This window comes from Enterobacter sp. SLBN-59, from assembly GCF_024807915.1.
GTDB classification, from domain to species: Bacteria; Pseudomonadota; Gammaproteobacteria; order Enterobacterales; family Enterobacteriaceae; genus Enterobacter; species Enterobacter asburiae_B.
The window spans coordinates 1,150,388-1,205,820 of record NZ_JANUFI010000001.1 but is presented as its reverse complement, the minus strand read 5'-3'; the positions used below and the strand labels follow the sequence as shown (position 1 = coordinate 1,205,820).

At 57.0% G+C, this 55,433-nt stretch carries 59 protein-coding genes and 1 other annotated feature (2 of these 60 running past the window's edge); of the genes, 37 read left to right on the top strand and 22 right to left on the bottom strand.

All coding sequences use genetic code 11. The annotated features are described in order from the left end of the window. Positions 1-1,479 carry the 5' portion of a signal peptide peptidase SppA gene (gene sppA, locus M2422_RS05675; RefSeq protein WP_064672306.1) on the bottom strand. It extends 378 nt beyond the left edge of the window, so 1,479 of the gene's 1,857 nt are visible here — the first part of the coding sequence; it begins with the start codon at positions 1,477-1,479; its stop codon lies off the left edge, out of view. A 167-nt stretch (positions 1,480-1,646) separates the two neighbouring features. On the opposite strand from sppA, the gene M2422_RS05670 reads away from it, so the two are divergent. From M2422_RS05670 to M2422_RS05660, 3 genes are all read left to right on the top strand, one after another. Further along, positions 1,647-2,198 (top strand): NAD(P)H nitroreductase, encoded by a 552-nt coding sequence (locus M2422_RS05670; protein WP_064672307.1) that lies wholly within the window; start codon positions 1,647-1,649, stop codon positions 2,196-2,198. Positions 2,199-2,313: 115 nt separating this feature from the next. Next, positions 2,314-3,357, top strand: coding sequence for a selenide, water dikinase SelD (selD, locus tag M2422_RS05665; RefSeq protein WP_008500702.1), 1,044 nt, complete (start codon positions 2,314-2,316; stop codon positions 3,355-3,357). 4 nt (positions 3,358-3,361) lie between these two features. Next, positions 3,362-5,269, top strand: a complete 1,908-nt coding sequence (locus M2422_RS05660) for a DNA topoisomerase III (RefSeq protein WP_248202435.1) — start codon at positions 3,362-3,364, stop codon at positions 5,267-5,269. Between the two features lie 71 nt (positions 5,270-5,340). Here M2422_RS05660 and gdhA read toward each other — a convergent pair whose 3' ends face one another. Further along, positions 5,341-6,684 carry an NADP-specific glutamate dehydrogenase gene (gdhA, locus tag M2422_RS05655; protein ID WP_039262035.1) on the bottom strand — a complete coding sequence of 448 codons (1,344 nt, stop codon included), beginning with the start codon at positions 6,682-6,684 and terminating at the stop codon, positions 5,341-5,343. Positions 6,685-6,912: 228 nt separating this feature from the next. Here gdhA and M2422_RS05650 point away from each other — a divergent pair, with 228 nt between their 5' ends. Then, complete coding sequence (locus M2422_RS05650) at positions 6,913-7,191, top strand: DUF1496 domain-containing protein (protein ID WP_029742006.1); 279 nt, start codon at positions 6,913-6,915, stop codon at positions 7,189-7,191. Here M2422_RS05650 and M2422_RS05645 read toward each other — a convergent pair. Next, positions 7,151-7,567 (bottom strand): pyrimidine (deoxy)nucleoside triphosphate diphosphatase, encoded by a 417-nt coding sequence (locus M2422_RS05645; RefSeq protein WP_032657918.1) that lies wholly within the window; start codon positions 7,565-7,567, stop codon positions 7,151-7,153. The two genes, M2422_RS05650 and M2422_RS05645, sit on opposite strands and share 41 nt — an antisense overlap. 75 nt (positions 7,568-7,642) lie before the next feature. On the opposite strand from M2422_RS05645, the gene M2422_RS05640 reads away from it, so the two are divergent. Beyond that, positions 7,643-8,212, top strand: a complete 570-nt coding sequence (locus M2422_RS05640; protein WP_033145252.1) for a carboxymuconolactone decarboxylase family protein — start codon at positions 7,643-7,645, stop codon at positions 8,210-8,212. After that, on the top strand, positions 8,205-8,822 hold the full coding sequence (locus M2422_RS05635) for a CDP-alcohol phosphatidyltransferase family protein (protein WP_064672309.1): 618 nt from the start codon (positions 8,205-8,207) through the stop codon (positions 8,820-8,822). Before M2422_RS05640 ends, M2422_RS05635 begins: the two co-directional genes overlap by 8 nt. Here the strand turns inward: M2422_RS05635 and M2422_RS05630 are convergent. From M2422_RS05630 to xthA, 6 genes are all read right to left on the bottom strand, one after another. Continuing rightward, positions 8,819-10,126 carry a sulfurtransferase gene (locus M2422_RS05630; RefSeq protein ID WP_064672310.1) on the bottom strand — a complete coding sequence of 436 codons (1,308 nt, stop codon included), beginning with the start codon at positions 10,124-10,126 and terminating at the stop codon, positions 8,819-8,821. The two genes, M2422_RS05635 and M2422_RS05630, sit on opposite strands and share 4 nt — an antisense overlap. 73 nt (positions 10,127-10,199) lie before the next feature. Further along, positions 10,200-10,820: an ATP-binding cassette domain-containing protein gene (locus M2422_RS05625; protein WP_064672311.1), complete on the bottom strand. Its 621-nt coding sequence runs from the start codon at positions 10,818-10,820 to the stop codon at positions 10,200-10,202. Further along, on the bottom strand, positions 10,820-12,349 hold the full coding sequence (locus M2422_RS05620; protein ID WP_064672312.1) for a hypothetical protein: 1,530 nt from the start codon (positions 12,347-12,349) through the stop codon (positions 10,820-10,822). Before M2422_RS05620 ends, M2422_RS05625 begins: the two co-directional genes overlap by 1 nt. Then, a complete protein-coding gene (locus M2422_RS05615) occupies positions 12,322-13,482 on the bottom strand; it encodes an ABC transporter substrate-binding protein (RefSeq protein ID WP_064672934.1) in 1,161 nt (386 codons plus the stop codon). Before M2422_RS05615 ends, M2422_RS05620 begins: the two co-directional genes overlap by 28 nt. A 15-nt stretch (positions 13,483-13,497) precedes the next feature. Continuing rightward, complete coding sequence (locus M2422_RS05610; RefSeq protein ID WP_064672313.1) at positions 13,498-14,181, bottom strand: TVP38/TMEM64 family protein; 684 nt, start codon at positions 14,179-14,181, stop codon at positions 13,498-13,500. Positions 14,182-14,187: 6 nt separating this feature from the next. Further along, positions 14,188-14,994: an exodeoxyribonuclease III gene (gene xthA / locus M2422_RS05605; protein WP_023311273.1), complete on the bottom strand. Its 807-nt coding sequence runs from the start codon at positions 14,992-14,994 to the stop codon at positions 14,188-14,190. Between the two features lie 433 nt (positions 14,995-15,427). Here xthA and M2422_RS05600 point away from each other — a divergent pair, with 433 nt between their 5' ends. The 7 genes from M2422_RS05600 to ves all read left to right on the top strand — a co-directional run bounded on the left by M2422_RS05600 (position 15,428) and on the right by ves (position 23,139). Continuing rightward, a complete protein-coding gene (locus tag M2422_RS05600; protein WP_029742016.1) occupies positions 15,428-16,648 on the top strand; it encodes an aspartate aminotransferase family protein in 1,221 nt (406 codons plus the stop codon). Beyond that, on the top strand, positions 16,645-17,679 hold the full coding sequence (gene astA, locus M2422_RS05595) for an arginine N-succinyltransferase (protein ID WP_023311275.1): 1,035 nt from the start codon (positions 16,645-16,647) through the stop codon (positions 17,677-17,679). Before M2422_RS05600 ends, astA begins: the two co-directional genes overlap by 4 nt. After that, positions 17,676-19,163, top strand: a complete 1,488-nt coding sequence (gene astD, locus M2422_RS05590; RefSeq protein WP_064672314.1) for a succinylglutamate-semialdehyde dehydrogenase — start codon at positions 17,676-17,678, stop codon at positions 19,161-19,163. Before astA ends, astD begins: the two co-directional genes overlap by 4 nt. Beyond that, the gene (astB, locus tag M2422_RS05585) at positions 19,150-20,475 is read left to right on the top strand and encodes an N-succinylarginine dihydrolase (protein ID WP_064672315.1); all 1,326 of its coding nucleotides are present in this window, start codon (positions 19,150-19,152) and stop codon (positions 20,473-20,475) included. The genes astD and astB overlap by 14 nt, the downstream gene beginning before the upstream one ends. Positions 20,476-20,485: 10 nt before the next feature. Then, positions 20,486-21,451 (top strand): succinylglutamate desuccinylase, encoded by a 966-nt coding sequence (gene astE, locus M2422_RS05580; RefSeq protein ID WP_064672316.1) that lies wholly within the window; start codon positions 20,486-20,488, stop codon positions 21,449-21,451. Between the two features lie 338 nt (positions 21,452-21,789). After that, positions 21,790-22,284, top strand: a complete 495-nt coding sequence (gene spy, locus M2422_RS05575) for an ATP-independent periplasmic protein-refolding chaperone Spy (RefSeq protein WP_033145263.1) — start codon at positions 21,790-21,792, stop codon at positions 22,282-22,284. A gap of 297 nt (positions 22,285-22,581) precedes the next feature. Next, positions 22,582-23,139 (top strand): environmental stress-induced protein Ves, encoded by a 558-nt coding sequence (ves, locus tag M2422_RS05570; RefSeq protein ID WP_023311280.1) that lies wholly within the window; start codon positions 22,582-22,584, stop codon positions 23,137-23,139. On the opposite strand, the gene cho is transcribed toward ves, so the two are convergent. Both cho and nadE read right to left on the bottom strand, forming a co-directional pair. Further along, positions 23,117-24,007 carry an excinuclease Cho gene (cho, locus tag M2422_RS05565; RefSeq protein WP_249425338.1) on the bottom strand — a complete coding sequence of 297 codons (891 nt, stop codon included), beginning with the start codon at positions 24,005-24,007 and terminating at the stop codon, positions 23,117-23,119. The two genes, ves and cho, sit on opposite strands and share 23 nt — an antisense overlap. Positions 24,008-24,173: 166 nt before the next feature. Continuing rightward, positions 24,174-25,001 (bottom strand): ammonia-dependent NAD(+) synthetase, encoded by an 828-nt coding sequence (gene nadE, locus M2422_RS05560; RefSeq protein ID WP_064672318.1) that lies wholly within the window; start codon positions 24,999-25,001, stop codon positions 24,174-24,176. Positions 25,002-25,233: 232 nt separating this feature from the next. On the opposite strand from nadE, the gene osmE reads away from it, so the two are divergent. The 7 genes from osmE to chbG all read left to right on the top strand — a co-directional run bounded on the left by osmE (position 25,234) and on the right by chbG (position 31,084). Then, the gene (gene osmE / locus M2422_RS05555) at positions 25,234-25,578 is read left to right on the top strand and encodes an osmotically-inducible lipoprotein OsmE (protein WP_010430142.1); all 345 of its coding nucleotides are present in this window, start codon (positions 25,234-25,236) and stop codon (positions 25,576-25,578) included. A 281-nt stretch (positions 25,579-25,859) separates the two neighbouring features. After that, on the top strand, positions 25,860-26,177 hold the full coding sequence (chbB, locus tag M2422_RS05550) for a PTS N,N'-diacetylchitobiose transporter subunit IIB (RefSeq protein ID WP_008500676.1): 318 nt from the start codon (positions 25,860-25,862) through the stop codon (positions 26,175-26,177). A 79-nt stretch (positions 26,178-26,256) separates the two neighbouring features. Further along, complete coding sequence (gene chbC / locus M2422_RS05545) at positions 26,257-27,615, top strand: PTS N,N'-diacetylchitobiose transporter subunit IIC (protein WP_023311283.1); 1,359 nt, start codon at positions 26,257-26,259, stop codon at positions 27,613-27,615. Between the two features lie 47 nt (positions 27,616-27,662). After that, positions 27,663-28,010 (top strand): PTS N,N'-diacetylchitobiose transporter subunit IIA, encoded by a 348-nt coding sequence (gene chbA, locus M2422_RS05540; RefSeq protein ID WP_023311284.1) that lies wholly within the window; start codon positions 27,663-27,665, stop codon positions 28,008-28,010. A 5-nt stretch (positions 28,011-28,015) separates the two neighbouring features. After that, positions 28,016-28,858, top strand: a complete 843-nt coding sequence (gene chbR, locus M2422_RS05535; protein ID WP_071884835.1) for a transcriptional regulator ChbR — start codon at positions 28,016-28,018, stop codon at positions 28,856-28,858. A 109-nt stretch (positions 28,859-28,967) separates the two neighbouring features. After that, positions 28,968-30,323 (top strand): 6-phospho-beta-glucosidase, encoded by a 1,356-nt coding sequence (locus M2422_RS05530; protein WP_064672319.1) that lies wholly within the window; start codon positions 28,968-28,970, stop codon positions 30,321-30,323. An 11-nt stretch (positions 30,324-30,334) separates the two neighbouring features. After that, positions 30,335-31,084: a chitin disaccharide deacetylase gene (gene chbG, locus M2422_RS05525; protein WP_064672320.1), complete on the top strand. Its 750-nt coding sequence runs from the start codon at positions 30,335-30,337 to the stop codon at positions 31,082-31,084. A 129-nt stretch (positions 31,085-31,213) separates the two neighbouring features. Here the strand turns inward: chbG and katE are convergent, their stop codons facing one another. Beyond that, entirely contained in the window at positions 31,214-33,463 is a 2,250-nt protein-coding gene (gene katE, locus M2422_RS05520) for a catalase HPII (protein ID WP_213788006.1), read from the bottom strand. 50 nt (positions 33,464-33,513) lie between these two features. On the opposite strand from katE, the gene cedA reads away from it, so the two are divergent. Further along, complete coding sequence (cedA, locus tag M2422_RS05515) at positions 33,514-33,906, top strand: cell division activator CedA (protein WP_310590835.1); 393 nt, start codon at positions 33,514-33,516, stop codon at positions 33,904-33,906. Between the two features lie 48 nt (positions 33,907-33,954). Here the strand turns inward: cedA and M2422_RS05510 are convergent, their stop codons facing one another. From M2422_RS05510 to hxpB, 3 genes are all read right to left on the bottom strand, one after another. Then, on the bottom strand, positions 33,955-35,346 hold the full coding sequence (locus M2422_RS05510; RefSeq protein WP_029740442.1) for an L-cystine transporter: 1,392 nt from the start codon (positions 35,344-35,346) through the stop codon (positions 33,955-33,957). Between the two features lie 127 nt (positions 35,347-35,473). Then, on the bottom strand, positions 35,474-36,064 hold the full coding sequence (locus M2422_RS05505) for a metal-dependent hydrolase (RefSeq protein WP_014883483.1): 591 nt from the start codon (positions 36,062-36,064) through the stop codon (positions 35,474-35,476). Between the two features lie 101 nt (positions 36,065-36,165). Beyond that, positions 36,166-36,837 carry a hexitol phosphatase HxpB gene (gene hxpB, locus M2422_RS05500; protein ID WP_064672322.1) on the bottom strand — a complete coding sequence of 224 codons (672 nt, stop codon included), beginning with the start codon at positions 36,835-36,837 and terminating at the stop codon, positions 36,166-36,168. A gap of 148 nt (positions 36,838-36,985) precedes the next feature. Here hxpB and M2422_RS05495 point away from each other — a divergent pair, with 148 nt between their 5' ends. Then, a complete protein-coding gene (locus M2422_RS05495) occupies positions 36,986-37,522 on the top strand; it encodes a YniB family protein (RefSeq protein ID WP_023311291.1) in 537 nt (178 codons plus the stop codon). 36 nt (positions 37,523-37,558) lie between these two features. Here M2422_RS05495 and M2422_RS05490 read toward each other — a convergent pair whose 3' ends face one another. The 3 genes from M2422_RS05490 to pfkB form a co-directional block, all read right to left on the bottom strand. Beyond that, positions 37,559-38,419 carry a fructosamine kinase family protein gene (locus M2422_RS05490; protein WP_029740438.1) on the bottom strand — a complete coding sequence of 287 codons (861 nt, stop codon included), beginning with the start codon at positions 38,417-38,419 and terminating at the stop codon, positions 37,559-37,561. A 105-nt stretch (positions 38,420-38,524) separates the two neighbouring features. Further along, a complete protein-coding gene (gene ghoS / locus M2422_RS05485) occupies positions 38,525-38,815 on the bottom strand; it encodes a type V toxin-antitoxin system endoribonuclease antitoxin GhoS (protein ID WP_033145271.1) in 291 nt (96 codons plus the stop codon). A 106-nt stretch (positions 38,816-38,921) separates the two neighbouring features. Then, complete coding sequence (gene pfkB, locus M2422_RS05480) at positions 38,922-39,854, bottom strand: 6-phosphofructokinase II (RefSeq protein ID WP_064672323.1); 933 nt, start codon at positions 39,852-39,854, stop codon at positions 38,922-38,924. A gap of 295 nt (positions 39,855-40,149) precedes the next feature. Here pfkB and M2422_RS05475 point away from each other — a divergent pair, with 295 nt between their 5' ends. Beyond that, the gene (locus M2422_RS05475; RefSeq protein WP_033145273.1) at positions 40,150-40,908 is read left to right on the top strand and encodes a YdiY family protein; all 759 of its coding nucleotides are present in this window, start codon (positions 40,150-40,152) and stop codon (positions 40,906-40,908) included. Positions 40,909-40,988: 80 nt separating this feature from the next. Here M2422_RS05475 and yniD read toward each other — a convergent pair whose 3' ends face one another. Next, the gene (yniD, locus tag M2422_RS05470) at positions 40,989-41,096 is read right to left on the bottom strand and encodes a small membrane protein YniD (RefSeq protein WP_008500658.1); all 108 of its coding nucleotides are present in this window, start codon (positions 41,094-41,096) and stop codon (positions 40,989-40,991) included. Between the two features lie 98 nt (positions 41,097-41,194). Further along, the gene (yncL, locus tag M2422_RS05465; RefSeq protein WP_021241082.1) at positions 41,195-41,287 is read right to left on the bottom strand and encodes a stress response membrane protein YncL; all 93 of its coding nucleotides are present in this window, start codon (positions 41,285-41,287) and stop codon (positions 41,195-41,197) included. A gap of 322 nt (positions 41,288-41,609) precedes the next feature. On the opposite strand from yncL, the gene thrS reads away from it, so the two are divergent. The 14 genes from thrS (at position 41,610) to selO (ending at position 54,260) form a co-directional block, all read left to right on the top strand. Beyond that, positions 41,610-43,538 carry a threonine--tRNA ligase gene (gene thrS, locus M2422_RS05460; RefSeq protein WP_008500657.1) on the top strand — a complete coding sequence of 643 codons (1,929 nt, stop codon included), beginning with the start codon at positions 41,610-41,612 and terminating at the stop codon, positions 43,536-43,538. A gap of 3 nt (positions 43,539-43,541) precedes the next feature. Next, positions 43,542-44,084 (top strand): translation initiation factor IF-3, encoded by a 543-nt coding sequence (gene infC, locus M2422_RS05455; protein WP_014069901.1) that lies wholly within the window; start codon positions 43,542-43,544, stop codon positions 44,082-44,084. 97 nt (positions 44,085-44,181) lie between these two features. After that, a complete protein-coding gene (gene rpmI / locus M2422_RS05450; RefSeq protein ID WP_003030583.1) occupies positions 44,182-44,379 on the top strand; it encodes a 50S ribosomal protein L35 in 198 nt (65 codons plus the stop codon). A gap of 50 nt (positions 44,380-44,429) precedes the next feature. After that, positions 44,430-44,786, top strand: a complete 357-nt coding sequence (gene rplT / locus M2422_RS05445; RefSeq protein WP_000124850.1) for a 50S ribosomal protein L20 — start codon at positions 44,430-44,432, stop codon at positions 44,784-44,786. Positions 44,787-44,903: 117 nt separating this feature from the next. Then, positions 44,904-45,028: a sequence feature (Phe leader region), on the top strand. After that, positions 44,909-44,953, top strand: a complete 45-nt coding sequence (pheM, locus tag M2422_RS05440) for a pheST operon leader peptide PheM (protein ID WP_001386830.1) — start codon at positions 44,909-44,911, stop codon at positions 44,951-44,953. (Overlaps the previous feature by 45 nt.) A gap of 62 nt (positions 45,029-45,090) precedes the next feature. Next, positions 45,091-46,074, top strand: coding sequence for a phenylalanine--tRNA ligase subunit alpha (gene pheS / locus M2422_RS05435; RefSeq protein WP_010426091.1), 984 nt, complete (start codon positions 45,091-45,093; stop codon positions 46,072-46,074). Positions 46,075-46,089: 15 nt separating this feature from the next. Further along, positions 46,090-48,477: a phenylalanine--tRNA ligase subunit beta gene (gene pheT / locus M2422_RS05430; protein WP_045353729.1), complete on the top strand. Its 2,388-nt coding sequence runs from the start codon at positions 46,090-46,092 to the stop codon at positions 48,475-48,477. A 4-nt stretch (positions 48,478-48,481) separates the two neighbouring features. Then, a complete protein-coding gene (gene ihfA / locus M2422_RS05425) occupies positions 48,482-48,781 on the top strand; it encodes an integration host factor subunit alpha (protein WP_003857805.1) in 300 nt (99 codons plus the stop codon). Between the two features lie 103 nt (positions 48,782-48,884). Continuing rightward, the gene (btuC, locus tag M2422_RS05420; RefSeq protein WP_064672324.1) at positions 48,885-49,865 is read left to right on the top strand and encodes a vitamin B12 ABC transporter permease BtuC; all 981 of its coding nucleotides are present in this window, start codon (positions 48,885-48,887) and stop codon (positions 49,863-49,865) included. 34 nt (positions 49,866-49,899) lie between these two features. Beyond that, positions 49,900-50,451 carry a glutathione peroxidase gene (locus tag M2422_RS05415; RefSeq protein WP_023311298.1) on the top strand — a complete coding sequence of 184 codons (552 nt, stop codon included), beginning with the start codon at positions 49,900-49,902 and terminating at the stop codon, positions 50,449-50,451. After that, positions 50,451-51,206, top strand: coding sequence for a vitamin B12 ABC transporter ATP-binding protein BtuD (btuD, locus tag M2422_RS05410; protein WP_064672325.1), 756 nt, complete (start codon positions 50,451-50,453; stop codon positions 51,204-51,206). The genes M2422_RS05415 and btuD overlap by 1 nt, the downstream gene beginning before the upstream one ends. Positions 51,207-51,280: 74 nt before the next feature. After that, positions 51,281-51,745 (top strand): NlpC/P60 family protein, encoded by a 465-nt coding sequence (locus M2422_RS05405; RefSeq protein ID WP_008500650.1) that lies wholly within the window; start codon positions 51,281-51,283, stop codon positions 51,743-51,745. A 294-nt stretch (positions 51,746-52,039) separates the two neighbouring features. Beyond that, the gene (locus M2422_RS05400) at positions 52,040-52,756 is read left to right on the top strand and encodes an EAL domain-containing protein (protein WP_033145280.1); all 717 of its coding nucleotides are present in this window, start codon (positions 52,040-52,042) and stop codon (positions 52,754-52,756) included. Between the two features lie 61 nt (positions 52,757-52,817). Next, positions 52,818-54,260, top strand: coding sequence for a protein adenylyltransferase SelO (gene selO, locus M2422_RS05395; protein WP_064672326.1), 1,443 nt, complete (start codon positions 52,818-52,820; stop codon positions 54,258-54,260). 40 nt (positions 54,261-54,300) lie between these two features. On the opposite strand, the gene M2422_RS05390 is transcribed toward selO, so the two are convergent. Both M2422_RS05390 and M2422_RS05385 read right to left on the bottom strand, forming a co-directional pair. Then, positions 54,301-55,071, bottom strand: coding sequence for a 3-hydroxybutyrate dehydrogenase (locus tag M2422_RS05390; RefSeq protein ID WP_064672327.1), 771 nt, complete (start codon positions 55,069-55,071; stop codon positions 54,301-54,303). Positions 55,072-55,081: 10 nt separating this feature from the next. Then, positions 55,082-55,433 carry the final stretch of a GntP family permease gene (locus M2422_RS05385; RefSeq protein WP_023311304.1) on the bottom strand. Its footprint extends 1,040 nt past the window's final position, so only the last 352 of its 1,392 coding nucleotides appear in the window; its start codon lies beyond the right edge, outside the window; the stop codon is at positions 55,082-55,084.

Sequence of the window (55,433 nt, the reverse complement as noted above, 5' to 3'; positions counted from 1 at the left end):
CGCCACCAGGGTGATAAAGCGCTTATAGCCGTTCTCAATGCTGAGCTGCATCATCTCAGAGACTTCCGGCGGCAGGGATTTGGTCACCGACACATCCGCCAGCGGAGAGGTGGCCACGCCATCGGTATGCACGCCCAGAGAATCCAGGCTATTCTCCACGGTGTTGATCACCCCGAAGATGCCAATCGAACCGGTCAGCGTGCTTGGGTTGGCCACGATGTAGTTGGCTGGGGTTGAGATCCAGTAACCCCCGGAGGCGGCCATTCCGCCCATGGATACGACGACCGGCTTGCCGGCGGCACGCGCCGCGGCCAGTTCAGCGCGGATCACCTCGGAGGCGCTGACGCTGCCGCCAGGGCTGTTCACCCGCAGGACGATCGCTTTCACTTTTGGATCCAGGCGAGCATCGCGGATTTGTGACGCGGTAGTATCGCCGCCCACGTTCCCCGGCGTCTCCTGGCCGTCCATGATGGCGCCGTTGGCAAACACCACCGCGACGCTGTCACCGCTGTCATCCGGCTTTTTCGCCGAGTAATCATACATGCTGATGGCGCTGTAATTTTTGTCCTCTTTGCTCCAGCCAAACTGCTTGCTCAGGGATTTTTCAATCTCGGCGCTGGTGCCCAGGGCATCTACCAGTTTGTTATCCAGCGCATATTTCGCGGTATCACCGTCAACCTTACGCAGGCCATCCAGCACGCCCTGCGCGCCGGGGAACGCCTGCTCAGGCGTAATCTGGCGGTTGGCGGCAACGGTGCCGAGATAGTTCTGCCACAGCTCGCCAATCCAGCGGCTGTCCGCTTCACGGGCGGCAGGAGACATGTCGTCGCGGATAAACGGCTCGACGGCTGATTTATACGTGCCGACGCGGAAGACGTGGGTGGTAACCTTCAGCTTGTCGAGCAGGGATTTGTAGTACAGGCCGTTGGTGGCAAAACCGTGCAGATCCACCGTCCCCTGCGGGGAGAGCCAGATTTTATTGGCGAAGCTCGCCAGATAATATTGCCCCTGGCTGTAGCTGTCGCCCACGGCAATCACCGGCTTGCCGCTGTCGCGGAATTCACGCAGCGCTTTACCGATGTACTGCATTGAAGGCTGATCGCCTCCGGCGAAATCTTTCAGATCCAGCACGATCCCGGTGATGTTACGGTCGTCTTTGGCCTGACGGATGGTATCGACGATATCGAACAGGGAGTTTTCCTGCAGACGGTCTGATGTCGCGCCAAACAGCTGGCGGCTGATTGCCCCCAGACGGTTGCTGGCGGACGGTTTATCAACGATAACGCCGGTGATATCGAGTAACAGGGCCCCGCGAGTCGAATGCTGCGCCTGATTCGCGTTGCTGATATGCATCCAGATGCCCGCGCAAACCAGAACCAGCAGGATGAAGAAGATGTTCATCACCAGGTTGCGGACGAAGTTGAGCAGTCGCCACGTCCATTTAAAGAAACCGGCAATGATTCGCCAAAGGGTTCGCATGTATTCTCCCTAACCAGAAAATGACTGTTTCCGTCGCCACTGGACGGTAATGTGGGGTTATCGTAATGACCCAACCGCCACTTGTCAGCAGGAATCGCCTGCCAGGCTGTAACAAAATCTGCCGTCGTGTTAATTTTGTGAGTAAATTTCAAGAAAGGAGTTAACCAATGGACGCACTCGAACTGCTTGTTAACCGCCGTAGCGCTTCCCGTCTGGCCGAACCTGCCCCGGCAGGCGAGCAGCTGGAGAACATTCTGCGTGCCGGCATGCGTGCCCCCGATCACGGCACGCTGCAGCCGTGGCACTTCTTTGTGATTGAAGGTGAAGGCCGCGATCGTTTCAGTCAGCTGCTGGAGCAGGGCGCGGTTGCCGCCGGTCAGGATGAGAAAGGTATCGACAAGGCGCGCAATGCCCCGTTCCGCGCCCCGATGATTATCGCCGTCGTGGCGAAATGCCAGGCTAACCATAAGGTGCCGGTCTGGGAGCAGGAAATGTCCGCAGGCTGCGCGGTGATGGCGATGCAAATGGCCGCCGTCGCGCAGGGCTTTAACGGTATCTGGCGTACCGGTGCGCTGACCGAAAGCCCGGCGGTCCGTGACGGTTTTGGCTGCGGTGAGCATGACAAAATTGTCGGCTTCCTCTATCTCGGCACCCCGCAGCTTAAAGCCTCCAGCACCATCAGCATTCCGGACACCACGCCTTTCGTCAGCCATTTCTGATAACGCACCTAAACTGTCTGGATTCTGAGCATCTGCCGCAGAATTCAGACAGTCATACTTACCTCTTTATGGAATGAGCGCTACCATAGCGCGATTGAGATGACAGGAGACGTCCATGAGCGAGCAAACCATTCGTTTAACGCAGTACAGCCACGGAGCCGGTTGCGGTTGTAAAATTTCCCCGAAAGTGCTGGAGACCATCCTGCACAGTGAACAGGCGAAGTTTGTCGACCCGAACCTGCTTGTCGGCAATGAAACGCGTGACGATGCTGCAGTTTATGACTTAGGTAACGGCACCAGCATTATCAGTACTACCGACTTCTTTATGCCGATTGTCGACAACCCATTCGACTTCGGGCGCATTGCGGCCACCAACGCCATCAGCGATATCTTCGCGATGGGCGGTAAGCCGATCATGGCGATTGCCATTCTGGGCTGGCCGATCAACACCATCCCGCCGGAAGTGGCCCGTGAGGTGATTGATGGCGGACGTTTTGCCTGCCAGCAGGCGGGGATTGCCCTGGCCGGTGGTCACTCTATTGATGCGCCGGAGCCTATCTTTGGCCTGGCCGTTACCGGCGTAGTGCCGACCGAACGCGTGAAGCGCAACAGCACCGCGCAGGCGGGCTGCAAACTGTTCCTCACCAAGCCGCTGGGTATTGGCGTGCTGACCACCGCCGAGAAAAAATCCCTGCTGAAACCGGAGCACAAAGGCCTGGCAACCGAAGTCATGTGCCAGATGAACCTCGCCGGCGCGGCGTTTGCCAATATCGACGGCGTGAAGGCGATGACCGACGTCACCGGTTTTGGCCTGCTGGGGCACCTCTCTGAAGTGTGTCAGGGCGCGGGCGTGCAGGCGCAGGTCTGGTATCAGGACGTGCCGAAGCTGCCGGGCGTGGAGGAGTATATTGCTCAGGGCGCGGTCCCGGGCGGTACCCAGCGCAACTTCGCCAGCTATGGTCACCTGATGGGCGAAATGCCTGAGGAGTGGCGCAACCTGCTGTGCGATCCGCAAACCTCCGGCGGCCTGCTGCTGGCGGTCACGCCGGAATCCGAAGCCGAGGTTCAGGCCACTGCCGCCGAGTTCGGCATCACCCTGACGGCGATCGGCGAGCTGGTGACCGCGCGCGGCGGTCGTCCGATGATTGAGATCCGTTAATTCGATGCGGTTGTTTATTGCCGAAAAGCCGAGCCTGGCCCGTGCCATCGCCGACGTGCTGCCTAAGCCGCATCGCAAGGGCGACGGCTTTATCGAATGCGGTAACGGGCAGGTGGTCACCTGGTGTATTGGTCACCTGCTTGAGCAGGCGCAGCCGGACGTCTACGACAGCCGCTACGCCCGCTGGAACCTGAATGATTTGCCCATTGTGCCGGAAAAATGGCGCCTGCAGCCCCGTCCTTCGGTCACCAAACAGCTCAACGTCATCAAGCGCTTCCTGCATGACGCCGCTGAAATCGTGCACGCGGGTGACCCGGACAGGGAAGGACAGCTGCTGGTGGATGAGGTTCTGGACTATCTTGAGCTGGCGCCGGAAAAGCGCCAGCAGGTGCAGCGCTGCCTGATTAACGACCTCAACCCGCAGGCCGTCGAGCGGGCGATTTCGCGCCTGCGTGCCAACAGCGAGTTTATTCCGCTGTGCGTCTCGGCATTAGCCCGCGCCCGCGCCGACTGGCTGTACGGCATCAATATGACCCGCGCCTACACCATTCTTGGGCGCAACGCGGGCTATCAGGGCGTGCTTTCCGTGGGGCGCGTGCAGACGCCGGTGCTGGGGCTGGTGGTGCGTCGTGACGAAGAGATTGAGAACTTCGTCGCCAAAGATTTCTTTGAGGTGAAAGCGCATATCGTCACGCCTAAAGACGAACGCTTTACCGCCGTCTGGCAGCCGAGCGATGCCTGTGAATCGTATCAGGATGAAGAGGGGCGACTGCTCCATCGTCCGCTGGCGGATCACGTGGTTAACCGCATTACCGGCCAGCCGGCTATCGTCACCAGCTATAACGATAAACGGGAATCAGAACCCGCGCCGCTGCCGTTCTCGCTTTCCGCACTTCAGATTGAGGCGGCCAAAAAGTTTGGCTTAAGCGCGCAGAACGTGCTGGACATCTGCCAGAAGCTCTATGAAACCCACAAGCTCATCACCTATCCGCGTTCGGATAGTCGCTATCTGCCGGAAGAGCACTTTGCCGGTCGCCACTCGGTGATGAACGCCATCAGCGTCCACGCGCCGGATCTGCTCCCGCAGCCGGCGGTAAACCCTGACACCCATAACCGCTGCTGGGACGACAAAAAAGTCGATGCCCACCACGCGATTATCCCGACGGCCCGCGCCAGCAGCGTCAACCTGACCGAGAACGAAGCGAAGGTCTATAACCTGATCGCCCGTCAGTACCTGATGCAGTTCTGCCCGGACGCGGTATTCCGTAAGTGCGTGATTGAGCTTGAGATTGCCAAAGGCAAGTTTATCGCCAAAGCGCGTTTCCTCGCAGAAGCAGGCTGGCGCACGCTGCTGGGGAATAAAGAGCGCGACGAAGAGAACGACGGCACGCCGCTGCCGGTGGTCGCCAAAGATGACGAACTGCTGTGCGAGCAGGGCGAAGTGGTTGAACGTCAGACCCAGCCGCCGCGCCATTTCACCGATGCGACGCTGCTGTCGGCGATGACCGGGATCGCCCGGTTTGTGCAAGATAAAGATCTGAAGAAGATCCTGCGCGCCACCGACGGTCTGGGGACGGAAGCGACGCGAGCGGGGATCATCGAGCTGCTCTTTAAGCGCGGCTTCCTGGAGAAAAAGGGACGCTACATCCACTCAACGGAACCGGGCCGGGCGCTGATTCATTCTCTGCCGGAGCTGGCTGCGAGGCCGGACATGACCGCGCACTGGGAATCGGTGCTGACGCAGATCAGCGAGAAGCAGTGCCGCTATCAGGACTTTATGCAGCCGCTGGTCGGGACGCTTTACCAGCTGATCGATCAGGCGCGCAGCACGCCGGTGAAAACGTTCAGAGGGATGGTTGCGCCCGGTGGCGGCGCGAAGAAACCGTTCAAAAAGAAAAAGAGCGCGGCCTGATACGCCCGGTTTTCTCCCTCTCCCTCTGGGAGAGGGCCGGGATGAGGGCTCCCGGCCGCACGCGATAAACCTTAAATCACGCCCTGACCAATCATCGCATCCGCCACCTTCACGAATCCGGCGATATTCGCCCCGCGCACGTAGTTGGTTTGCGACGCCTCGCCGCCGTACTCCACGCAGGCATGGTGAATATCCAGCATGATGTGGTGCAGGCGCGCATCCACTTTCTCCGCCTTCCAGCCGAGACGCGCGGCGTTTTGCGCCATCTCGAGGCCGGAGGTCGCCACGCCGCCCGCGTTAGCGGCCTTGCCCGGCGCAAACAGCACGCCCGCTTCCAGGAACAGGTCCGTCGCGTCGATGGTGGTCGGCATATTCGCCCCTTCGGCCACCGCTTTTACGCCGTTGCTAATCAGGGTACGCGCGGCGTCCGCATCCAGCTCGTTCTGCGTTGCGCACGGCAGGGCGATATCCACCGGCACGCCCCACGGCTGTTTCCCTTCCAGGTAGGTCAGGCCAAGCTCCCGGGCATAATCCGCCACGCGACCGTCGCGGCTGGCTTTGATTTCACACAGGCGCGCCAGCTTCTCTGCCGTGAAGCCCGCTTCATCCACCACCGTGCCGCTGGAGTCAGAGGCGGTCACCACGCGAGCGCCAAGCTGCATCGCTTTCTCAATCGCATACTGCGCCACGTTACCGGAGCCGGACACCGCGACGCGCATGCCTTCAAAGCCTAAACCGTGACGCTTGAGCATCGCCTCGGTGAAGTAAACCAGGCCGTACCCGGTCGCTTCCGGGCGGATCAGGCTGCCGCCAAACGACAGACCCTTGCCGGTAAAGACGCAGGCGCTGTTGTTGGAGAGCTTTTTCATCATCCCGGCCATAAAGCCCACTTCACGTCCGCCCACGCCGATATCACCGGCAGGAACGTCGGTATCCGGGCCGAGGTGACGGTAGAGTTCGGTCATCAGCGCCTGGCAGAAGCGCATGACTTCGCCTTCGCTTTTGCCTTTCGGGTCGAAATCGCTGCCGCCTTTCCCGCCGCCCATCGGTAGCGTGGTGAGGGCGTTTTTAAAGGTCTGCTCGAAGCCGAGGAATTTCAGAATCGACAGGTTCACGGACGGATGAAAACGCATGCCGCCCTTAAACGGGCCAATCGCCGAGTTAAACTGAACGCGCCACGCCCGGTTAACCTGTACCTGGTTGCGATCGTCAACCCACGTCACGCGGAACTGGATCACGCGCTCTGGCTCGACAAGGCGTTCAAGCAGAGACATCTGGCGATAACGCGGGTTTTGTTCAAGGAAGGGCCACAGGGTGGTCATAACTTCACGCACGGCCTGCGCGAACTCGCTTTGGTGCGGGTCGCGCTGCTGAACATGGGCAAGGAAACTTTCCAGAGAGCGTGTCTGATCCATAGATATAAGAACCTCTTATCGTATTTTATGTTTATTACTTATGCGATTTGTGTTGTTTTTTTGACTATACCACCCGTACCGCTTTGTGAGGCAAGCAGAAATTTATGACGAAAGGGAAATTAATGAGAGGGCGGGCTTCATAACGAAAAGCGATGAAGAGATAAATTAAAGGTTCCGCTCTGGTTTACCGTTATAGTCATTATCAAGGAACTACTGGAAGATGTGTCTATGAAACGTTATCTACTCACCGCGTTATGTCTGATCTTTACCGCAGGCGTGCAGGCCAACCCCATTCTCCCGGACGTGGAAGTGAATGTGCCGCCGGAAGTGTTTAGCTCCAGCGGCCAGAATCAAACGGTGCAGCCCTGTAATCAGTGCTGTATCTATCAGAATCAGAACTACTCGGAAGGGGCCGTTGTGAAAGCGGACGGCATTCTGCTGCAGTGCCAGCGCGACGAGCGCGCCATCAGCACGAACCCGCTGGTCTGGCGTCGCGTAAAACAATAAAGGCTTCCAGCAGCGGAATATCCGCGGGGGCTAAGGCGTAGCCAAACGCCTCTTCCGGCGTACACCACGCGAGCGCGCTGTGGTAGTGCGCCGTGAGCTCGCCGCGAAAAGCAGGAACGTGCCAGGCATGCAGGTTAATCAACCGCTGGGAGACTTCCCGCTGGTGGCTTGCCACGTATTGCCCCGGCAGGGCGTCAATGCCCAACTCTTCACGCAGCTCGCGGATAAGCGCTTCTGGCTGGGTTTCTCCGGCCTCGACTTTACCGCCTGCAAATTCCCACATTCCCGGCTGGTCGGCGTGGGCAGGGCGCTGCGCCAGTAAAATGTTGCCGTCTTTTTCGATGATGGCGGCAACGACATCGAGTGTTTTCAGCATGGTCGTCAATAATTGATAGCGAAAAAAGACATATTATCGTGCCCTTTCTCAGAGTCCAGTAAACAGGAGAATCAGGTGAAAGAGTCCACCGCCTGGGTTGCCCCCCTCGAATCCCTTCCCGCCAGCCTAAAACCGATTGCCGCCATGCAGAAAAAGCACTTTGGCGCGGTGCTGAATCCCACCCGCTGGTGGGGGCGCATGCCGCGTCTGTTCTGGCTGGTGGCGCTGTTTGTCGGCTTTCTGGAGCGTCGTCACGCGCGCCTGACGCCCGCGCTGCGTTCGCTGCTCATGACGCGGGTATCCCAGCTCTGTCACTGCGCTTTCTGTATTGATGCCAACAGCCTGCGGCTGGCCGAGCGCTGCGGCGCGCTGGATAAGGTTCAGGCCGTGAGCGACTGGCAGGATTCCGCCTTGTTTACCGAGCAAGAGCGCGTGGCGCTGGCCTACGCCGAGGCGATGACCGCCACGCCGCCCCGGGCGGATGAGGCAGTCAGAACGGCGCTGAAATGCCACTTCACGGATGATGCCATCACCGAGATGACGGCGCTGATTGCGTTTCAGAATCTCTCCGCGCGCTTTAATGCCGCGCTGGATATTCCGGCGCAGGGGCTGTGCGCCACGTTTAACGAGACTCCTCATGCTTGACCGCCATCTTCATCCGCGGGTAAAGCCCGTTCTGAATCGTCTGGTTTCCGTGCTGGATAGGCCGGGCATCACGCCCGACGGATTGACCCTGACCGGGTTTGTCTTCGGCGTGCTGGCGCTGCCGTTTCTGGCCCTCGGCTGGTATCCGGCGGCGCTGGCCGCCATCGTGCTTAACCGCCTGCTGGATGGTCTGGACGGCGCGCTGGCGCGCCGGAGAGGCCTGACCGACGCGGGCGGATTTCTCGACATCGCGCTCGATTTTCTGTTCTACGCCCTGGTGCCGTTTGGCTTTGCGCTCGCGGCTCCCGCAGAGAATGCGCTCGCGGCCGCCTGGCTGCTGTTTGCGTTTATCGGTACCGGCAGCAGCTTTCTGGCGTTTGCGGCGCTGGCCGCAAAGCACGACATCGACAACCCCGGCTATGCGCACAAGTCGTTTTATTACATCGGTGGGTTAACGGAAGGGACGGAGACCATCGCGCTGTTCGTGCTGTGCTGCCTGTTCCCGGCGCACTTTGCGCTGTTCGCGTGGGTATTCGGCGCGCTGTGCTGGCTGACCACCACAACGCGCGTCTGGAGCGGCTATGTGACGCTGAAGTCACTCAGCCCTTAGAGAGCGCTCTCTGGCCCGCGCGCTCCGGTGGTGACCGGGTTCTGCGGGTGACTGCTCCATTCGTACCAGCCGCCGTCATAGACGGCGACATTCTTCCAGCCCATCGCCCGGGCGTACATAAAGGTTTCTGACGCCCGCCACCCGGTGCCGCAGTAAAACGCGACGTGCTGCTCCGGCAGAATATTCCAGCGCTTCCACTGGGCGGCGATATCGTCCGCGCTGCGCATGGTGCCATCCGGGTTATGGAAATCTTCCATATGGGTCGCGTCGCTGCCCGCATGACCCCAGCGGGCACCGGCTATTTCACCTTTTGGCTTGATGTAGCTGTAGCCGCTGGTTTCGCCGATGAACTCCGGCCACGAACGAATGCTGACCAGGGAGGCATCCTGACGGTGCAGCATCCCCCGCGCCTGTTCCATATCAACCATCAGCTGCGGCTGGCCGGGGATCGGCGCGCCAAAATCGGGGGCTGGCGTCACTTTGCCGGGCGTGCCGCGTTCAACCGGCAGGCCTGCATCCGACCACGCCTTCCAGCCGCCGTCGAGAATACGCACATCCTTCACGCCCGCATACAGCATGATCTGCGCCACGCGCGCGGCGGCGTAAACGTCACGGCCATACAAAATGACGGTGGTGTCGTGACGGATCCCGTGCTTCGCCAGCATCGCTTTCAGCGTGTCGTCGGAGACTTTATTCCACAGCGGCTCGCTTTCCACCTCGTTGGTGTCGATGTAGCCCGCGCCGGGAATGTGGTTCAGCAGGTAAAACTTCGGTGCGCCCCAGGCGGCTTCAATCACTTTCCAGTCACCCGCCGGCGCGGCGGTTACGGGGTTACCCTGCTGGAGGCGGTGGATCCACTGCGGGTAAACCAGCTGTTCAAAGTGGGGCAGGCGCTGAAGGCGGTCGGGCGTCTGCAGCGCGTCGCTGAGCAGCGAGACATGGCGGTATCCGGCTTTCTCCAGGCGGGACTTCACCGCCAGGTTATCGTTCTCGTCGCCGTAGAGGGCGATGGCCGTCGCGGGCGTAAGCTGATGCTGCTTTGCCCAAAGCGCAATCTGCTCGTCGCTCATTGCGCCCAGCCAGGCGGCAGCCAGGTTGAGTGCGGCGGGTTCGTGCCCGGAAGGGCCGCTGAGGGTCTGCGGCCAGCCGTTATAGAACGCGCTGGGACGGGTGTCGACAGGCGTGCCGTGCTGCGCCTGAAGCTGGGAGAGCGTCATCGCGTTGGGCATATCAGCCGCCAGAGAGGAAAAGGACGCGAGGCCGCAGAGCAGGGCCAGCGCGGTCAGTTGAGAAACACGTTTCATCGAATAACCTGACGTCAGTAAAAGAGGGGGGCATTGTCGTCTCTCCCGAAACGGAAAACATTGCGTTAGCACATTATTGCCAGCGAGAAATCTCAATCAGCTTGCCGCCGGGCGGAATATCGTCCTCATCGTGCGTGACCAGCACCACCGGGATATTGCGCGCGCGGACGGCGTCAAAAACCCATGTCCGAAACGTTGTGCGCAGCGTTTTATCGAGGCGGCTGAACGGTTCGTCCAGCAGCAGCGCCTGCGGCTCTGCGAGCAGGGCCCGCAGCAGGCTGACCCGGGCACGCTCCCCGCCGGAAAGGGTGGCCGGATCGCTGGCGTAATGACCGCTCAGCCCGGCGGAATCCAGCGCCTGCTCGACCGCTTCCCGACGCGCGCGTCCGACGATGCGCTCAGGCAAGGCCAGCAGCAAATTTTGCCCGACGCTGAACGGTTCAAACAGCAGCGCGTCCTGAAAGAGAATGCCCAGCCCGCGGGATTCGACGGGAAGGCTATCGCAGCGACGCGCGTCGAGCCACAGTTCGCCCCGCGCCTGGAAATCGTCTGACAGCGCGCCGACCATCCACGCAAAAAGGGTCGATTTACCGCTGCCGGACGGCCCCATCAGGGTAACGATCTCCCCGCGAGGAACGCAAAAATTGACCTCGCGGAAAAGCGGTTCGATGGTGAGATGGTTTACCTTCAGCATTAACGTAATCCTTGACGGTAGCGGCCCGCGAGTCGGGATAACAGGGCGGCAAGACCGAACACCGTGCCCGTGACCAGCAGTAATCCCAGCGCCCTGCTGGCGAGAACGGGGATGCTGCCCCCGCTGCTGAGCGCGACGGTTTCGGTAGTCAGCGTGGCGAAACGCCCCGCGCCAAGCCAGAGCGTCGGCATGTATTGCGCCATGCTGACGGAAAAACCAATGGCAAAGGCCAGCAGCGCCGGGCGCACCAGAAGGGGGCATTTCAGCAGTAAGAATATTTTCGCCCGTCGCCAGCCGAGCGTTCTGGCGGTAAGGATAAGCCGGGGATCGATCCGCCGCCAGGCGGGCTGTAGAACCAGCAGCATCCAGGGTAATACCCACAGCAGATGGCTCCAGAGCACGGCGGCATAGTTCCCGTCGAGTCCCAGACGCAATGCAATAAAGTATTGCCCGGTGACGAGCGGCAGCGCAGGAAGGGCGAGCGGTGACCACACCCACGCTGCGCCGCGCTGCGGTCCCCATTCCAGCCAGAGAAAAATGACGATGAGGGCGATCAGGCTCGACAGCAGGCCGAAGGAAAGGCTGGTCCCCACGGGGCCCGCGTCTCCCCCTTCCGCCAGCATCAGCAGTACCGCAGCGCACAGGACGCCGCACGCGGGCAGTAACCCGCTGAATGCCCGCTCAGGCAGGGCGCGCTGAGACCTTCGGCGCGTTCCCGCGAGTTCCGGAATTGTGCGACGCCATGCCTTCCAGAGGCCGTACCCGAGGGCGGCCAGCGCGGCCAGCAGTACAAGGAGAAGCAGGCACAGCAGCATTCCTTTTGCCTGCTGCTGCGCGTCGCCCTGGCTTAGCCACTGAAAGGCCAGCACGGCCAGGGTGGGCGGGTTGCCGGGCCCGAGAACGATCGCCACGTCCACGACCGAGAGCGACCATGCCAGCACCGCCAGCATCACCGCGCCGAGGACAGGCGCGATCGCCGGGAGGATCAGCCAGCTGAGCGTCTGATAACGCCCGTAGCCAAAGGTTTGCAGGACGATCTTCTGCTGCGCGAGCCGTTTTTCCGGCAGCACGGCGTAAATGGCCCACAGTACGAACGCGCTCTCTTTGACCGCGAGCGTCAGGCCCAGCCCGACGCCGTAGCGGTCAAACGGAGCCGTACAGACGGTACAGAGCTGATAAAACAGACCGCCCTCGGCAAACAGCAGCAACGCGCTGGTGGCAAAGGCCACATGGGGGATAGCCAACAGCCAGGGCAGGCGGGTCGTGAGGCGTCGCCAGCGTTGACCGGGCCACAAAAGGCAGACGAAGAAAAGCGCAATCAGCAACGCCCCCAGCGTGGCGATGAGCGTTGAGACCAGCGTGGCGACGGTCGCCTGTGGCAGCTGCGGATCGTTCAGCAGCCGCTGCCAGTTTGTCGCAGAAAGCGCCGGTGCGAACAGCATCACGCCTGCGGGCAGGATCGGCAGATAAATCACCGCCATCGCCAGCCAGACAAGCCCGCTCAGCGGGTGCCGTAACGACGCAGCCATTCCTGCTCCAGCGCGTTCACCCAGGCGGACTGCGGCTCTGCAAGCACCTGCGGCAGCCCCTGAGGCGTATGGGCCAGCAGCTGTTTCGCTTCCTCTTCGGGCAGCGCTTTCGCATCCAGGACGCTCGGGTCTCCCCAGATGGCCGGGTCGGCCTTGCGGATTTGCGCCTGCGGTGACAGCAGGAAATTAGCGACCACCTTTGCACCCGCGCTCGCGCTGGCATTGGCCGGGATAGCCACAAAATGCACGTTGCCGAGCATCCCGCTCTCGAAACCAAAGCTGTAGCTGTCGGCGGGCAGTTCGCCGCTCGCCACTTTCTGCTGCGCATGGGACGGGTTAAAGGTCAGCGACAGGTTCAGACTGCCGCTGGCAAGCAGGTTATCCATTCGGGCAGGTGAGAGAGGGAAATCTTTTCCTTCGCGCCACAGCAGCGGGTGCAGCTTATCGAGGTAGGCCCAGAGCGGCGCCGTAACCTGAGCAAACGTTGCATCGGGCGCTTTTTGTAAAGCTTCAGGGCGATCGGTCAGCGTCAGCAGCAGCTGCTCCAGAAAGGCCGTGCCGGTAAAATCGGGCGGGCGGGGATAGCTGACCTTGCCCGGATGCTGCTGCGCGTACGCCAGCAGCGCCTGCGGATCCGCGGGCGGCGTCGGCATGCTGGCTTTGCGGGCGATAAAGGTCAGCTGCGCGCCGCCCCATGGGGATTCCGCCCCGTCGGTTGGAATCGCAAAATCTTCCGTGACGGGTTTGCGGGTATCGACATAGTGCCAGTCTGGCAACGTCTGCGCCCATCCGGTTTGCAGCAGGTTCGCCTCTTTTAACGTGCGGAAGTTTTCGCCGTTGACCCACAGCAGGTCAACCGAGCCGTTGGCCTTACGCCCTGCGGCGGCTTCGGTCTGGATCCGTTTTACCGCATCGGCGGCGTCCGCCAGCGGGACAATTTTTAGGGTAATGGCGTAGTGCGTTTGCATCTCACCGCTGACCCACTCAAGGTAGCGGTTGACCGCCGGATCGCCGCCCCAGGCGTTAAACCAGACGGTCTGGCCTTTGGCCTGCTGTTGAATAGCGTGCCAGCTTTCGGCGGCACAGAGGGGGGCTGCCAGCAGCAGACCGGTCAGGAACGCGCAAAAACGCACACGGCGCATAATGCCTCACTTTTTAACAGACGGGAGATAACGGGAAAACAGCCGGCGCGTCGCCAGCGGCAATAACCCCAGTAGTGTAAAGGCGATTAGCATGCCCGGCGACAAAATATCGCGCAGCGACGCCACTTTCCCCAGCTCGCGCCCGGCGTTCAGAAAGACAACCGTCGCGGGCAGCATGGCGACCTGGCTGACCCACCAGTAGCGATATACGCCAATGCGGGTCAGCCCCATCAGCAAATTCACCAGGAAAAACGGGAACAGCGGCATCAGGCGCAGGGCAAAAAGATAGCCCGCGCCGTCATGCGCCATACCGGCGTTCACCGTTTTCATCTGCTGAGCAAACCGCCGCTGGACCCATTCGCGCAGCAGATAACGGCTGGCGAGCATCGCAAGCGTCGCCCCGAGTGTGGAGGCAAACGAGACCAGAACGGTGCCTTCCCACAGGGGAAATAACGCTCCGCCCAGCAGGGTGAGGATCGCCGCGCCGGGGATCGACAGGGCGGAGACCGCCACGTAGAGCGCAAAAAAGATCAGCGCGCTTCGCAGCGGCGCGTGGTCAACATGGGAGAGGAGTGCCTGCTGGTGGGTTTTAATCCCTTCCAGGGAGAGCGTGCCTGGGGGAAGCATGACAAACGACAGAATAAATGCGCCCAGAAGGGCGCACAGGAAAGCAATTTTTCGAATGTTCACGCGTCATTACAGCTTGAATTTAGCCCACACCGGCGCGTGGTCAGACGGTTTTTCCATGCTGCGGATCTCGTAGTCGATCCCGGTTTCGATGCAGCGCTCTGCCAGCGGCGAACTGGCGAGCAGCAGGTCGATACGCAGGCCGCGGTTGTCGTCAAAGCCTTTTGAGCGGTAGTCAAACCACGAGAAGCGATCCTGCGTGTCCGGGTTGGCGGTACGGAAGGTATCCACCAGCCCCCAGTCCAGCAGGCGCTGCATCCACTCGCGCTCTTCCGGCAGGAAGGAGCATTTGCCGGTACGCAGCCAGCGTTTGCGGCTGTCTTCACCGATGCCAATATCCAGATCGGTCGGGCTGATATTCACATCACCCATGATCAGCACCGGATTGTCTTTATTGAGTTCGGTTGTCAGGTAGTTCTGCAGATCCTGATAAAACTTGGCCTTAGCAGGGAATTTGGTCGGATGGTCGCGGCTCTCGCCCTGGGGAAAGTAACCATTAATCACGGTGATGTTCCCCAGCGGGGAAGGCAGTTCTGCCATGATGATGCGGCGCTGTGCTTCTTCGTCATCGCCGGGAAACCCGCGGCGGACTGAAACTGGCGTCTCTTTGGTCAACAGCGCAACGCCGTAATGGCCTTTCTGCCCATGATAGAAGACGTTGTAGCCGAGCTTCGCCACCTCTTCGAGGGGGAACATGTCGTCGTGAACCTTGGTCTCCTGCAGGCCGATCACATCTGGCTGATGTTGTTCAACGATAGCTTCAAGCTGATGGGGGCGGGCGCGCAGGCCGTTGATATTAAAAGAGACAAATTTCATAGTCGCTGCCAGTGCAAGGTGAATAGTGCATGGATGGTAGCAGAATTTGCGTCAACTGTTACCGGGTTCGGCCAATAACTGCGACAGTTAATGCCGGTGGTGCAATATTTGCACCATTCTGACGCGCCTCGCCCTCAAACAGGGCGTAAATGACCGATAAATTTCGCGAGCGATCACAATTCCAGAATTATATTTGGCCTGTGCATACTCTTTCTGATTTTCATGCGGCAAAGCGCCGCTTGTCGTAAAAATATTCACTTATTATGCACTAACAGTGAATAACTCCATATCGTAACTTGTTGATATTCTGTTACCCCAACCCGTTTATGCATTTTTATCGCTGGCTGGCACGAAGGCTGCAATCTACATTCACAGTGCAAACACCCAATTATTTAACATTCAAATAACTTTTTATTTACCGGATGAGGTCGCTATGTCTCTGTCAATTACGCGTGAAAATTTCGATGAATGGATGATGCCGGTTTACGCTCCGGCGGCTTTTATTCCGGTTCGTGGGGAAGGCTCGCGCCTGTGGGATCAGCAGGGTAAAGAGTATATCGACTTTGCAGGTGGGATTGCGGTCAACGCGCTGGGTCATGCGCACCCTGCGCTGCGTCAGGCGCTAAATGACCAGGCGGCGAAGTTCTGGCATACCGGCAACGGCTTTACTAACGAGCCCGCGCTGCGCCTGGCCAAAAAACTGATCGACGCGACGTTTGCCGAAAAGGTCTTTTTCTGTAACTCGGGGGCGGAAGCCAACGAAGCGGCGCTGAAGCTGGCGCGCAAATATGCGCACGATAAATTTGGTACTCACAAGAGCGGCATCGTGGCGTTTAAAAATGCCTTCCACGGGCGCACGCTATTTACCGTCAGCGCGGGCGGCCAGCCTTCCTACTCGCAGGATTTCGCCCCGCTGCCGCCGGATATCCGTCACGGTATTTATAACGATCTGCAGTCCGCCAGCGAGCTGATTAACGACACCACCTGCGCGGTGATCGTCGAACCGATGCAGGGCGAGGGCGGCGTGCTTCCGGCGCAAAAAGCCTTCCTGCAGGGGCTGCGCGAGCTGTGCGATCGCCACAACGCGGTACTGATTTTCGACGAAGTCCAGACCGGCGTGGGCCGCACCGGCGAGCTGTATGCCTATATGCACTACGGCGTGACGCCGGACGTGCTTTCTACCGCCAAAGCGCTGGGCGGCGGCTTCCCGATTGGCGCGACGCTGACCACCGATAAATTCGCCAGCGTAATGACCGTAGGTACCCATGGCACCACCTACGGCGGTAACCCGCTGGCCACCGCCGTCGCCGGGCAGGTTCTGGACATCATTAACACGCCTGAGGTGCTGAAAGGCGTTAAGCAGCGTCACGACTGGTTTGTTGAACGTCTGAACGCCATCAACGGCAAAACGGGGCTGTTTAAAGAAATTCGCGGTCTGGGGCTGTTAATCGGCTGCGAGCTCACCGCCGAGTTTGCCGGAAAAGCTAAACTTATTTCACAGGAAGCGGCAAAAGTGGGCGTGATGGTGCTGATTGCCGGTGCCAACGTGGTGCGTTTTGCGCCGGCGCTGATCGTCAGCGAGGAAGAGGTGCAAACCGGTCTGGACCGTTTTGCGCTGGCGTGTGAAAAAGTGAAATCCGGGGTGTCATCATGATGGTCATCCGTCCCGTTGAGCGCGGCGATCTCGCCGGGCTCATGCAGCTTGCCGGTAAGACGGGAGGCGGGCTGACCTCGCTTCCTGCCGATGAAAAAACGCTGTCGGCGCGCATTGAGCGCGCCCTGCAAACCTGGCAGGGGACGTTGCCAAAAAGCGAACAGGGGTATGTGTTCGTGCTGGAAGACACCGACACGGGGACCGTGGCCGGGATCTGCGCCATTGAAGTGGCCGTCGGGCTTAACGACCCGTGGTACAACTACCGCGTCGGCACCATGGTTCACGCCTCGAAAGAGCTGAACGTCTATAACGCGCTGCCCACGCTGTTCCTCTGTAATGACCACACGGGCGCCAGCGAGCTGTGCACGCTGTTCCTCGACCCGGCGTGGCGCAAAGAGGGCAACGGCTATCTGCTCTCCAAATCGCGCTTTATGTTTATGGCCGCCTTCCGCGATCGCTTTAACGAAAAAGTGGTCGCAGAGATGCGCGGCGTGATCGACGACACCGGCTACTCGCCGTTCTGGGAGAGCCTGGGCGAGCGCTTCTTCTCGATGGAGTTCAGCCGGGCGGACTATCTTTGCGGCACCGGCCAGAAAGCCTTTATCGCCGAACTGATGCCGAAGCATCCTATCTATACCCATTTCCTCAGCCCGGAAGCGCAGGCGGTGATTGGCGAAGTCCATCCGCAGACCGCGCCTGCCCGCGCGGTGCTGGAGAAAGAGGGGTTCCGCTACCGGAACTATGTCGACATCTTTGACGGCGGCCCAACGCTTGAGTGCGATATCGACCGCGTGCGCGCGATCCGTAAAAGCCGTCTGGTTGAGGTCTCTGAAGGTCAGCCCGCGCCGGGTGACTGGCCCGCCTGTCTGGTGTCGAACGAAAATTACGCCAACTTCCGCGCCATGCTGGTGCGTACCAACCCGAAATGTGAACGTCTGGTGCTGACGGCTGCAGAACTGGATGCCCTGAAATGTAACGCCGGCGATACGGTTCGCCTGGTGCGTCTCTGCCCTGAGGAGAAAACAGCATGACATTATGGATTAACGGTGACTGGGTCACGGGCGAAGGCGAAGAGCGCGTAAAGACCAATCCGGTTGGAAAAGAGGTGCTCTGGAAGGGGCATGACGCCAGCGCCGCGCAGGTGGAGCAAGCCTGCCAGGCCGCGCGCCGCGCGTTTCCGGCGTGGGCAAAACAGCCTTTCGCCGTGCGCCAGGAAATTGTTGAAAAGTTTGCCGGGCTGCTGGAGGCAAACAAGGCCGAACTGACGCGCATCATCGCGTCTGAAACCAGCAAGCCGCGCTGGGAAGCGACAACCGAAGTGACGGCGATGATCAACAAAATCGCCATTTCGGTGAAGGCGTACCACACCCGCACCGGCGAACAGCACACCGACATGCCGGACGGCGCGGCCACGCTGCGCCACCGTCCCCACGGCGTCCTGGCGGTGTTTGGCCCGTATAACTTCCCGGGGCATCTGCCGAATGGCCATATTGTGCCTGCGCTGCTGGCGGGCAATACCGTCATTTTCAAACCGAGCGAGCTCACGCCATTCACCGGCGAGGCGGTGGTTAAGCTGTGGGAACAGGCCGGCCTGCCGCCGGGCGTGCTGAACCTGGTGCAGGGCGGGCGGGAAACCGGTCAGGCGCTGAGCGCGCTGAGCGATATCGACGGCCTGCTGTTTACCGGCAGCGCCGGTACGGGCTATCAGCTGCACCGCCAGCTGGCAGGGCAGCCGGAGAAAATCCTGGCGCTGGAGATGGGCGGCAACAACCCGCTGATTGTGGAAGACCCTGACGATATCGACGCCGCGGTGCACCTGACGATTCAGTCCGCCTTTATTACCGCCGGACAGCGCTGCACCTGTTCCCGCCGTCTGCTGGTCAAGCGCGGCGCGCAGGGGGATGCCTTCCTGAAGCGTCTGGTAGAAGTGAGCGCGCGTCTGGTGCCTGCCGCGTGGGATGCCGATCCGCAGCCGTTTATCGGCGGGCTGATTTCCGAACAGGCCGCGCTGAACGTGCTGAAGGCCTGGCAGGACCACGTCGCGCGCGGCGCGAAAACCCTGCTGGAGCCGAAGCAGGTTCAGCCGGGTAGCTCGCTGCTGACGCCGGGCATTGTAGAGATGAGCGGCGCGAGCAACGTGCCGGATGAAGAGGTCTTTGGCCCGCTGCTGTGCGTCTGGCGTTACGACGATTTCGATGCGGCCATTGCGATGGCGAACAACACCCGCTACGGCCTGTCGAGCGGGCTGATTTCGCCGCATCGCGAGAAGTTTGACCAACTGCTGCTGGAAGCGCGCGCCGGGATTGTGAACTGGAATAAACCGCTGACCGGGGCCGCGAGCACCGCGCCGTTCGGCGGCGTGGGCGCGTCGGGCAACCATCGCGCCAGCGCGTGGTATGCCGCCGATTACTGCGCGTGGCCGATGGCGAGCCTGGAAACCCCGGCGCTGACGCTGCCGGAGACGCTTAATCCGGGGCTGGATTTTACCGGAGGGGATCGTCATGAAAGCGCGTGAGGTTAACTTTGACGGGCTGGTGGGGCTGACGCACCACTATGCCGGTCTCTCTTTTGGTAATGAAGCCTCGACGAAGCACCGTTTTCAGGTGTCGAACCCGAAGCTGGCGGCGAAGCAGGGCCTGCTAAAAATGAAGGCGCTGGCGGATGCTGGTTTCCCACAGGCGGTGATCCCGCCGCAGGAACGCCCGAACGTGGCGGTCCTTCGTCAGCTCGGCTTTAGCGGTACCGATGAGCAGGTCGTCGAAAAAGCGGGTACGCAGACCCCGCACCTGCTCTCCGCGGCAAGCTCCGCCTCCTCGATGTGGGTGGCAAACGCGGCGACCGTCGCGCCGTCAGCCGATACGCTGGATGGCAAAGTCCACCTGACGGTGGCGAACCTGAACAACAAATTCCACCGCGCCACCGAAGCGGAAACCACCGAGCGCGTGCTGCGCGCCATTTTCAACCATGACGCCCATTTTGAGGTGCATCAGGCCCTGCCGCAGGTGGCGATGTTTGGCGACGAAGGCGCGGCCAACCATAACCGCCTGGGGGGCGACTATGGCGACCCGGGCCTGCAGCTGTTTATCTACGGGCGAGAAGAGGGGAGCCACGCCGCGCCAACCCGTTATCCTGCCCGTCAGACGCTGGCGGCGAGCCAGGCGGTTGCCCGACTGAACCAGGTCAATCCTTCCCAGGTGGTTTTTGCCCAGCAAAACCCGCATGTGATTGACCAGGGCGTGTTCCATAACGACGTGATTGCCGTTTCTAACCGCCAGGTGCTGTTCTGCCACGAGCAGGCGTTTGCCCATCAGGAGAAGCTGCTCGCCACGCTGCATGAGCGCGTGCGCGGCTTCACGCCAGTCCAGGTGCCCACGGAGGCGGTGAGCGTGCAGGACGCGGTAGAAACCTATCTGTTCAATAGCCAGCTGCTGAGCCGTGACGATGGCAGCATGATGCTGGTCCTGCCGCAGGAGTCCCGGGATCATAAAGGCGTGTGGCACTACCTGACGGAGCTGGTTAAGGCCGATAACCCGATTGACGAACTGCGCGTGTTTGACCTGCGCGAAAGCATGGCCAACGGCGGTGGTCCCGCCTGTTTGCGTCTGCGCGTGGTCCTGACCCAGGACGAAATGCAGGCGGTGAACCCGGCGGTCATGATGAACGATACGCTCTTTACGCGGCTGAATGACTGGGTCGATCGCTACTACCGCGATCGTCTGACGCAGGCGGATCTGGTTGACCCGCAGCTTCTGCGTGAAGGACGCGAGGCGCTGGACGCGTTATCGACAATCCTGCAGCTGGGATCGGTTTACCCGTTCCAGCGCTAAAGGAGTGGATATGGAAAATTTACTGGCGCTGACCCTGGCCGACGAGACGCCGGAACAGAAAGAGGGGGACGGCCCCTCATTTCGCTGGCGATGGCTGGGGCGCGGGGTGCTTGAACTGACGCCGACCGTAAAAAGCGATCTCTCGCTGCTGCTTTCAACGGGTATCCACGGGAATGAAACCGCGCCCGTCGAGATTGTTGATCTGCTGCTGCGTGCGCTGTATCGCAATGAGATCGCCCTGAAGTGCCGCACGCTGGTGGTGCTCGGCAATCCCCCTGCGCTGGCGCAAAACAAACGGTATCTGGTGAGCGACATTAACCGCATGTTTGGCGGCCGCTGGTCGCAGTTTCCGCAGAGCGATGAAACGGCGCGGGCAGAGTGGCTGGAGAACGTCGTGACCGCGTTTTTTGCCGCCGCGGGGCCGGGGCGCTGGCATCTGGATCTGCATACGGCAATCCGCGCGTCCTACCACGTTCGCTTCGGCGTTCTGCCGCAGCGCAGTCAGCCTTGGGATGAAGCGTTCCTGAGCTGGCTGGGTGACGCCGGGCTGGAGGCGCTGGTATTTCATCAGTCGCCGGGCGGAACGTTTACCCATTTCACCTGTGAACGTTTCGCTGCGCTGTCCTGCACGCTGGAACTGGGAAAAGCGCTGCCGTTCGGCCAGAACGATCTGAGCCGCTTTGCGCCTACGCATTCCGCCCTTCGGGCGCTGCTGGGAGGAACGGCTCCCGAGCACGCGCATCAGCCCGTTGAGCGGTATCGGGTCGTACAGCAGATCACGCGCCGCAGCGATGCCTTCCAGCTCCATATGGCCGCACACACCCTGAACTTCACCCCGTTCCGCAAAGGGGCGCTGCTGGCTGAGGATGGCGAGGAACGTTACGAGGTGCAAAACACCACCGAGTATGTTTTATTCCCTAACCCCACCGTCGCGTTTGGCCTGCGGGCCGGGCTGATGCTGGAAAAAATATCCTGAACCTTTCCCCTCTCATCATCCGGGAGGGGGAAGTAAAAAACTTTTTTTAACGATTAAAGCGCTTGCGCTTGTTTTGCAGAATATTCCTGGTGAATTGCTTTATTATTGATCTTCACTTCGCTATACTTCTGCTTAATCTCTTTAAAATCATCCTGTTAAATATTTTTTGTTGCAACTCTCCACGCTTTATCCTTATTTCCTCCACATTTGGCGAAAATTTGTTTTTTACACTTTCATTGTTTTACCGTTGCTCTGACTAATTGACGATAAACCCCGTAAAGTTAATCTCGTCAACACGGCATAGCGCCGAAGAATAACTGAAAGAAAGGAAATAAATTATGCGTAAGTTTACTGCACTGTTTGTTGCTTCTACCCTGGCTCTGGGCGCTACCAGCATGGCGTTCGCCGCAGATACTGCGACCACTACACCTACCGCGCCTGCTGAAGGCAAAATGATGATGCATCATAAAGGTCCGGGTATGCACAACGAGATGATGATGTTTAAGGATCTCAACCTGACGGATGCGCAGAAGCAGCAGATCCGCGACATCAGAAAAGGCGAACGCGACCAGATGAAACGTCCTCCGCTTGAAGAGCGCCGTGCGATGCATGACATCATCGCCAGCGATAGCTTCGATAAGGCGAAAGCCGAAGCGCAGATCGACAAAATGGCCGAGCAGCACAAAGCCCGCATGCTGGCTCACATGGAAACCCAGAACAAGATCTACAACATTCTGACCCCGGAACAGAAAAAACAATTTAATGCGAATTTTGAGAAGCGTCTGACAGAACGTCCGGCGATGGAAGGTAAAATGCCAGCTCCAACCGAATAATCGGTTCACTCTCTTAAGACCGCCGGGATCCTGTCCACAAAAGCGCAACCGCTGTGGACAGGACCGGCGGTTTTTCTTTCCTGCCCTCTTGCCTGCCGCCGCCAGCGCGGTATCCTCCTGTAGTCGCTTCAGAGAATGTTTGCAGAGTCATGGCGTTAGAATTTTTATTAACGTTCAGCTAAGGCCTGCCCGCTCTGCTGCCGATACTGTTTCTGTGAATACCCAACGATAACAAACAAGACAGCAACGATAGCGATATCCTTGCCCTGGCACGGGTTGTGCCATTCAGGAGTGGTGATGGAGTTCTTTGATATCCGTAAGATGCCGGTCAGCCTCTGGCGCAATGGTGCTGGCGAAACGCGTGAGATTTGCTGCTTCCCTCCCGCGACGCGCGATTTTCACTGGCGTGCCAGTATCGCGACGATTGCCAGCAACGGCGAATTCTCCTCGTTTCCCGGTGTTGACCGGGTGATTACCTTGCTGGAAGGGGGAGAGGTGACGCTGGACGCGGGTCAGGCGTTCTCCCATACCCTCAAGCATCATCAGCCCTACAGTTTTGCCGGCGATCTGCCGGTGAAAGCGCTGCTTTCAGATGGGCGGATGGCGATGGACTTTAACATCATGACCCGGCGCGACTGCTGCCGGGCGAAGGTGCGCGTTGCTGACCGAACCTTCACCACCTTTGGCTCACGCGGGGGCGTGGTGTTCGTGCTAAGCGGGGCGTGGCAGCTGGGCGATAAATTGCTGACGGCCGATCAGGGTGCCAGCTGGGAGGAGGGTACCCATACGCTGCGTCTGCTGGAGGCTCAGGGCACCTTATTGTTCAGCGAAATCACGTGGCTGCCGGGTCATTGAGCACAATGATCTCAAACTTTCCTGTCAGGACCGGTTTACAGAGAATTTTGTAGCCATCGTGGTCAAATCCGGCGGGCGTGCGCAGCAGGGTTGCCGCGTCGTTGATGTCGTCGACGGCGCCCAGCCAGAGCCAGTTGTTGACGATGTGATACTGGGTCATGGCCTCGCCCACTTCTTTTAGCGCAACGGCGCTTTCCCAGGGCCAGCAGTTCACGCTGATGGCCGCCAGACCGGTGAGAAGCCGGGCGTGATGCGCCTCAACGCTCTCTTTCCCGCAGCACGCACCGGCGCAGCGCTTCAGCGCGGATCGAAAACAGGCGCGTCCCCGGGTGGTAGCCTCCAGACCTAAAAGGCTGTAGCAAAGCTGTAAATCGTCCGCCAGCGTCTGCAGCGCCTGGAGCGCGGCGCGTTTATTGGCGAATAGCCCATAGAGATTCGGGGCATGAGAAAAATCGACGTCGCGCGCGTAGACGACCTGCGGCCTGCCATCGTTTATCTGCAGGGAGCAGAGCTGACGGTTGCGGCGCAGGCGCTTATTGAACAGCGGCTGTTGTTCTTTTATCAACCGCGCCTCCAGCAACAGCGCGCCCATTTCTCCCGCCGTCTGGAACCAGGTAATGCGTCGCGACTGGCGCAGCATGGCGGCCTCGTCCGGCGTACGGAGATGGGATAACACCCGACTGCGAATGTTAACGCTCTTGCCGATATAGAGCGGCAGGGTATCGCTTTCACCGTGAAAGATGTACACGCCCGGCTGTTTAGGCAGCGCCTCAAGCCAGGGGCGAAGGTGCTCGGGATATTCGTAGATAGCCGCCGCTTCAAATTCAAGACGCGGGGCGGATTGACGCCTGCTCACATACTGCTCCATATACTGTTCAGGCATACAGTGTAGCAGGAGTGTGATGGTTAAAAAAGAGCCGGGTGGCGGCTAAGCCTTACCCGGCCAGGACGTGCGGCTTGATGCCCTCACCTCAACCCTCTCCCACGGGAGAGGGCGCAAACATTAAAAGCGGTAACCTGGTTACCGCTTTGCTTTATTTTTTCCAGAAGTCGTCAAACACCGTAATGGGCGTGTGGCGCTTGTGCTCGGTTTTCAGATACCAGCCTTCGATGATTTTCGCGGTCCGTTCATCCAGCTTTTTGCCTTCCAGATAATCATCGATGTTGTCATAGGTGACGCCAAGGGCCGCTTCATCCGGCAGGGAAGGTCGATCGTCTTCAAGGTCCGCTGTTGGCGCTTTCTTATACAGATGCTCAGGACACCCCAGCGCGGCCAGCAGCTGCTTACCCTGACGCTTGTTGAGACGGAAGATAGGGTTAATGTCGGTGCCGCCGTCGCCGTATTTGGTGAAGAAACCGGTGATCGCTTCTGCCGCATGGTCGGTGCCGACGACAACACCTTTGGTCATCCCGGCGATGCTGTACTGCGCTTTCATGCGCTCGCGGGCCTTCTCGTTGCCGCGAACAAAATCGCTCAGCTCAATGCCCGCTTCGCGAAGCGCCTGCTCGCTTGCCAGCACCGAGCCCTTAATATTCACGGTCAGCACGCGGTCAGGCTGAATGAAGGCAATGGCATCCTGGCAATCCTGCTCGTCCGCCTGTACGCCATAAGGAAGACGCACCGCGATAAACTGCAGTTTCTCATCGCCCGTCTCTTCGCGAAGCTCTGAAATCGCCATCTGGCAGAGTTTACCGGTCAGGGTAGAGTCCTGGCCGCCGCTGATGCCCAGCACCAGGGATTTCAGGAAAGCGTTCTTTTTTAAGTACGATTTTAAAAAATCCACGCTGCGGCGGATCTCTTCACGTGCATCTACCGTAGGCTTCGCGCCCAGTGCCTGAATAATCTCTTGTTGCAGAGCCATCACGCCCTCCATATGCAGTACATAAACAGAATGTGTTAGCTGTTAAAACTAACCCTTTGGGCGAGAAACGACAAGGATCACAGTTTCGAGTGCGCTAATTTGCGCCGATTTAGCAGGTTATCGTTGTTTTATTAGAATTTTCCGAAATTCGTCTGGCGTAACTCACAAAGTTGAACAATAGTACTTTTTATCCCATGCTTAGATAACACGCTGATAAACAAGAGGACGGAATATGAACAAGAACGTAGCAGGAATTCTTAGCGCAGCGGCGGTACTGACTATGCTGGCAGGGTGTACGGCTTACGATCGCACTAAGGATCAGTTTACGCAGCCCGTAGTAAAAGACGTTAAAAAAGGGATGACCCGTTCGCAGGTGGCTGCGATTGCCGGTAAACCTTCTTCTGAAGTGACCATGATTCATGCGAAAGGGACCTGCCAGACCTATATCCTGGGTCAACGTGATGGTAAGGCAGAAACCTACTTCGTCGCCCTGGATGATACCGGTCATGTGATCAACTCCGGCTATCAGACCTGTGCTGAATACGATACCGATCCGCAGGCACCTAAGGCGCAGTAACCCTGCTTGCCTGAGGATGTTAACAAACCGGCCCATGGGCCGGTTTTTTTATGCATCAGAAAATCTTATTTCTTTGCGCGAATTATTTGCCCGAAATGTGAAGGGAGTCAACAAGCCAGGTCAATGAGAGACAATTTTAGCCTATCCAGAATTATCCCCTGTCTGTACCATTGCGTATACTCACTCCAACGATAAACAACAGTACGCAAGCTACCTGTCTGCCGGGACAGCGAGTCGAGTGATAGCGCGATGGCAGGTAGTCATACAAGAGGGAAATCACGATGGAAAAGAAACATATCTACCTGTTCTGCTCAGCGGGCATGTCAACGTCGCTTCTGGTGTCAAAGATGCGTGCGCAGGCTGAAAAGTATGAAGTCCCTGTGGTGATTGAAGCGTTTCCAGAGACGCTGGCGGGCGAAAAAGGCCAGACAGCCGATGTTGTTTTACTGGGGCCGCAAATTGCCTATATGTTGCCCGAAATTCAACGACTGTTACCGAATAAACCGGTCGAAGTGATCGACTCGGGGCTGTACGGCAAAATTGATGGTTTAGGTGTTCTTAAAGCTGCTGTGGCAGCCATTAAAAAAGCTGCTAATTAATTTTTATTTTTCCCGTCAAAGAGTTATTTCACACACAATACGCCGTAACATGCGTTACGGCATTTAAGGGTATTTTCCTATGAGTAAAGTCATCGCTTCACTTGAAAAGGTACTCCTTCCTTTTGCTGTTAAAATAGGAAAGCAGCCTCACGTTAATGCCATCAAAAACGGCTTTATTAAATTAATGCCGTTGACGCTGGCCGGGGCCATGTTCGTTTTAATTAACAACGTTTTTCTGAGCTTTGGTGAAGGTTCCTTCTTTTATTCATTAGGAATTCGGTTAGACGCTTCCACTATTGAAACCCTTAATGGTTTTAAAGCCATTGGCGGCAACGTCTATAACGGTACGTTAGGGATTATGTCGCTGATGGCGCCTTTCTTTATTGGGATGGCACTGGCAGAAGAGCGTAAAGTGGATCCGCTGGCTGCCGGGTTATTATCCGTTGCCGCCTTTATGACCGTAACGCCTTATAGCGTGGGTGAAGCCTATGCCGTTGGCGCCAACTGGCTGGGCGGGGCCAACATCATCTCCGGTATTGTTATCGGCCTGGTGGTGGCAGAAATGTTCACCTTTATTATCCGCCGCAACTGGGTTATCCGCCTGCCGGATAGCGTACCGGCTTCCGTTTCTCGTTCATTTTCCGCGTTGATTCCAGGCTTCATTATTCTCTCCATCATGGGGATTATCGCCTGGGCGCTCTCCCACTGGGGCACTAACTTCCACCAGATCATCATGGACTCTATCTCTACGCCGCTGGCGTCGATGGGTGGCGTGGTCGGTTGGGCGTATGTGATTTTCACTTCTCTGCTGTGGTTCTTTGGCGTGCATGGTTCACTGGCACTTGCCGCGCTGGACAGCGGGATTATGACCCCCTGGGCACTGGAAAACGTTGCGCTTTACCAGCAGTACGGCTCCGTTGACGCGGCGCTGGCAGCTGGTAAAACCTTCCATGTGTGGGCGAAGCCGATGCTTGACTCCTATATCTTCCTGGGCGGTACCGGGGCGACCTTGGGTCTGATCATCGCGGTCTTTATTGTCTCTCGTCGTGCTGACTACCGTCAGGTCGCGAAGCTGGCGCTGCCATCAGGCATCTTCCAGATTAACGAACCGATTCTGTTCGGTCTGCCAATCATCATGAACCCGGTAATGTTCATTCCGTTCATCCTGATTCAGCCGCTGCTGGCCGCGATCACCCTGACGGCGTATTACATGGGCATCATTCCACCGGTCACCAACATTGCGCCGTGGACCATGCCGGCGGGCCTGGGCGCCTTCTTCAACACCAACGGTAGCGTCGCGGCCTTCCTGCTGGCGATATTCAACCTCGGGATTGCCACCCTGCTGTACATGCCGTTCGTGGCGATTGCCAACAAAGCCGCCACCATTATTGATGAAGAAGAGAGCGAAGAGGATATTGCCCTCTCACTGAAATTCTAGGATTGACCGGCGCGGGGAAGCCCGCGCCAGCCACAAGGAGCTTAAACATGTTAGATTTGGATAGTATTGTCGCAGACGAAGCCGTCGAGAACGATCTCGAAGAAGTGGTGATGGGGCTTATCATCAACTCCGGACAGGCCCGCAGCCTGGCCTATGCCGCACTGAAGCAGGCCAAGCAGGGAGATTTCGCCGCCGCGAAAACCATGATGGACCAGTCCCGCACGGCGCTGAACGAAGCGCACCTGGTGCAGACAAAGCTGATTGAAGGCGATCAGGGCGAAGGGAAGATGAAGGTCAGCCTGGTGCTGGTCCACGCGCAGGATCACCTGATGACCTCGATGCTGGCGCGTGAGCTGGTGGCGGAGCTTATCGAGCTTCACGAGAAAATGCACTGAGTCGGATTTCGCAGCAGGAGGTCAGCACGATGGAAATTAAAACCGCACTTGAACAGCAGCTGTTTAACGGCAAAAATTTTCACGTGGTTATCTACAACAAGACGGAGAGCGCCAGCGGTCTGCACCAGCATGACTACTACGAGTTCACGATTGTTCTGACCGGCCGCTACTACCAGGAGATCAACGGTAAGCGCGTCCTGCTTGAGCGAGGGGATTTTGTCTTCCTGCCGATGGGGTCTTATCACCAGAGCTTTTACGAATTTGGTGCCACCCGTATTCTGAATGTGGGCGTCAGCAGACGCTTCTTTGAGAAGCACTATCTGCCGCTGGTGCCGTTCTGCTTTGTGGCCTCCCAGGTCTATCGGGTCAAAAACGAGTTTATGACCTGGATTGAAACGGTTATCGCCTCGCTTAACTTCCGCGACAATGAATTTGATGAGTTTATTGAAACGGTGACCTTCTACGTGATGAACCGGCTGCGCCATCATCGTGAGGAGCAGCAGGTGACGGATGATATTCCACAGTGGCTGCGCAGCACCGTTGAGCTGATGCACGATAAAGGCCAGTTCAGCGAAAATGCGCTGGAAAATATGGTGTCACTGTCGGGAAAATCCCAGGAATATCTGACCCGCGCGACGCAGCGCTATTATCGTAAAACACCCGTGCAAATTATTAATGAAATCCGCATTAATTTTGCCAGGAAACAGCTGGAAATTACCAACTACTCTGTCACCGATATTGCGTACGAGTCAGGATACAGCAGTCCCAGCCTGTTTATTAAGACCTTTAAGAAATTGACTTCATTCACACCGAACAGTTACCGGAAGAATTTAACGGTAATTAATTAACTTTCGGCGGATTACCCGCCACAAATATTGCTTTAATGGCTTGCCCAAATAGCGGGAAGAGTACGCTATACCTTGCAGGCGATTAACCTGATACGCTAAGGGAGATATTATGCAGAAGAAATTAAAAGTCGTAACCATTGGTGGCGGCAGCAGCTATACCCCGGAATTACTTGAAGGTTTCCTGAAACGTTATCATGAATTACCGGTCAGCGAATTATGGCTGGTAGACGTTGAGGAAGGTCAGGAAAAGCTGAATATTATTTTCGACCTGTGCAAGCGCATGGTGGAGAAAGCCGGCGTGCCTCTGACCGTGCATAAAACCCTGGACCGCCGTCTGGCGCTGAAAGATGCGGATTTCGTCACCACCCAGCTGCGCGTCGGCCAGCTGAAGGCGCGCGAGCTGGACGAACGTATCCCGCTGAGCCACGGCTATCTCGGGCAGGAGACCAACGGCGCGGGCGGCCTGTTCAAAGGCCTGCGTACCATCCCTGTTATTTTCGACATCGTCAAAGACGTACAGGAGATCTGCCCGAACGCGTGGGTGATTAACTTCACCAACCCGGCCGGGATGGTGACCGAGGCGGTCTATCGTCATACCGGTTTCAAACGCTTTATCGGCGTCTGCAATATTCCGATCGGTATGAAGATGTTTATCCGCGACGTGCTGGCGCTGAACGACAGCGACGATCTCTCCATCGACCTGTTCGGCCTGAACCACATGGTGTTCATTAAAGACGTGATCGTGAACGGTCAATCGCGCTTTGCCGAGCTGCTCGACGGCGTGGCTTCCGGTCGCCTGACGGCGGCATCGGTGAAAAACATCTTTGACCTGCCGTTCAGCGAAGGGCTGATCCGCTCGCTGAACCTGCTGCCGTGCTCGTACCTGCTTTACTACTTCAAGCAGAAAGAGATGCTGGCCATCGAAATGGGCGAGTACTATAAGGGCGGCGCGCGAGCGCAGATCGTTCAGAAAGTCGAGAAGCAGCTGTTCGATTTATATAAAGATCCGAACCTGAACGTCAAACCGAAAGAGCTGGAGCAGCGCGGCGGGGCCTACTACTCCGATGCGGCGTGTGAAGTGATTAACGCTATCTACAACGACAAGCAGGCGGAACACTATGTCAACGTGCCGCACCACGGCCATATCGACAATATCCCGGCGGACTGGGCGGTCGAGATGACCTGCATCCTGGGACGCGAAGGCGCTAAACCGCATCCACGCATCACCCACTTCGATGATAAGGTCATGGGCCTGATCCACACCATCAAAGGCTTTGAAGTGGCGGCAAGCAACGCGGCGCTGAGCGGCGAGCTCAATGACGTGCTGCTGGCGCTGAACCTCAGCCCGCTGGTGCATTCCGACCGCGATGCGGAGCAGCTGGCCGGCGAGATGATCCTGGCGCATGAAAAATGGTTGCCGAACTTTGCCGCCACGATCGAGAAGCTCAAGTTCAAACACCACTGAGAGGACGCACAATGGAAAACCTGCTGATCGTTAATGCTGATGATTTTGGCCTCTCGAAAGGTCAGAACTACGGCATTATTGAAGCCTGTCGCCGGGGTGTTGTGACCTCGACCACGGCACTGGTGAATGGTGAGGCGGTTGAACACGCGGCGCAGCTGAGCCGCGAGGTGCCGGAGCTGGGCGTCGGCATGCATTTTGTGCTGACGCTCGGGATGCCGCTTTCACCGATGCCGGGCCTGACGCGCGACGGCCTGCTGGGTAAATGGATTTGGGAACTGGCGGAGCAGGGCGCTCTGCCGCTCGAAGAGATTGCCGGAGAGCTGGAGCGTCAGTTCAACCGCTTTATTGATGTGTTTGGTACGGCGCCGACGCATATCGACAGCCATCACCACGTGCATATGATCCCGGCGATTTTCCCGATTGTCGCGGAGTTTGCGCAGCGCAAAGGCGTGGCGATGCGCGTGGATCGGGAGGCGCGCGGCGTGCCCGACTGCGACGTGACCACCACAGAGGGGTTCAGCAGCGCATTTTACGGCGACGAGATCGACGAAGCGCTGTTCCTGAAGGTGCTGGATGAGTCCGCCGCTCGCGGTGAAAAGTCCGTAGAGGTGATGGCGCATCCTGCTTTTGTCGATAATACCGTGCGGAAAAGCGCCTACTGCTGGCCGCGCCTGGCGGAGCTGGACGTGCTGACGTCGGCGTCGCTGAAGTATGCGATTGCCGAGCGTGGGTATCGGTTGGGAACGTTCGGGGATTTGTGAGAAATTCCCCCTCACCCTAACCCTCTCCCCAAAAGGGAGAGGGGACTGGGCCGTGCGGTCTGTAATGCGAACACAGGTCTGCATTTCACCCTCTCCCTTTCAGGGAGAGGGCCGGGGTGAGGGTATTTTTTACGCCGGGATCTGGTCAATCTTACTGCTGCGCGACCAGACGCGGTGCGCGGCGAGCAAATCAAACAGCTTCGTCATAAAGGCATCGTCAACGTTGTCGCCCTCGACAATGCCGTCCTCACCCTGATCGGCCACCTTCAGGTGCGCCTTAAACCGTCGCGCGTCGCCGGACAGCGCGATCGGTTTCAGGTGCTTATAGGCTTCCAGCAGATAATACACGGCGTCACCGTTGTTCAGCAGGCTGTCAATGTCTCCGCACGGCACAATCACCGCATCGACGGTCAGCGATGGCGCCCCGGCAAAGGTCGCCGCCACCGGCAGCACGGAGCCGTCATCGGCGGTCACTTCCCCCATGCGGGAATAAAGCAGTTTCGCATGCACGCCCTGGGTCTTCAGCGCCTGCATAATCCCCAGCACGTCGCTGGCGCGGGTTTTGTCGTTCAGCAGGATGGCGACCACGCGGCCTTTAATCGAGCCACCCGGCACGGCATACAGGCTCAGCGACGGATCTTTCTTCACGCCGTTAACCTCTTTCGGCGGGGCAAGGTTGCGCTGCTCGTCGGTCAGCGTAATGCCCAGGTTATCCGCAACGCTCTGGGCGAGTTGAATATCAATGCGCGCCAGCTGATCGACCACCCGCTCGCGGATGTAGGTACGCACCACTTTGCTCAGCTCAAAGCTGAAGCCGCCGATAATGTGCTGCTGCTCAATCGGCGTCTGGCTGTTCCAGAACAGGCGAGGGTGGGCGTAATATTCGCCGAACGACGGGCTGCGCTCGCGAATTTTGTTGCCGTCGATACGCTCCTGGTACGATTCGAATCCACCGCGTTTCGGCCCGGGAGGGGTTTCGCGCGGCCAGTTATCGTTGATGGAGTTCGGCTCATAGTTAGCCGGGTTGGTATCAATATCCTGACGGTGCATCCCGTCGCGCTGGAAGTTGTGGTACGGGCAGGTTGGGCGGTTAATTGGAATTTCGTGGAAGTTCGGTCCGCCAAGACGGCTGATCTGCGTATCGGTATACGAGAACAAACGTCCCTGCAGGAGCGGATCGTTGGTGAAATCCAGCCCCGGTACGATATGCCCAGGGTGGAACGCGACCTGTTCGTTCTCGGCAAAGAAGTTATCCGGGTTACGGTTGAGCACCATTTTACCCACCAGCTGAACCGGCACCAGCTCTTCCGGGATCAGCTTCGTCGGGTCAAGAAGATCGAAATCAAACTTAAATTCGTCCTCTTCCGGTATGAGCTGCAGGCCCAGCTCGTACTCCGGGAAGTCGCCCGCTTCGATGGACTCCCACAGCTCGCGGCGATGGAAATCCGGATCGCGACCGGTCAGCTTCTGCGCCTCATCCCACACCAGGGAGGCTTTACCCGCCACCGGCTTCCAGTGGAAACGGACGAACGTGGCTTTACCCTCGGCGTTGATCAGACGGAAGGTATGGATGCCAAAGCCTTCCATGGTGCGATAGCTGCGCGGAATGCCGCGGTCTGACATCGCCCACATCACGTTGTGTAAGGTTTCAGGCTGCAGGGAGACATAGTCCCAGAAGGTGTCGTGCGCACTTTGTCCCTGCGGTATGGCCCAGTGGGGCTCCGGTTTTACCGCATGGACAAAGTCAGGAAATTTATGCGCGTCCTGAATGAAGAACACCGGGGTGTTATTGCCCACCAGATCGAAAATACCCTCTTCGGTATAAAACTTGGTGGCAAAGCCGCGGATATCCCGAACCGTATCTGCCGAACCGGCGCCGCCCTGTACGGTGGAGAAGCGCACAAATACCGGAGTGATTTTGTCCGGGTCGGAGAGGAAGTCCGCTTTGGTGATCGCTTTCAGGCTCTTGTATGGCTGGAAGTAGCCGTGCGCAGCGGAACCGCGCGCGTGAACGATGCGTTCCGGAATGCGCTCATGGTCGAAATGGGTGATTTTTTCCCGCAGGATGAAGTCTTCCAGCAGGGTTGGTCCGCGCGCGCCTGCGCGAAGGGAGTTCTGATCGTCTGCAATACGCACGCCCTGATTGGTGGTGAGCGCAAAACCTTCGCCGCCTTTACGGTGCGGCTCAAGCGATTTCAGCTTCTCGTTTCCCGTGTCCGGCGATTTCACGCTTCCCGGCGCGGTAGGCTGTTCGCCCGGTGCGGAAGGGCCAGGGGAGGGGCGGTGAGAGCCGTCAGCAGGGGCGAGAGAGTCCATACCCGGTTGAGATTCCTCAGTGCCATGAATCGGTGATTGATGTGTTTTATCTTTGTTCGACATTGCACGCTTCTCCTTTATCCATTGCTAAAAACCCTATTAAGGATAGAACAATGTCGCGAGATGGCTCGCGAACTAAGAGTTTTCACATGCCGTCATTAGCGAAAGGAGCCATCCCACCCACTCGGAGCGCGACGGAAGGCAGCAGGATCGGCTATCATAGAATTTTCCTGCTTCAAGAATTTGCTTTAGTGAACCAGTCGCTTATGAAACCTCTTCGTCAACAAAACCGCCAGGTTATTAGCTATGTGCCCCGCGTTGAGCCCGCGCCGCCTGACCATGCCCTGAAAGTGGAGGGTTTTCGCGATGTCTGGCAGCTGCGGGGGAAATACGTGGCCTTTGTGCTGATCGGCGAACACTTCCGTCGTTCACCCACGTTTACGGTGCCGGAATCGGCGCAGCGGTGGGCGATGCAGATCCGCCAGGATGAAGAGGTTGAAGAATAACAGCCATAAAAAAACCGCCATCAGGCGGTTTTTTTATTTCTAAAGTGATTAACGGTGCGCCAGCTCGGCGTCGTCTTCACTTTCCAGAATCGCTTTGTCGGTCTGCTTCAGCCACTGGCTGGTCAGCGTACCGGCGGTCATGGAGCCGCTCACGTTCAGCGCGGTACGGCCCATGTCGATCAGCGGCTCAACGGAGATCAGCAGCGCGACCAGCGTCACGGGGAGACCCAGCGCAGGCAGCACAATCAGCGCGGCGAAGGTTGCACCGCCGCCAACACCCGCAACGCCTGCGGAGCTGATGGTAACAATCCCGACCAGCGTGGCAATCCAAACCGGATCCAGCGGGTTGATGCCCACCGTCGGGGCGACCATCACCGCCAGCATCGCCGGGTACAGGCCCGCACAGCCGTTCTGACCAATGGTGGCACCAAAGGAGGCAGAGAAGCTGGCGATGGATTCAGGCACGCCCAGACGACGCGTTTGCGCTTCAACGTTCAGCGGAATAGAGGCTGCGCTGGAACGGCTGGTGAAGGCGAAGGTCAGCACAGGCCAGACTTTACGGAAGTATTTCAGCGGGCTGACGCCGTTCACGCCCAGCAGGATGCCGTGCACCACGAACATAATGCCCAGGCCCAGATAAGAGGCGACAACGAAGCTGCCCAGCTTAATGATGTCCTGCAGGTTAGAGCCGGCAACCACTTTGGTCATCAGCGCCAGCACGCCGTAAGGCGTCAGCTGCATCACCAGACGCACCAGCTTCATCACCCAGCTTTGCAGGGTATCAATCGCGGTCAGCACGCGTTCGCCTTTAGGCGCGTCGTCTTTCAGCAGCTTCAGCGCCGCTACGCCCAGGAACGCGGCGAAAATAACCACGCTGATGATCGAGGTTGGGCTCGCACCGGTCAGGTCAGCAAACGGGTTCTTCGGAATGAAGGAGAGCACCATCTGCGGCACGGTCAGGTCAGCCACTTTACCAACGTAGTTGGTTTGAATCGCGGTAAGACGCGCCGTTTCAGCGGTACCCTGAACCAGACCTTCTGCGGTCAGGCCAAACAGGTTGGTGACCAGCACACCCACCAGCGCGGCAATCAGCGTGGTGAACAGCAGCGTACCAATGGTCAGGAAGCTGATTTTTCCCAGCTGAGTGGCGTTATGCAGGCGGGCAACGGCGCTCAGAATAGAGGCGAACACCAGCGGCATAACGATCATCTGCAGCAGCTGAACATAGCCGTTACCGACGATGTTGAACCACTGAATAGAATCTTTCAGAACTGGATTATCGGAGCCATAAATTGCCTGTAATGCCAGACCAAATACGACACCCATGGCCAGACCAACCAGCACTTTTTTCGCCAGGCTCCACTGTTTGTGGCGCGCCTGCGCGAGAAGCAATAGCAATACAACGAACACAACGACGTTCGCGATGAGTGGAAAATTCATCCCCGTTCTCCTGATTTATTATTGGGTCGGTTTTTACCGATCCTGTTGGCGGAAGGTTAGCAGAAGTGTGATGTAGCGCTTATATCCAAATGGAATGGGTTATGACAAATAGGATAATTTTGTTGGTTTACTGTTCAATCTGGTGATGAATAAAGCGATTGAACTGAAATTGCAGCGAATTAATCATCTGGGATGACCAGCGAACTGCACTGTTTTCGGGCAATGTTTGCGGCATCCAGACGGCGTAAGCAAATAGCGCCATGCACAATACGCGCTCAAGCTGGTTCCCTTTCTGCGGTGCGAGGATCGGAAAGCGGAAACGCCAGCGGCAGGGCCAAAGCAGCGGCACGCCCGCAGGCGTCAGCATATCGGCGAGAATATGGCTTAAATAGCCCAGCACCATCCCCTGGATGGCATCGGCGGGGACTATCCAGCTTTCGGGCACCTTCAAATAGAAAAGCGTCAGCAGGCCAAACACGGCCAGCAGGCTGTGCGTAAACCCCCGGTGGCCGAACGCGCGGGCGATGGGTTTCGACACCCACTTCAGGCGTTGTCCGAGGAAGGACTTGGGGTGGTCAATGTCGGGCAGCAGACAGGTCAATACGGCGGAAGGGACAATATGCCACCAGTCCCCCTGTGCCAGCACGGGGGTGAGTTCAGCGTTTTTGGCAAATACTGCGCACGCAATAGAAAAAAGCAGGTGGCCTTCCGCCGTCATGATAAAACCCACAAAACTGTCAATTCATACAGTATAGGGTTTTTATACAGTAGGCGGAAGAGGTGACGGTGTAACTGTTTGTCACAAACCGGAGAAGGGCGTTAACCGCCCTGCAGGTGATGCGCCGTGAGTTCTGCCAGCGAGTTAAGCTTCACGTCGGCGAGGGCAAACCGGGGGTCGTGACGGCCTTCTTCAGCGGGCACCACAATGGAGCGCATCCGTGCAGCCTTCGACGCCACCATACCGTTAACGGAATCTTCCAGCGCAACGCAGTTGAGAGGATCCAGGCCCAGCTTTGCGGCGCAGTCCAGATAGACCTGCGGGTGCGGCTTGCTGTAAGGCAATTTCTCAGCGGAGGCCAGCGCGTCGAAGCTGTCGCGCAGTTCAAACATCGTCAGCACTTTTTCCAGCATGTGCAGCGGTGAAGCCGAGGCCAGTCCGACCTTCAGCCCCTGGGCTTTACACAGCGCGACGGCCTCACGTACGCCGGGCAGCAGCGGCCTGTTCTCTTCCACCAGAGAAATGGCGCGGCTAATAATGCGTGCGGTCACCTCATCGCGACCGGGACCCACCCACGGCTGTTGGGCAAACCACAGGTCAACCACCATATCGATGCGCAGGCCCAGCGTATCGGGAAGTTCATTACGGCGGCTGATATCCACGCCCAGGCTGGCCATAACGTCCAGTTCGGCGCGATCCCACAGCGGTTCGGAATCGATCAGTAATCCATCCATGTCAAAAATTGCGGCAAGAATTTGGCGCGGTGTCGACATCACAACGTCTCCTTATCCAGGGTGTTCGACAGACGATACGTGCTAAGCACACTCTGCAATTTAGCATATTGCTTTTAAAGAGCGGGCGAAATTGATGACCAGCAGGTAGACTTAGGCACAAATAACGCGTCTTTATGAAGAGGAACTGATGACGTATCAACAAGCTGGACGCATTGCGGTCTTAAAACGTATTGCTGGCTGGGTGATTTTTATTCCTGCCGTCATTTCTACGCTGATTTCTGTACTCAAATTTATGTACGACCACAGCGAAAAACAGCCGGGTATCAATGCGGTAATGCTTGATTTCGCTCATGTCATGATTGAGATGATGCGTTTTAATACGCCATTTTTGAATGTCTTCTGGTTTAACTCACCCACCCCGGATTTTCATCAACAGCTGAATATCGGCTTTTGGGTGATATATGCCCTGATCTTTGTCGCGCTGGCATTACAGGCCTCTGGCGCGAGAATGAGTCGCCAGACGCGCTTTTTACGCGAAGGCGTTGAGGATCAGTTGATTCTGGAGCAGGCCAAAGGCCCGGAAGGAATGAGTCGGGAGCAGATTGAATCCCGCATTGTTGTGCCGCGTCACACCATTTTCCTGCAAATTTTCCCGCTCTATATCCTTCCCGTGATTATCATTGTGGCGGGATACTTCTTCTTCTCACTGCTCGGTTTTCTGTAAGCGATAAGGGTGGCTGCAAGGCCACCCGTTATCTTCTCAGGCGGCAAGCATACGCTCGAGTGCCCGCTGCGCGTTAACAAGGTGTTCTCCGCCAAAAAGAATGGCCCGGTTCATCAGCGTATAAAGCTGATACACCGGCTGGCGGTCGAGGAAACCGGGCGGGAGAGGGGAAACAGACTGGTATCCGTCGTATATTTGCGGCGGCTGCTCAGGATGAAGCGGCAGCATGGCAAGATCGCACTCTCTGTCACCCCAGTAGCAGGCCGGGTCAAAGATATACGGGCCGTTGGGACCCAGCGCGCAGTTATTGGACCACAAATCGCCGTGAAGCAGAGACGCCTGAGGCTGGTGGGATGCCAGACGCTGTTGAACGTGCTCGACGATGGCGTCGATATTGCCAAACTCCAGCCCTTTCTCGGCGGCCAGCTCAAGCTGCCAGCCAATGCGCTGCTCGGCAAAAAATGTAGACCAGCGACGCTGCCAGGCATTGGGCTGTGGTGTGGTGGAGAGATCGTTGTCAAAGTCGAGACCAAACTGCGGCTGGTCGCTCCATTGATGCAGGCGCGCCAACTGTTGGCCAAGGATGAACGCATTATGGGCATCCAGCGGGCGGGCGGGGAGATATTCCATTACCAGGAAGCTGTAGTCGCGGTCGCTCCCCACGGCCAGAACCTGCGGGACCGTGACCGTTTTACTGCGGGACAACAGCTCCAGCTGGTCGGCTTCGGCGGTAAATATTGGAAGCAGCTCTCGCTCATCGCATTTAACGAAAAGATCGCGCCCTGCGTAGCGTAAATGCCACGCGGCGTGGATCTCACCGCCTGGCAGTTCGTTACGCAGTTCAATTTCACCTTCACCCAGCTGCTCACGTAAAAGATGACTGATAGCCTGCCACATGTTGTCTCTCCCATGTTGTCTGCCAGATCATAAAGTTAGCGCATAACTGCGGTAAAAAAATACGAACTAACGCACACCTGAGCGGTTTAAATTCATACAGCGCACTTATTGTTCTTTTTTCCGCCAGCTTTCCCAGGTATCCACGTCAATTTCGGCAGGCTTGTCGGTCACGCTCTCCACCAGACTGGCGGCCAGCGCATGAACCTCTTCCTGACTCAGGGCGCCGATCAGACCAAATGTCAGGGTGCCTAAATCATGAATGTTGCCCTCGTCATCCGTCAGCGTGAGGAGAAAATTAGCGCGGGTGAAAGCATTGTTGAGCTCATTCAGCTCGGTCAGCGATGCTTCATGAAGGTTGATGGTCACGACGTAGCGTGTGATGTCACCACTGCTCATAATTCACCTCATTGTTATCATGGAAGTTTTCTTAGCATAGTCGATAGTTTGCGTTTGGCGACTCAGAGACGACATTCCCCTCCGTAAAGACGAAGGGGAAAAGGCGTTAATTTCGGGACAGGTAATCGACGATTTTTTGCGTATCGGCGAGCGAACAGAGACGCGTGCCCTGGTTGATGGTGGCGGCGCTACCCGCCGCCACGCCGTAGCGTGTCATCTCGAGCAGAGACGCGCCCTGCGCCAGTTTTAGCGTCATCGCACCCACCATGCTATCGCCAGCGCCAACCGTGCTCTGGCTCTTCATCGGCGGTGGGACAACCTGAACGGACGACGATTCATCGACTGCCAGCGCCCCCTGAGGGCCAAGGGAGACGACTACGCGCCGCGCTTTGCCGCTGCGCACCAGCACCTGCGCGGCGGTGCGCACATCATCAGGCTGCGTCAGTTCGCGGTTGACCAGCGCGCTTAACTCTTTCTGGTTGGGTTTGACCAGCTCCAGATTGCCCGGCACCAGGGCCGCCTGCAGGGCCTCGCCGCTGCTGTCGACAATGCAGCGGATGCCGCGCTGCTGCGCGGCCTGAATCAGCGCCGTTAATTTTTCCGGGCTTACGCCGGGCGGCAGGCTGCCGCTTACCACCAGCAGCGCGCCGCTTTCTATTGTCAGCACTTTCTCTTCAAGCTGACGAAACTCGTCATCGCTGAGTTTCGCGCCCGGCATGACAAAACGGTACTGCTCGCCGCTTGATTCTACGTGGACATGCAGGTTTTGCCGCGTCCAGTCTTCCGCCTCGACGGTGTCTACGGCCACCCGTTCATCGGCCAGCAGAGAGACCAGGTGTTCACCGGTGGCACCGCCTGCGGGGAAAATTGCCGTGGCTTTGCCGCCGAGGTGTGTAATGGCGCGCGCCACGTTGATCCCGCCGCCGCCGGGCTCAAAGACCGGGGCGCTGCAGCGCAATTTACCTTCCGGGTAAATCTGCGGCGTCAGGGTGGCGGAATCCAGGGAAGGGGAGAGCGTCAGAGTATAAATAGAAACCATCATTACCTCCTTTTAGCATGGGTTCTTATTAGCCTGGCACCATTTGTCAGGAAGGCAATGTAAATAACAGTATGATTTTAAATATGAATGCTGACGAAAAGTGAGGCGGGGGATATATAAAATAAAACGCTTTTTGAGATCGTTCTTATTCAAAAAATGAAATAAGAAAACATTGCTATGTTATTTGCGGCTTTTTATAATTTGTTACCTTTCTCTGGACGCCTTGTCATTGATCCTCAAGAAAGATTCCGGGACCGTGTGGTCTCTTTTTTTGTTGTACGGACTCCTTAATAAAATGAAGCTTTTAAAGACAGTGCCCGCTGCACTGATGCTGGCGGGTGGCGTGTTTGCGGCTATGAACGCGACCGCTGATGATACCGTTTTTACTGTCATGGACGATCCTTCCACCGCGAAAAAACCGTTTGAAGGTAACCTGAACGCCGGATACCTGGCACAATCCGGTAACACGAAAAGCTCTTCTCTGACGGCGGACAGTACGCTCACCTGGTACGGTAATACCACCGCCTGGTCTCTGTGGGGTAATGCCAGCAACACTTCCGCTAACGACGAACGTTCTTCCGAGAAGTATGCGGTAGGCGGACGTAGCCGTTACAACATGACCGACTATGACTACCTGTTTGGTCAGGCAAGCTGGTTAACCGACCGTTACAACGGTTATCGCCAGCGCGATGTATTCACCGCCGGTTATGGTCGCCAGTTCCTGAACGGTCCGGTACACAGCTTCCGTTTTGAATTCGGTCCGGGTGTGCGTTACGACGAGTACACCAATGGCGATACCAAAACCCAACCGCTCGGTTACGCTTCCGGTACCTATGCCTGGCAGATGACTGACAACACCAAATTTACCCAGGGTGTTTCTGTATTTGGTGCCGACGATACGACGCTGAACTCTGAGACGGCGCTGAACGTGGCTATCAACGAACACTTTGGCCTGAAAGTCGCCTACAACGTGACCTGGAACTCTTCACCACCAGAATCTGCGCCGGATCATACCGACCGCAGAACCACGGTTTCACTGGGTTATAGAATGTAATAAAAGCGGGCCGAGGATGATGTCGGCCCGTTTATTGTCTGCGGTCTTTTGACGTCCCTTCTGATGACTTGTCTTCGCCTCTAGCCCCAAATCATTGCCGCCCAACGGAGTAGCAGCATTGCGCCGCAGATGGCAATCAGCACCAGCACCATTTTCCAGTGTTTTACGGCAAATCGTTTAGTTGGCATAACCTAATCCTTGTTGGTTGATATTCCCAGTCTACCAAACAGGGCCGAAATATGCCCCTTCTCAGGATCGATTGGGTTATGCCAGCGTAGGGTTCGGCTCAGAACCAGTGGAATCGTTCGGCGAGAATCAACAATAAACCTGTGGCGGAAAGGATGTTCAATATCACAACCGTTCTACTGGATACGTTCATGGTATGCACCTTTGGGTTTAAAGACCTGTTCAAGAGTAGCCCAGCATCTTTGAAATGCGAGCGCAGGGGAGAAGCAACCTGCGAATTCGTACGAAAGCGCCAGCCCATCAATCTGGCCGCAGAGGGTGCAATCTCCTTGCCGTTAGTGTTAACATTACGTCGCTTGCCGTAAATCCACATTAATCTGAATTCGGCTGGTGAATGATGACGAACCAATTTGACGATTGTTGGTCAGATGGTTTCGTAATCTATTGTCAAATCACGATTATTTTCTTTGTATATGCTCTTATGTGTGGGGCATCACTGCAAATAAGGATATAAAATGCCTGTAATTACTCTTCCTGATGGCAGCCAACGCCATTTCGACCGTGCTGTTAGCCCAATGGATGTTGCCCTGGACATTGGTCCTGGTCTCGCGAAAGCGACTATCGCTGGCCGCGTTAACGGTGAGCTGGTGGATGCTTCCGATCTGATCGAAAACGATGCGACGCTTGCAATCATCACCGCGAAAGACGAAGAAGGTCTGGAGATCATTCGTCACTCCTGCGCGCACCTGTTAGGCCATGCCATCAAACAGCTGTGGCCAAACACCAAAATGGCGATCGGTCCGGTTATCGACAATGGTTTCTACTACGACGTTGACCTTGACCACACCCTGACTCAGGAAGATATCGACGCGCTCGAAAAGCGTATGCACGAGCTCGCCGAAACGAACTATGACGTCATCAAGAAGAAAGTCAGCTGGCACGAAGCGCGTGAAACCTTCGTGAAGCGCGGCGAGAGCTACAAGGTCTCTATTCTTGACGAAAACATTTCGCATGATGACAAGCCTGGCTTGTACCATCACGAAGAATACGTCGACATGTGCCGTGGACCGCACGTGCCGAACATGCGCTTCTGTCATCACTTTAAGCTGATGAAGATCGCAGGCGCCTACTGGCGTGGCGACAGCAACAACAAGATGTTGCAGCGTATCTATGGTACCGCGTGGGCCGATAAAAAAGCCCTGAACGCGTACCTGCTGCGCCTGGAAGAGGCGGCGAAGCGTGACCACCGTAAAATCGGTAAGCAGCTTGACCTGTACCACATGCAGGAAGAAGCGCCGGGCATGGTGTTCTGGCATAACGATGGCTGGACTATCTTCCGTGAACTGGAAACTTTCGTACGCTCCAAGCTGAAAGAGTACCAGTATCAGGAAGTGAAAGGCCCGTTCATGATGGACCGTGTGCTGTGGGAAAAAACCGGCCACTGGGACAACTACAAAGATGCGATGTTCACCACCTCGTCTGAGAACCGTGAATACTGCATCAAGCCAATGAACTGCCCGGGCCACGTTCAGATCTTCAACCAGGGTCTGAAATCCTACCGCGACCTGCCGCTGCGTATGGCGGAGTTCGGTAGCTGCCACCGTAACGAGCCATCAGGTGCGCTGCACGGTCTGATGCGTGTTCGTGGCTTTACTCAGGATGATGCGCATATCTTCTGTACTGAAGATCAGGTCCGTGACGAAGTTAACGCCTGTATTCGTATGGTCTACGATATGTACAGCACCTTTGGCTTCGAGAAGATCGTGGTCAAACTCTCAACGCGTCCGGAAAAACGTATCGGCAGCGATGAGACATGGGATCGCGCAGAAGCGGATCTCGCCGTGGCGCTGGAAGAGAACGGCATTCCGTTCGAATACCAGCTGGGCGAGGGCGCATTCTACGGTCCGAAAATTGAATTTACCCTGTATGACTGCCTCGATCGCGCATGGCAGTGCGGTACTGTACAGCTGGACTTCTCCCTGCCGCAGCGTTTAAGCGCCTCTTATGTTGGCGAAGACAACGAGCGTCAGGTACCGGTAATGATTCACCGTGCAATTCTCGGTTCTCTGGAGCGCTTCATCGGCATCCTGACCGAAGAGTTCGCTGGCTTCTTCCCAACCTGGCTTGCGCCAGTGCAGGTCGTGGTGATGAACATTACCGATTCTCAGGCGGATTACGTTAAAGAATTGACGCAGAAACTACAAAATGCGGGCATTCGCGTAAAAGCAGACTTGAGAAATGAGAAGATTGGCTTTAAAATCCGCGAGCACACTTTACGTCGTGTCCCGTATATGTTGGTCTGTGGTGATAAAGAGGTGGAAGCAGGCAAAGTTGCCGTTCGCACCCGCCGTGGTAAAGACCTGGGCAGCCTGGACGTAAGTGAAGTGATTGAGAAGCTGCAACAAGAGATTCGCAGCCGCAGTCTTCAACAACTGGAGGAATAAGGTATTAAAGGCGGAAAACGAGTTCAAACGGCACGTCCGAATCGTATCAATGGCGAGATTCGCGCCCAGGAAGTTCGCTTAACAGATCTTGAAGGTGAACCACTGGGGATTGTGAGTCTGAGAGAAGCGATCGAAAAAGCTGAAGAAGCTGGAGTAGATTTAGTTGAAATCAGCCCTAACGCCGAACCGCCAGTTTGTCGTATCATGGACTACGGCAAGTTCCTTTATGAAAAGAGTAAGTCTTCTAAGGAACAGAAGAAGAAGCAAAAAGTTATCCAGGTTAAGGAAATCAAATTCCGTCCTGGTACCGACGATGGCGATTATCAGGTAAAACTCCGCAGCCTGATTCGCTTTCTGGAAGATGGCGATAAGGCCAAGATCACACTGCGTTTCCGCGGTCGTGAGATGGCCCACCAACAGATTGGTATGGAAGTGCTTAACCGCGTCCGTGACGATCTGAGTGAACTGGCAGTAGTCGAATCCTTCCCTACGAAGATCGAAGGCCGCCAGATGATCATGGTGCTCGCTCCTAAGAAGAAACAGTAAGGCCTTCAAGCAGCAAAATCTGTGGAGCCTTCGGGTTTCATAGGTTTTGTTCGCCTATGTTTCGTTTATTTAACAATGCGAAGTGGAAGTTATTAAGATGCCAAAAATTAAGACCGTACGCGGTGCTGCTAAGCGCTTCAAAAAAACCGGTGGTGGTGGATTTAAGCGTAAGCACGCAAACCTGCGTCATATTCTGACCAAAAAATCTACTAAGCGTAAACGTCACCTGCGTCCAAAAGGCCTCGTTTCTAAAGGCGATCTGGGTCTGGTTATCGCGTGCCTGCCGTACGCATAAGCCGTTAACGTTTAATTTTTTACTAAGAATATAGATACAGGAGAGCACATATGGCTCGCGTAAAACGTGGTGTAATTGCACGTGCACGTCACAAGAAAATTTTGAAACAAGCTAAAGGCTACTACGGTGCGCGTTCACGCGTATACCGCGTTGCCTTCCAGGCTGTTATCAAAGCAGGTCAGTACGCTTACCGTGACCGTCGTCAGCGTAAGCGTCAGTTCCGTCAACTGTGGATTGCGCGTATCAACGCAGCAGCACGTCAGAACGGTATTTCTTACAGCAAATTCATCAACGGCCTGAAAAAAGCCTCTGTTGAAATCGACCGTAAGATCCTGGCTGACATCGCAGTATTCGACAAAGTAGCGTTCACCGCTCTGGTCGAAAAAGCGAAAGCAGCACTGGCATAAGCCAGTTGAGAGAGGGGGCTTTGCTCCCTCTTTTCATTTAACACCATCAGAAGATTGACATTTATCCGTCCAGGCTTTTCAATAAGGTCTCAACGGTTTTTACCAGACAAGGTAACGCAAGCATGAATGCTGCTATTTTCCGCTTCTTCTTTTACTTTAGCACCTGATTTCAGGAGGCTAGCGCGTGAAAGATGAAACGAAAAACAGCGCCAGATAAGCCTCCCGATGGAGGCTTTTTTTGTGCCTGAATTTGAGAGAATAACTCCACCAAATCGGTGTCTGCACCGACATAATGAGGAAAATCATGTCACATCTCGCAGAGCTGGTTGCCAGTGCAACAGCCGCCATTAATCAGGCCTCAGATGTTGCCGCGTTAGACAATGTCCGCGTCGAATATCTTGGGAAGAAAGGGCACCTGACCCTTCAGATGACAACCCTGCGTGAGCTGCCGCCAGAAGAACGCCCGGCAGCGGGTGCGGTGATTAACGAAGCCAAAGAGCAGGTTCAGCAGGCGCTGAACGCGCGCAAAGCCGAGCTGGAAAGCGCGGTGCTGAATGCGCGTCTGGCCGCAGAGACGATCGACGTTTCTCTGCCGGGTCGCCGCATCGAAAACGGTGGTCTGCACCCGGTTACCCGCACCATCGATCGCATTGAAAGTTTCTTCGGTGAGCTCGGCTTTACCGTGGCGACTGGCCCGGAAATCGAAGATGATTACCACAACTTCGACGCCCTGAACATTCCTGGCCATCATCCGGCACGCGCTGACCACGACACTTTCTGGTTCGACGCTACGCGTCTGCTGCGTACTCAGACCTCCGGCGTTCAGATCCGTACCATGAAGGATCAGGAGCCGCCAATCCGCATTATCGCGCCGGGCCGCGTCTATCGTAACGACTACGATCAGACCCACACGCCAATGTTCCACCAGATGGAAGGTCTGATTGTTGATAAAAACATCAGCTTCACCAACCTGAAGGGCACGCTGCACGATTTCCTGAACAACTTCTTTGAGGAAGATCTGCAGGTTCGTTTCCGCCCGTCCTACTTCCCGTTCACCGAACCGTCTGCGGAAGTTGACGTGATGGGTAAAAACGGCAAATGGCTGGAAGTGCTGGGCTGCGGCATGGTGCATCCAAACGTGCTGCGCAACGTGGGTATCGATCCGGAAGTTTACTCCGGCTTTGCCTTCGGCATGGGCATGGAGCGTCTGACTATGCTGCGCTACGGCGTGACCGACTTACGTGCATTCTTCGAAAACGATCTGCGTTTCCTCAAACAGTTTAAATAAGGGCAGGACAGAACAATGAAATTCAGTGAACTGTGGTTACGCGAGTGGGTGAACACCACGCTGGACAGCGACGCGCTTTCTAACCAGATCACCATGGCGGGTCTGGAAGTGGACGGCGTTGAGCCGGTTTCCGGAGCCTTCAACGGCGTGGTCGTCGGCGAAGTGGTCGAGTGCGGCCAGCACCCTAACGCTGACAAACTGCGCGTAACAAAAGTAAACGTGGGCGGTGACCGTCTGCTGGATATCGTCTGCGGTGCGCCAAACTGCCGTCAGGGCCTGAAGGTGGCCGTGGCGACCGTCGGTGCGGTGCTGCCGGGTGATTTCAAAATTAAAGCGGCTAAGCTGCGCGGCGAGCCGTCTGAAGGCATGCTGTGCTCCTTCTCCGAGCTGGGTATTTCCGACGATCACAACGGCATTATTGAGCTGCCGCTGGATGCGCCAATCGGCACCGATATCCGTGAATACCTGAAGCTTGATGACAACACTATCGAAATCAGCGTCACGCCAAACCGTGCCGACTGCTTAGGTATCATCGGCGTGGCGCGCGACGTGGCCGTGCTGAACCAGACTGAGCTGAACGCGCCGGAAATCGCGCCGGTTGAAGCGACCATCAGTGACGTGCTGCCTATCCAGGTTGACGCTGCGGATGCTTGCCCGCGCTACCTCGGTCGCGTGGTGAAAGGCATCAACGTGAAAGCGCCAACTCCGCTGTGGATGAAAGAGAAGCTGCGCCGCTGCGGTATCCGCTCTATCGACGCCGTGGTTGACGTGACCAACTACGTTCTGCTGGAGCTGGGCCAGCCAATGCACGCGTTCGATAAAGATCGTATCGACGGCGGCATCGTTGTGCGCATGGCGAAAGAGGGCGAAACCCTGGTTCTGCTGGACGGCAGCGAAGCGAAACTGAACGCCGACACCCTGGTGATTGCTGACCACAGCAAAGCGCTGGCAATGGGCGGTATCTTCGGTGGCGAGCACTCAGGCGTCAACGACGAGACGCAAAACGTCCTGCTGGAATGCGCATTCTTCAGCCCGCTCTCCATCACCGGTCGCGCACGCCGTCACGGCCTGCATACTGATGCCTCTCACCGCTACGAGCGCGGCGTTGACCCTGCTCTGCAGTACAAAGCGATGGAACGTGCGACCCGCCTGCTGATCGACATCTGCGGCGGTGAAGCGGGCCCGGTTATCGACGTCACCAACGAAGCGACGCTGCCGAAGCGTGCGACCATCACCCTGCGCCGCAGCAAGCTGGATCGCCTGATTGGTCACCACGTTGCCGATGCGCAGGTAACCGACATCCTGAAACGTCTGGGCTGTGAAGTAACCGAAGGCCAGGACGAGTGGAAAGCCGTTGCGCCATCATGGCGTTTCGACATGGAAATTGAAGAAGATCTGGTGGAAGAAGTGGCCCGCGTTTACGGCTACAACAACATTCCTGACGAGCCTGTGCAGGCAGGTCTGGTGATGGGCACCCACCGTGAAGCCGACCTGTCCCTGAAGCGTGTGAAAACCATGCTGAACGACAAAGGCTACCAGGAAGTGATCACCTACAGCTTCGTTGATCCAAAGCTGCAGCAGCTGATCCACCCGGGTCAGGAGGCGCTGATCCTGCCAAGCCCAATCTCCAGCGAAATGTCCGCGATGCGTCTGTCTCTGTGGACGGGCCTGCTGGGCACTGTCGTTTATAACCAGAATCGCCAGCAAAACCGCGTGCGAATTTTCGAAAGCGGTTTGCGCTTTGTACCGGATAATCAGGCAAATTTAGGCATCCGTCAGGATCTCATGCTGGCTGGCGCCATCAGCGGCAACCGCTATGAAGAGCACTGGGACCTGGCAAAAGGCACGGTTGATTTCTACGATATGAAGGGCGATCTGGAAGCGATTCTGGATCTGACCGGTAAATTATCTGAAATTGAATTCCGCGCAGAAGCCATCCCGGCACTGCATCCGGGCCAGAGCGCAGCCATCTATTTAGACGGCAAACGCGTTGGTTTTATTGGGGTTGTTCACCCTGAGCTGGAGCGTAAGCTGGACCTGAACGGCCGTACCATCGTGTTCGAGCTGGAATGGAACCCGGTGGCTGACCGCGTTATTCCTCAGGCTCAGGACGTCTCCCGCTTCCCGGCAAACCGCCGTGATATCGCGGTTGTGGTCGCGGAAAATGTGCCTGCAGCAGATATTTTGGCCGAATGTAAGAAAGTTGGCGTAAATCAGGTAGTTGGCGTAAACTTATTTGACGTGTACCGCGGCAAGGGCGTAGCAGAAGGTTTCAAGAGCCTCGCTATTAGCCTTATCCTTCAGGATACCAGCCGTACACTCGAAGAAGAGGAGATTGCCGCTACCGTCGCCAAATGTGTAGAGGCATTAAAAGAGCGATTCCAGGCATCATTGAGGGATTGAACCTATGGCGCTTACAAAAGCTGAAATGTCAGAATATCTGTTTGATAAGCTTGGGCTTAGCAAACGGGATGCCAAAGAGCTGGTAGAGCTGTTTTTCGAAGAGATCCGTCGTGCTCTGGAAAATGGTGAGCAGGTAAAACTCTCCGGTTTTGGCAATTTTGATTTGCGAGACAAAAACCAACGTCCGGGCCGCAACCCGAAGACGGGGGAAGATATTCCCATTACAGCCCGCCGCGTGGTGACCTTCAGACCCGGCCAGAAGTTGAAAAGCCGTGTCGAAAACGCAACGCCCAAAGCAGAGTAATATGAACTAACTAAAAAGGCCGCCCACGCGGCCTTTTTTCTTTGCGCTCTCCGGCAAACCCGCCGTAAAATCAATTACATCTCTCGCTACTAAAACCGTACACATGCTTGATTATGCCCATCGCCAGCACCGTTCCGATAAGCGTCACCTGCTTTTGCTGGTGCTGTTGCTCATTGTCGCCGCGGGCGTGAGCCTCTGCGCGGGCGACAGATGGATCGGGCCTGAAAGCTGGTGGGGGCCTGACGGGCAGCTCTTCGTCTGGCAAATTCGCCTGCCGCGCACCGTCGCGGTGGTTCTGGTCGGCGCCTCGCTGGCGCTGTGCGGTACCATAATGCAGGCGTTGTTTGATAACCCTCTGGCGGAGCCCGGGCTGCTCGGCGTGTCTAACGGCGCAGGCGTAGGCCTGATTGCGGCGGTGATGCTGGGTGGGGGAGAACTCTCCGGATGGAGTATTAGCCTGAGCGCTATCCTCGGCGCGCTGCTAATCACCGCGATCCTTCTTCGTTTCGCCAGACGGCACTTATCGACCAGCCGTCTGCTGCTTGCCGGCGTGGCGCTGGGGATCATCTGCAGCGCGCTGATGACCTGGGCGGTCTACTTTTCAACATCCTTTGACTTGCGTCAGCTGATGTACTGGATGATGGGCGGCTTTGGAGGCGTTAACTGGCACCAGGGCTGGCTGATGGCGCTGCTGGTACCGGTCATCGTCTGGGCGGCCCTGCAGGCGCAGCCGCTGAATATGCTCGCGCTGGGTGAAACCTCTGCCCGGCAGCTCGGCATGCCGATTGGGTTCTGGCGTAATGTGCTGGTAATAGCCATTGGCTGGCTGGTCGGCGTCAGCGTGGCTCTGGCGGGCGCGATCGGCTTTATCGGGCTGGTGATTCCGCACGTGCTGCGCCTGTGTGGCCTCACGGACCATCGGACCCTGCTTCCTGCCTCGGCGGTTGCCGGGGCCGCCACGCTGCTGGTGGCCGATATCATCGCCCGGCTTGCCCTGACGGCCGCCGAGCTGCCGATTGGCGTGGTGACCGCCACGCTGGGCGCGCCGGTATTTATCTGGCTACTATTAAAAGCTGGACGTTAAATCAACAAGCCGTAAGACAACCTGAGGGAATGCTATGCAGTCAGATATCCTGAATACTGAAGTGACCACCATTGATGGCGATAACACCACGCTGGAAGGCTACAAAGGCAACGTGCTGCTTATCGTCAACGTGGCATCCAAATGTGGCCTGACGCCGCAGTACGAACAGCTGGAGAACATTCAGAAGGCCTGGGAGAAAGACGGTTTCACCGTGCTGGGCTTCCCGTGCAACCAGTTCCTGGGCCAGGAGCCGGGCAGCGAAGAGGAGATTAAAACCTTCTGCAGCACCACCTATGGCGTGACGTTCCCGATGTTCAGCAAAATCGATGTCAACGGTGAAGACCGCCATCCTCTGTATGCGAAGCTGATCGCTGCCGCGCCGAAGGCCGTTGCGCCGGAAGGAAGCGGTTTTTATGAACGCATGGCCAGCAAAGGCCGCGCGCCGCTTTACCCGGACGATATCCTGTGGAATTTTGAAAAATTCCTGATTGGCCGCGACGGCCAGGTCGTTCAGCGTTTTTCGCCGGATATGACCCCTGAAGATCCGATCGTCATGGAATCGATCAAGCTGGCGCTGGCGAAATAATGTCGTTGCTGATGCAGCTCACGGACGTTGCCGAGCGGGGACGTCTGGAGCCGATAACCGAAATCATCAATGCGGGAGAAATCCTGCATCTTGTCGGGCCAAACGGTGCAGGGAAGAGCACGCTGCTGGCACGGATGGCAGGCATGACCGACGGAGAAGGGCAGATAACGCTGCTGGAGCATATGCTCGCCGACTGGTCGCCGGTCTCGCTGGCGCATCGGCGCAGTTACCTTGTGCAGCAGCAGGTGCCGCCCTTTGCGATGCCGGTCTGGCACTATCTGATGCTGCATTTGCACGACAAACAACAGACGGCACTGCTGACGGACGTTGCCGCGGCCCTGGGGCTGGAAGATAAACTGTCCCGGCATGCCAGCCAGCTTTCCGGCGGAGAGTGGCAGCGGGTGCGTCTGGCGGCGGTCATTCTTCAGATCCACCCGGCAGGTAATCCTCACGGGCGAATGCTGCTCCTCGATGAACCCATGAGCGGTCTGGACGTGGCGCAGCAGGCGGCACTGGATACGCTGTTAAGCACCCTGAGCCGAAAAGGTATCGCCGTGGTGATGAGCAGTCATGACCTCAACCACACCCTGCGTCATGCCCACCGGGTGTGGCTGCTGTCGCAGGGAAAGATGATCGCCAGCGGCGCGCGGGATCGGGTTCTTACGCCGCCCCATCTTGCCCGCGCGTACAACATGTCGTTCCGCAGGCTGGATATTGAGGGACATAAGATGCTGATTTCTACTGGGCAGACGTAACCGTTTCTTGCCTCTTAGCACAATTGCACGCTAAATTACGAAAAGAACAAAAAAAGCAGAGGATTCGTCTGAAAATGCGATTCTGGTTTCTCCTGATGGCCGCACTTTTTCTTGCGGGATGCAGTAGCCATCGTGCGCCGCCGCCTAACCCACGGCTTTCAGATTCGATCACCGTCATTGCCAGCCTTAACGATCAGCTGAGCAACTGGCGCGGTACGCCTTATCGCTACGGCGGAATGAGCCGCGGCGGCGTAGATTGTTCCGGCTTCGTTCTGATGACGTTCCGCGACAAGTTTGATTTACAGCTTCCGCGTGAAACGCGCAAGCAGGCCGAAATTGGCACTGAAATTGATAAAGACGATCTTCTGCCCGGGGATCTGGTTTTCTTCAAAACCGGCTCGGGTGAAAGCGGTCTGCACGTGGGGATATATGATACAGACAATCAGTTCATTCACGCCTCGACAAGCCGCGGGGTGATGCGCTCTTCTCTTGATAATGTTTACTGGCGTAAAAATTTCTGGCAGGCACGACGTATATAGTCTTTGTCAGACACTTCTCTTATGACGGCATGGTATCTAATAAATCATGCCGTTTTTTCTCAAATAAGATGCTTAAAGTTAAATTTATCTAAAATTAGCGAATCCTGCATGTGTCTGTTTTATCTAAAACTGGCTATTATTCGGCAACCAGGATAAAATTATTTTAGATTCAGGGATAAATCTGAAAATAAAAACGGAACTAATGAAATTAATCTTATTAAAATCAAGACAGTGGAATTGTGTCGGCAATTGCTCCAGGATGTCCTCTCTCATCTTTAATGCGGAGCGAGTGCAATGATTATTACGCTAGATAATGCTTACCAGTCTGAACTGCTGCTTCTGCCTGCTCGTAATAGCGCAGGGGAGCTTAAAGGTTTAGAGGTTCTGGTTAACTTTACTGGCGTCGGCAGCGATGTGCGGATCCCCACTGAGCTCGTTATCCCTCGGCTTTCAACAGCTGAAGAGTTAGTGCTGTTTAACGAAAAATTGCAATTGCTTGATACCTGTAAACTGTTTTTTATTCAGCATCAGTTAATTGCATGGATCAATATTACACCTGCAATAGTTGAATTTTTATTAAGTAATGGAAACGCTGTTTCAATCCTTGAGCGTTACCCGTTTCTTGAGTTTACTGTTAATGAGAATTATCCAGGTTTAAATAACGGAAAGGACGATCTGCAGCTGGCGAGAATGGCAATCCATTTCCCGCTGGTCCTGGCAAACTTTGGCGCAGGTGCCGCATCGCTCAAAGCGGTCTATGATGGATTATTTAAACGGGTTATTCTCGACAAAGGCTTCATTCAGCAGCGTGCCCCGGAGCTCTCTTTTGAGCCCTTTATGCGCGCCATCCTCTGGCAAATCACACCGCACTGTCAGTCAGTGATCGTCTCGGGCATTGACGACCACGGCCTGTTGCAACGCGTTTTGTCCTTCAATTTTGGCGCCATGCAGGGCGCACTCTGGCCAGCCGTCTCTGCGGAGCACGTTACATCGCTGGTTCAGCAGCGATAACCCTTGCTTTCGCCCGTGTTTAAGTCCGGGTAAACCCTCTACACTAAAAGCAGGAGGACTTATGACCCTGTCTTTTACTGCTCACTGGCATGACGAGTTGCCTGGCTTTTACACCGCACTCAAACCAACACCGTTACAAAATTCACGCCTTATCTGGCATAACGATTTGCTGGCAGAAGAGCTGGCCATTCCGCCTGAGCTGTTTCAGCCTTCAGAAGGCGCAGGCGTCTGGGGCGGGGAAACGCTTCTCGCCGGGATGCAACCTCTGGCTCAGGTCTATAGCGGACATCAGTTTGGCGTCTGGGCGGGGCAGCTGGGCGACGGCAGGGGGATCCTGCTCGGCGAACAACGGCTTCCCAACGGGGAGACGGTTGACTGGCACCTGAAAGGGGCGGGTCTTACTCCCTATTCGCGAATGGGCGACGGGCGCGCGGTGCTGCGTTCAACGATTCGCGAAAGCCTGGCGTCAGAAGCGATGCACGCCCTGGGTATTCCCACTACGCGCGCGCTGTCGATTGTCACCAGCGATACGCCGGTAGCGCGCGAAACGGTGGAAAAAGGGGCGATGCTGATGCGTATTGCGCAAAGCCATTTGCGCTTTGGTCATTTCGAGCACTTTTACTATCGCCGCGAGCCGGACAAGGTTCGCCAGCTGGCTGACTTTGCCATTCGTCACCACTGGGCGCATTTGCAGGACGAAGCGGACAAATACGTTCTCTGGTTCAGGGATGTGGTTGCCCGTACCGCAAGCCTGATTGCCCGCTGGCAAACGGTGGGCTTTGCGCATGGCGTCATGAATACGGACAACATGTCGATCCTCGGGCTGACCTTTGATTACGGTCCGTTTGGTTTCCTGGACGATTATCAGCCTGGCTATATCTGCAACCATTCCGACTATCAGGGGCGTTACAGCTTTGACAATCAGCCCGCGGTTGGCCTGTGGAACCTGCAGCGGCTTGCGCAAACCCTGTCGCCGTTCATCGACGTAGATGCCCTCAATGATGCGCTCGACAGCTATCAGGACATATTGCTGCGAGAATACGGCTCGCTGATGCGCAACAAGCTGGGGCTGATGACGCAGGAGAGGGGCGATAACGACATCCTCAACGGTCTGTTTGCCCTCATGGTGCGCGAGGGCAGCGATTATACCCGTACCTTCCGGATGCTGGGCCAGACGGAGCAGCACAGTGCGGCCTCACCGCTGCGCGACGAGTTTATTGACAGACAGGCGTTTGACGACTGGTTTGCCACTTACCGCGCGCGGCTGCAGCAGGAGCGGGTGGCCGACGCTACCCGCCAGACGCAGATGAACGCGACAAATCCCGCGATGGTGTTGCGCAACTGGCTGGCGCAGCGGGCGATTGAGCAGGCAGAACAGGGGGAATACGACGAGCTACACCGTTTGCATCTGGCGTTGCGCACGCCGTTTGCCGAGCGGGATGATGACTACGTCAGCCGCCCGCCTGACTGGGGCAAGCGGCTGGAGGTCAGCTGCTCAAGCTAGAGATTTTGCCGGGTGGCGGCGTCGCCTTACCCGGCAAAAATTACTGCGCAACCCAGCCGCCATCCATATTCCACGCGGCGCCGCGAACGTTCACGGCGCCATCGCTGCACAAAAACAGCGCCAGTTCACCCAGCTGCTCCGGAGTGACAAACTCGCCCGAAGGCTGTTTCTCTGCCAGAAGCCGATCGCGAGCCTGCTCCGGCGGCACGCCCTCAGCGATACGTTTGTCGATTTGCTGCTGCACCAGCGGCGTCAGTACCCAGCCGGGGCAGATGGTGTTGGCGGTAATACCGGTGCGGGCGGTTTCCAGCGCCAGCGATTTCGTAAAGCCCACTACGCCATGCTTGGCGGCCACGTAGGCTGACTTCTCTTTTGAGGCAACCAGCCCGTGAACGGAGGCGATATTAATGATGCGCCCCCAGTTTTTCTCGCGCATGGCGGGCAGCGCCAGCCTGCTGGTGTGAAATACCGAGGAGAGGTTGATGGCGATAATGTCGTTCCATTTCTCCACCGGAAACGCGTCAACCGGGGCGACATGCTGTATCCCGGCGTTGTTGACAAGAATGTCCACGCCGCCAAACTGCGATTCGGCGTAGCGCATCATGGCTTCAATTTGCAGCACGTCACGCAGGTCCGCATCGTGATAGCCCGGCTTTTTGCCCAGCTGCGCAATCTCTTCTCTTGCTGATTCGCTGTCGCCGAAACCGTTGAGGATCAGCTGCGCTCCGGCCTTCGCCAGCACGCGGGCGATCCCAAGTCCAATGCCGCTGGTCGAGCCCGTCACCAGCGCGGTCTTACCGTTCAGATTCATCTTTATCTCCTTACACAATGCCGGTCAGATAGAACACGGCAATGACAAAAAGCACTGCCAGACTTTTAATGAGGGTGATAGCAAAAATGCCGCCGTAGGCCTGACGATGGCTCAGGCCGGTAATCGCCAGCAGGGTAATCACCGCGCCGTTATGGGGAAGGGTATCCATCCCCCCGCTCGCCATCGAGGCCACGCGGTGCAGCACCTCAAGCGGGATATTGGCTGCGTGGGCGGCGGCGACAAACGAGTCTGACATGGCGGCGAGGGCAATACTCATCCCGCCGGACGCCGAGCCGGTGATCCCCGCAAGCACCGTCACGCTGATGGCCTCATTCAGCAGCGGATTGGGGATGGCCGCCAGC

Bases quoted from the DNA above. Each gene is read 5' to 3' on its own strand.
- M2422_RS05670 (WP_064672307.1), top strand. From the start codon at position 1,647: ATGGACGCACTCGAACTGCTTGTTAACCGCCGTAGCGCTTCCCGTCTG.
- selD (WP_008500702.1), top strand. From the start codon at position 2,314: ATGAGCGAGCAAACCATTCGTTTAACGCAGTACAGCCACGGAGCCGGT.
- M2422_RS05660 (WP_248202435.1), top strand. From the start codon at position 3,362: ATGCGGTTGTTTATTGCCGAAAAGCCGAGCCTGGCCCGTGCCATCGCC.
- gdhA (WP_039262035.1), bottom strand. From the start codon at position 6,684: ATGGATCAGACACGCTCTCTGGAAAGTTTCCTTGCCCATGTTCAGCAG.
- M2422_RS05650 (WP_029742006.1), top strand. From the start codon at position 6,913: ATGAAACGTTATCTACTCACCGCGTTATGTCTGATCTTTACCGCAGGC.
- M2422_RS05645 (WP_032657918.1), bottom strand. From the start codon at position 7,567: ATGCTGAAAACACTCGATGTCGTTGCCGCCATCATCGAAAAAGACGGC.
- M2422_RS05635 (WP_064672309.1), top strand. From the start codon at position 8,205: ATGCTTGACCGCCATCTTCATCCGCGGGTAAAGCCCGTTCTGAATCGT.
- M2422_RS05630 (WP_064672310.1), bottom strand. From the start codon at position 10,126: ATGAAACGTGTTTCTCAACTGACCGCGCTGGCCCTGCTCTGCGGCCTC.
- M2422_RS05625 (WP_064672311.1), bottom strand. From the start codon at position 10,820: ATGCTGAAGGTAAACCATCTCACCATCGAACCGCTTTTCCGCGAGGTC.
- M2422_RS05620 (WP_064672312.1), bottom strand. From the start codon at position 12,349: ATGGCTGCGTCGTTACGGCACCCGCTGAGCGGGCTTGTCTGGCTGGCG.
- xthA (WP_023311273.1), bottom strand. From the start codon at position 14,994: ATGAAATTTGTCTCTTTTAATATCAACGGCCTGCGCGCCCGCCCCCAT.
- M2422_RS05600 (WP_029742016.1), top strand. From the start codon at position 15,428: ATGTCTCTGTCAATTACGCGTGAAAATTTCGATGAATGGATGATGCCG.
- astA (WP_023311275.1), top strand. From the start codon at position 16,645: ATGATGGTCATCCGTCCCGTTGAGCGCGGCGATCTCGCCGGGCTCATG.
- astD (WP_064672314.1), top strand. From the start codon at position 17,676: ATGACATTATGGATTAACGGTGACTGGGTCACGGGCGAAGGCGAAGAG.
- astB (WP_064672315.1), top strand. From the start codon at position 19,150: ATGAAAGCGCGTGAGGTTAACTTTGACGGGCTGGTGGGGCTGACGCAC.
- astE (WP_064672316.1), top strand. From the start codon at position 20,486: ATGGAAAATTTACTGGCGCTGACCCTGGCCGACGAGACGCCGGAACAG.
- spy (WP_033145263.1), top strand. From the start codon at position 21,790: ATGCGTAAGTTTACTGCACTGTTTGTTGCTTCTACCCTGGCTCTGGGC.
- ves (WP_023311280.1), top strand. From the start codon at position 22,582: ATGGAGTTCTTTGATATCCGTAAGATGCCGGTCAGCCTCTGGCGCAAT.
- cho (WP_249425338.1), bottom strand. From the start codon at position 24,007: ATGGAGCAGTATGTGAGCAGGCGTCAATCCGCCCCGCGTCTTGAATTT.
- nadE (WP_064672318.1), bottom strand. From the start codon at position 25,001: ATGGCTCTGCAACAAGAGATTATTCAGGCACTGGGCGCGAAGCCTACG.
- osmE (WP_010430142.1), top strand. From the start codon at position 25,234: ATGAACAAGAACGTAGCAGGAATTCTTAGCGCAGCGGCGGTACTGACT.
- chbB (WP_008500676.1), top strand. From the start codon at position 25,860: ATGGAAAAGAAACATATCTACCTGTTCTGCTCAGCGGGCATGTCAACG.
- chbC (WP_023311283.1), top strand. From the start codon at position 26,257: ATGAGTAAAGTCATCGCTTCACTTGAAAAGGTACTCCTTCCTTTTGCT.
- chbA (WP_023311284.1), top strand. From the start codon at position 27,663: ATGTTAGATTTGGATAGTATTGTCGCAGACGAAGCCGTCGAGAACGAT.
- M2422_RS05530 (WP_064672319.1), top strand. From the start codon at position 28,968: ATGCAGAAGAAATTAAAAGTCGTAACCATTGGTGGCGGCAGCAGCTAT.
- chbG (WP_064672320.1), top strand. From the start codon at position 30,335: ATGGAAAACCTGCTGATCGTTAATGCTGATGATTTTGGCCTCTCGAAA.
- katE (WP_213788006.1), bottom strand. From the start codon at position 33,463: ATGTCGAACAAAGATAAAACACATCAATCACCGATTCATGGCACTGAG.
- cedA (WP_310590835.1), top strand. From the start codon at position 33,514: ATGTCGCGAGATGGCTCGCGAACTAAGAGTTTTCACATGCCGTCATTA.
- M2422_RS05510 (WP_029740442.1), bottom strand. From the start codon at position 35,346: ATGAATTTTCCACTCATCGCGAACGTCGTTGTGTTCGTTGTATTGCTA.
- M2422_RS05505 (WP_014883483.1), bottom strand. From the start codon at position 36,064: ATGACGGCGGAAGGCCACCTGCTTTTTTCTATTGCGTGCGCAGTATTT.
- hxpB (WP_064672322.1), bottom strand. From the start codon at position 36,837: ATGTCGACACCGCGCCAAATTCTTGCCGCAATTTTTGACATGGATGGA.
- M2422_RS05495 (WP_023311291.1), top strand. From the start codon at position 36,986: ATGACGTATCAACAAGCTGGACGCATTGCGGTCTTAAAACGTATTGCT.
- M2422_RS05490 (WP_029740438.1), bottom strand. From the start codon at position 38,419: ATGTGGCAGGCTATCAGTCATCTTTTACGTGAGCAGCTGGGTGAAGGT.
- ghoS (WP_033145271.1), bottom strand. From the start codon at position 38,815: ATGAGCAGTGGTGACATCACACGCTACGTCGTGACCATCAACCTTCAT.
- pfkB (WP_064672323.1), bottom strand. From the start codon at position 39,854: ATGGTTTCTATTTATACTCTGACGCTCTCCCCTTCCCTGGATTCCGCC.
- M2422_RS05475 (WP_033145273.1), top strand. From the start codon at position 40,150: ATGAAGCTTTTAAAGACAGTGCCCGCTGCACTGATGCTGGCGGGTGGC.
- yniD (WP_008500658.1), bottom strand. From the start codon at position 41,096: ATGCCAACTAAACGATTTGCCGTAAAACACTGGAAAATGGTGCTGGTG.
- yncL (WP_021241082.1), bottom strand. From the start codon at position 41,287: ATGAACGTATCCAGTAGAACGGTTGTGATATTGAACATCCTTTCCGCC.
- thrS (WP_008500657.1), top strand. From the start codon at position 41,610: ATGCCTGTAATTACTCTTCCTGATGGCAGCCAACGCCATTTCGACCGT.
- rpmI (WP_003030583.1), top strand. From the start codon at position 44,182: ATGCCAAAAATTAAGACCGTACGCGGTGCTGCTAAGCGCTTCAAAAAA.
- rplT (WP_000124850.1), top strand. From the start codon at position 44,430: ATGGCTCGCGTAAAACGTGGTGTAATTGCACGTGCACGTCACAAGAAA.
- pheS (WP_010426091.1), top strand. From the start codon at position 45,091: ATGTCACATCTCGCAGAGCTGGTTGCCAGTGCAACAGCCGCCATTAAT.
- pheT (WP_045353729.1), top strand. From the start codon at position 46,090: ATGAAATTCAGTGAACTGTGGTTACGCGAGTGGGTGAACACCACGCTG.
- ihfA (WP_003857805.1), top strand. From the start codon at position 48,482: ATGGCGCTTACAAAAGCTGAAATGTCAGAATATCTGTTTGATAAGCTT.
- btuC (WP_064672324.1), top strand. From the start codon at position 48,885: ATGCTTGATTATGCCCATCGCCAGCACCGTTCCGATAAGCGTCACCTG.
- M2422_RS05415 (WP_023311298.1), top strand. From the start codon at position 49,900: ATGCAGTCAGATATCCTGAATACTGAAGTGACCACCATTGATGGCGAT.
- btuD (WP_064672325.1), top strand. From the start codon at position 50,451: ATGTCGTTGCTGATGCAGCTCACGGACGTTGCCGAGCGGGGACGTCTG.
- M2422_RS05405 (WP_008500650.1), top strand. From the start codon at position 51,281: ATGCGATTCTGGTTTCTCCTGATGGCCGCACTTTTTCTTGCGGGATGC.
- M2422_RS05400 (WP_033145280.1), top strand. From the start codon at position 52,040: ATGATTATTACGCTAGATAATGCTTACCAGTCTGAACTGCTGCTTCTG.
- selO (WP_064672326.1), top strand. From the start codon at position 52,818: ATGACCCTGTCTTTTACTGCTCACTGGCATGACGAGTTGCCTGGCTTT.
- M2422_RS05390 (WP_064672327.1), bottom strand. From the start codon at position 55,071: ATGAATCTGAACGGTAAGACCGCGCTGGTGACGGGCTCGACCAGCGGC.